The following is a 57,232-nucleotide window of genomic DNA, read 5'->3' as shown; positions in this document are numbered from 1 at the left end:
CACCTGGACGATCCCGCCACGCGCCGGCCCATCGACCCGGCCTACGCCCTGCCGGGCGAGACGGTGAGCTTCGCCGACGCCTTCCCGCTGCTGCTCACCACGCTCTCCTCCCTCGCCTCCCTCAACTCCCTGATCGCCGAGGGGGATCACGCCGACGAGGGCCCGCTGCCCATGAACCGCTTCCGGCCCAACGTCGTGGTGGCCGGCACCCCCGCCTGGGCCGAGGACGACTGGTCGCGCATCGCGATCGGGGAGGTCCCCTTCCGGGTCGCCAAGATGTGCGGACGGTGCGTGGTGACCACCACCGACCAGGCCACCGGCGCCCGCGGCAAGGAACCGCTGCGCACCCTCGGTCGCCACCGCCGCTTCGGAGGCGAACTGGTCTTCGGCCAGAACCTGGTGCCCGAGTCCACCGGCACCATCCGGCTCGGCGACCCGGTCACCGTTCTCGACTGACTTCCGGCCACGGGCGGGAACCCCGGGGCGGGGACAGGTCGTTGGGCTTTCGTGAGGAGTTCGTGAGAATGCCCGGCCCGAGGTGATTTCCCTCTCTCTTCGGCCGGCGAGGGGGCGAACTGTTCCGGCGGGGGTTATCACGGAGGGGGAAGGGGGGTGCGGTATCCGTGCGACCGATCAGTGGCATCTGGCGCTGGCGGCACAACCCGCTGCGGCGCACGACCGATCTCGTCGAGGCCTGGGTGGCCCTGGTGGCGCTGCTGCTGATCCTGGTCGCGGCCCCCGTGCTCGGCTCCCTCGCCGGTTTCGTCGCCCAGGACGCCCTTCAGCAGTCCGTGCGCGAGCAGCGCCAGTCCCGGCACCCGGTGGCGGCCACGGTGGTGCGGATACTGAACCGGCCGGATCCCGACCCGGAGATCACCACGGGACGGGAGCTGCGCAGCCGCGTCCTCGCCGACTGGACGGCCCCGGACGGCACCCGGCAGCACGGCCCGGTCACGACGAGCCTGGGGTCCCCCCACCCCGGCGACCACTTCACACTGTGGACGGACGGGCACGGCCGCACCGTGACGCGCCCCCTGGACTCCACGACGGCCACGACCCATGCGGTGCTGGCCGGTTGCGGCGCGGGCATGCTGGCCGTCGGCCTGGTGGAGGGGATACGCCGGCTGATCGTCTGGCGCCTGGTCCGCCGGCGGTACGCACGCTGGGACCAGGCCTGGGACCGCACGGGCCCGGACTGGGGCCGTACCGGCACCGGCAGCTGACGGCCTTTGGGCTCCGGTCAACCGAGCGTCCGCGCGCACGCTACGGTGGACCGGCCGACGCACTCGGCATCAACCAACCCGCGTACGACGAGGTGGGGGCACAGCAGCGCCATGGCACAGGGCACGGTCCAGGTGACGCACACCGGCACATCGCGGTGGCGGCGCCGCACGGGTGAGTACACATCGCTCGCCGCCGCCCTGGAGGCCGCGGCCGACGGTGACGTGCTCACCGTCGCCCCGGGCACCTACCGGGAGAACCTCGTCGTACAGCGGGCGGTGACCCTGCGCGGCCCGGAGGGCGCCCCGGGCTCGGTACGCATCGCCCCCACGGAGGGGGTGCCCCTGACCGTGCGTGCCTCCGCGGTCGTCCAGGACCTGCACGTCGAGGGCCAGGACGCCGCCGCGCCCGCCCTGTTGGTCGAGGAGGGCGCGCCGGAACTCAAGGACGTGCGGATCGTGACCCGGTCCGCGGCCGGCATCGAGGTACGCGGCGGCGCCCGGCCCACCGTGCGGCGCTGCACGGTCGACAACCCGGCCGGTATCGGCATCGCCGTACTCGACGGCGGCGGTGGGGTGTTCGAGGAGTGCGAGGTCGTCGCGGCCGGGCAGTCGGGCGTGGCGGTCCGCGGTGGCGCCCACCCCCGGCTGGAGAACTGCCGCATCCACCACACCTCCGGCGCGGGTCTCACGGCGACGGGCGACAACTCCGCCCTGGAGGCGGTGGGTTGCGAGGTCTACGAGGTCCGGGGCAGCGGTGTACAGATCACCGGGCGGGCCACCGCGCACCTCACCGACTGCGATGTGCACCGCACCGCCGCGGACGGTGTCACGCTCGACACCGACGCCGTTTTGACGCTGGCCGACTGCCGCATCCACGACATCCCGGAGAACGCGGTGGACCTGCGTTCCCGCTCCGTGCTGACGCTGACGCGGACGACGGTGCGTCAGTTCGGGCGCAACGGCCTGTCGGTGTGGGACCCGGGCACGCGCGTGGACGCCAACCAGTGCGAGATCTTCGACAGCACCGGCGACTACCCCGCGGTGTGGGTCAGCGACGGCGCCACCGCGGTACTCGACTCCTGCCGGGTGCACGACGTGCCCGACGCGCTGTTCGTGCTGGACCGCGGCTCCCGCGCGGACGTCGTCGACAGCGATCTGTCCCAGGTGCGCAACACGGCGGTGTCGGTGAGCGACGGCGCCACCGCGCAACTCGACGACTGCCGCATCAAGGACGCGGCCACGGGCGCCTGGTTCCGCGACCACGGCAGCGGCGGCACGCTCAACAACTGCACCGTGGACGACACCCAGACCGGCGTGATCGTCACCAAGGGCGCCGACCCCACCATCGAGCGGTGCACGGTCACCTCCCCCGCCGAGGCCGGCTTCTATGTCTCCGCCGGGGGCCGCGGCAGCTTCCTGGGCTGCCGGGTGACGGGCAGCGGCGGCTACGGCTTCCATGTGATCGACGGCTGCCGTACGACGCTGAAGAAGTGCCGTACGGAGCGGTGCGCCCGCGGGGGTTACGAGTTCGCGGACGGCGGGCCGGACGCCGGGGCCGGGTCGGGCCCCGTGGTAGAGGACTGCACCAGCGACGAGAGCGGCGGCGTGCGCCCGCTCGTGGCCCGGGAGACGGCCGTGCAGGCCGCGCCCCCGTCCACCGGCCTGCTGGGCGCGATCCCCGGGCAGCGCACCACCGAGCAGGAGCCGCTGGTGACCGCCGGTGAGCCGGAAACGCCCGCGCGGACCGCGAAGGACGTCCTCGGCGAACTCGACACGCTGGTCGGCCTGGACAGCGTCAAGCAGGAGGTGCGCGCCCTGACCGACATGATCGAGGTGGGCCGGCGCCGTCAGCAGGCCGGGCTGAAGGCCGCCTCGGTCAAGCGGCATCTGGTCTTCACCGGCTCCCCCGGCACCGGCAAGACCACGGTCGCCCGCCTGTACGGCGAGATCCTGGCCTCCCTCGGTGTCCTGGAGAAGGGCCACCTCGTGGAGGTGTCCCGCGTCGACCTCGTCGGCGAGCACATCGGATCCACCGCGATCCGCACCCAGGAGGCCTTCGAACGGGCCCGCGGCGGAGTGCTGTTCATCGACGAGGCGTACGCGCTCTCCCCGGAGGACTCCGGGCGCGACTTCGGCAAGGAGGCCATCGACACGCTGGTGAAGCTGATGGAGGACCAGCGGGACGCGGTCGTGGTGATCGTCGCCGGCTACACGGCCGAGATGGAGCGCTTCCTGTCCGTCAACCCGGGTGTGGCCTCCCGCTTCTCCCGCACCATCACCTTCAGCGACTACGGCCCCGACGAACTGCTGCGGATCGTGGAGCAGCAGGCCGAGGAGCACGAGTACCGGCTGGCTCCGGACACGACCGAGGCCCTGCTGGCGTACTTCACCGCGGTCCCCAAGGGCCCCGCGTTCGGCAACGGCCGCACGGCGCGGCAGACCTTCGAGGCCATGGTGGAGCGGCACGCCGGCCGGGTCGCCCAGCTCGCCGAACCGAGCACGGACGATCTGACGCTGCTCTACGCCGAGGACCTGCCCGCGCTGCCCTGAGAGCCGGGCGCGCCCGGCGGCTCCGGACCGGTGTCCGCTTCTCCGACCGGGACGTCGGGCTGCCCGTGGCGGGGCCCCGGCAGGTCCGGGCGCAGCCGGGCCAGCAGTCGGCGGCGTTCCTCGTCGAAGGCCGGGTCCGCCTGGTAGTCGGAGTGGCCCAGGACCGGGGCGGGCAGCGGATGGCGTGCGGTGCGGCCGTAGGCGAGCGGGTCCTTGAGCGGGGCGCGGTCCACCTCGGGGCCGCAGTCGCCGGGCAGCCGGACCGGGCCGCCGATGGGGTCGGTGATCCGGTACAGGTTGCGCCAGCAGTCCACGTCCCGGTGCAGGGCGCCGAGGGCGGCCGGGCCGAAGTGGGCCGGGAACCAGCGTCCGTAGAGCCGTTCCAGCGGGGATCCGTAGGTGAGCAGGGCGACGCGCTTGCGGACCGGCGGGGCGAGCTGCCAGGCCGCGGCGGCGGCCAGCACACTGCCCTGGGAGTGCCCGGACAGCACCAGCCGTCCGCCGGTCGCCCGGGTCCAGGTCGCCATCCGCCAGGTGAGGTCGGGCACGGCGCGTTCGGCGTAGCAGGGCGGGGCGAAGGGGTGGGCGGCGCGCGGCCAGAAGGTGCCGACGTCCCACAGGATGCCGATGGTGCGCCGGGCGGAGGCGTCCTTGTAGGCGCGCCGGCCCCAGGTGACGAAGAGTATGAAGCCCAGTCCGATGAGCCAGGAGCCCAGTGCCTGCGCGGTCTGGGCCGCGCCGTGCAGGACGGGGTGGGTTCCCGCCGCGGCCCCGGCCGGTGTCCGGTCGGTGCCGAGGGCGCCGACGAGTGCGCCGGCGCCCAGGAGGAGGGTGACGGCGGAGGTGGCGCCGACCAGGAGGGGGCCGTCGTCGGTGAGGGTGGCCATCGCCCGGGTGCGGGCGATCCGGCGGGTGCGCTCGGGGTCGGCCGGCTCGCCGGGGTGGTCGCGTTCCACCGCGGGGCGTTCGGCGCGGGCCAGCCGCCTGGCGCGCCGGGCCAGCCGGGCACAGAGCGCCAGCAGCACGACGAGCAGCGGCGGGATGATGGAGGCCTGCCAGGTGAGCAGGACCGGCGGGCCCGGGATCGAGGCGCCGGTGCCGTCCAGCCAGTCGGCCACGCGCTGGCAGACCCCGCCGGACATCACGCCGCCGAGTGCGCAGGCCAGCATCGCGACCGCGGGTCCGCCCAGGCCCCGCAACGCGGCCCGCGGGTCGGGTCGGGTGCGGTACAGCGCGTGGGCGACGGCTGCGAGGGCGACGACCAGGAGGCCCTGGCCCAGCGCGATGCCGCCGAAGGCGGTGTCGCCCGCCAGCCGGCCGGTGGACTGCCAGCCCGGGCGCGACCATCCGGCGTACACGGCGGTGAGCAGGAGCAGCAGGAGGGCGCCGAGCGGCAGCCGCCGGACGACGTGGCGGTCCAGCTGACGGTCGAGCAGGTGCTCGGTGCGGCCCCGGCGGCAGACGACCCAGACGACGGCGGTGGACCAGACGAGCAGGGCGGTGAGCAGGAGCCGGCCCGCCGCGTCGAGGGTCTGGGCGCCGCCGGGGCCGCGGTCGAGGGCCGCCGTGGGCACGGCGATCGTCGCGGCGACCGTCAGCAGGCCCGCGGCGGTGTGCGCGGCGCGCAGCCGGGCCACCAGTCGGCGCCCGTACCAGAAGCCGGGACGGCTCAGGGATCCGTTGCCGGAGTCGTCCTCGGGCTCCGGGTCGCGGGAGATCGGCTGCTGGGACTCGTAGGCGCTCCAGGTGCGGTGCGCCAGGTACCACAGCAGCCCGGTGAGCGCGGCGGGCACCAGGGCGGCCAGGGCGAGCCGGCGGCCGGGCGCGCTCCACCAGCCGCCGGCCGCGGGCGACAGGAAGCCCAGCCAGGAGTGCCGTGCGGCACACGCGTGCGTGCCCGCGCACTGCCAGGCCGTGAGGTCGAGGGCGACCTCGCAGGCGGCGGCGACGAGCAGCACCGTCAGGGTCAGACCCACCAGCCGCACCAGCAGTCCGTACAGGCTCACGGCGCGCGGGCGGCCGGGGGCTCCGGGGCGCATCCAGTGGGCGAGGTTGACGACCATGAACGGCAGCAGCAACAGCCACAGGGCGCGGGCGCCGTTGCCGGAGGTGAGGTTGCACCAGACGTACGCCTCGGGCACCGGCGTGCCCCGGTGTTCACGCTCCTCGTCCGGACGGTTCTCGGCGTCGACGTCCTCCGCGCGCCGGAAGACGGCCGCGGTGTCGTCGCCGGTGATCCGCACCGTGCGCGGGGCGTCCAGCATCTTCTCGGGCGTGGTGCCGCCGACGCCGTGGACCAGGAGCTCCAGGGTGCATCCGGTCGGCTCGTCGGGTGCGGCGGGGCCGTCGGCCCCGGCGGTCTCCGGTTGCCGCTGCGCACGTTCCACTGTTCGCACTTCCCCCGTGACGCGTCCATCGGTCTGTGTCCGTGCGGACACCAGGATCGCCTCCCGTGGCACGCGGCACACCCCTCGTCACCGAATCTCCCCGATCCGGGTGACGAGAGGCGTTCATGGGGAGGGCAACGATGTCATGCACGCGTCGGTCGGGCGATGGCGCGATGGAAACCACCCCGTGAAAGGATGGGTGGTCCGCGCACCGGAGGACATGACGGACCTTCTCGTCGCCGGCGGATGCGCGGGGCGGGTCGGACGGCTTGAGGCGAAAGGAACCGGAGCGCACGTGAGTGAGAATCAGAACCTCCTCGCGGAGCAGCGGCGCACCCTGATCCTGGACGAGGTCCGGCGCCGCGGCGGTGTCCGGGTGAACGAGCTGACCCGGAAGCTCGGCGTGTCGGACATGACGGTGCGCCGCGATCTGGACGCGCTGGCCCGGCAGGGCGTGCTGGAGAAGGTGCACGGCGGCGCGGTTCCCGTGGTGGAGGCCAGTACGCACGAGCCGGGCTTCGAGGCCAAGTCGGGTCTGGAGCTGACCGCCAAGGAGGACATCGCGCGGGCGGCGGTCCGGCTGGTCTCGCCGGGCACGGCGATCGCCCTCTCGGGCGGTACGACGACGTACGCGCTGGCCCAGCACCTGCTCGACGTGCCGGATCTGACGGTGGTGACCAACTCGGTCCGGGTCGCCGACGTCTTCCACTCGGCGCAGCGCACCTCCGGTCAGCGGCAGGGCGCGGCGACGGTCGTGCTGACCGGCGGGGTGCGTACGCCGTCCGACTCGCTGGTGGGCCCGGTGGCCGACCAGGCGATCGCCTCGCTCCACTTCGACGTGCTGTTCCTGGGTGTGCACGGGATATCGGCCGAGGCGGGCCTGTCCACGCCGAACCTGGCGGAGGCCGAGACCAACCGGCGGCTGGTCCAGTCGGCGCGCCGGGTGGTGGTGGTCGCCGACCACACCAAGTGGGGTGTGGTGGGCCTGAGTTCCTTCGCCGCGCTGGACCGGATCGACACGCTGGTGACGGACGCGGGGCTGCCCGCGGAGGCACGCGCCGAGGTCTCGGAGCACCTGCGGCTGGTGCTGGCGGGCGAGACCGCGGACGAGACGGACATCTGAGGGAACGTCGGCGAGGGCCGGCCGTACCGGGCCGACCGTCCGCGCCCCTTCCGCTCCCCCTCCGGGCCGGCCGGTCCGAGGATCCGGGCCGTTGGGCCGTACGGGGCCTCTCAGGCCGGCCACTCCCCGGTCGTCAGGAACGACTCCAGTGCCTGCGTGTACGGGGTGCTGTCGAGGCCCTGTTCGGTCAGCCAGGCGTCGGAGTAGTACTTGTCGAGGTAGCGGTCGCCCGGGTCGCACAGCAGGGTCACGACGCTGCCCTGGCGGCCCTCGGCCAGCATTTCGGCGACGATCTTCAGGGCGCTCCACAGGCCCGTTCCGGTGGAGCCGCCCGCCTTGCGGCCGATGGCCCGCTCCAGGGCGCGTACGGCGGCCACGGCGGCGGCGTCCGGCACCTTCATCATGCGGTCGATGACCCCGGGCACGAAGCTCGGTTCCATGCGCGGCCGCCCGATGCCCTCGATGCGCGAGCCGCGGTCGCAGGTGACGTCCGGATCGCCGGTGGTCCAGCCCTCGAAGAAGCACGAGTTGTCGGGGTCGGCGACGCAGACGCGGGTGTCGTACTGCATGTAGTGGACGTAGCGCGCGATGGTCGCGGAGGTGCCGCCGGTGCCCGCGGTGGCGACGATCCACGCCGGCTCCGGAAAGCGCTCCAACTCCAGCTGCCGGAAGATGGATTCGGCGATGTTGTTGTTCCCGCGCCAGTCCGTGGCCCGCTCGGCGTAGGTGAACTGGTCCATGTAGTGGCCCCCGGTCTCGGCCGCGAGGGCGGCGGAGGCCTCGTACATCGTGCGCGGGTCGTCCACGAAGTGGCACCGCCCGCCGTGGAACTCGATCAGGCGGCACTTCTCGGCGCTGGTCGTGCGCGGCATGACCGCGATGAAGGGCACGCCGATCAGCTTCGCGAAGTACGCCTCCGAGACGGCCGTCGAGCCGCTGGAGGCCTCGATGACCGGGCGGCCCGGGCGGATCCAGCCATTGCACAGCCCGTACAGGAACAGCGACCGCGCCAGCCGGTGCTTGAGGCTGCCGGTCGGATGCGTCGACTCGTCCTTCAGATACAGGTCGATGCCCCACTCCTCGGGCAGCGGGAAGCGCAGCAGATGGGTGTCGGCCGAGCGGTTGGCGTCGGCCTGCACCTTGCGGACGGCTTCTTTCAGCCAGTCCCGGTATCCGCTGTCGCTGCGGTCGACGTCGAGGGTGTCGCCGGTCCGGCGCTGCTCGGTGGTGCTCACGGCGGGGCTCCTTACGCTGTGCGCCGGCGGCGTCCCGCGCGGCCGGACACGCTCGATGATAGACACCTTCAACACGCTTCTCACCTGCATAAACGCATCTTTGAGCGGCTCAAGGAGATGCTTGGGATCACACCTCACCGGGGCCGTTCCGCGCCGAGGGGGCGCACGGGTGGGGGCGCATTCGCGCGAGTGCTCCGGGCGCCACCCGCGAGCGCTCCCCGCGCACTGGTGCTCCGTGCCGAAGGCGTGCAGACTGCACCGCGGCGGGACGAAGCGCCGGCCGTGACACACGGGATCGCGAACGAGCCGGGCCGGCTCGTGGACCGGGCGGAGCGGGAGCCGGCGACACGCACGAAGGGGCGGGAGATGGCCGAACCGGAGTTCACGGCCACGGGCGTACGCATCGACAAGCGGTTGCGCTCACTCACCCGGGCCGGACGGGTCCGGATCCGCGACGGCAGGCTGGAGCTGCTGACCAGCAACGGCAGTGAGATCGACAGCGCGCCGGTGCGGTCGGTGCGCGCGTCCCAGCCCTGGTACGCCCCGGACGACCGGGCGCTGGCCGACCTGGACGGGCAGCGGTACCAGCTGACCCTGGGCGACCACGACCCCGCACCGGGCGAGCCGGGGCCCCCCGCGGCCCGCCGGTTCGTCGAGGCCGTCCGTCGGGCGGCTCGCCGCGGCGGCTGAGCGAGGCGAGTTGCGTGACCCCACCCCGTGGGCCACGCTTGTCTCACGTCACTCAGGGTTTACCGGCGATAACGCTGCGAACCAGCCCGCCGGCCAGACAGCAGGCGGCAATGTCACGCAGGCGTCCTGCTGCATCCGAAACGTCGTGTTCTTCCGGACCTCAACGTCGGGGAGTCGCAGCCGTGATCAGTCACCCAAGCAGGCACTGCACGGTGGAGCTCCAAGCCCTGCCGTCGCGGATCGGCCAAGTCCGCAGAATCGTATCGGCGCACTTGCGCTACTGGCATCTGGACCCTCTGATAGACCGGGCCGCGCTCGGTGTGACGGAGCTGTTGACCAACGTCCACCAGCACGCCCGACCCGACAAGTTGTGCACCGTGGAGCTCGAACTGCTGCTCGAGCGGCTCACGGTCTCCGTGCGCGACCACGACCCTCGGCTCCCGGTGGTGGAGAAGATGGGTGACATCGCGCCGCTCGCCACCGAAGGGCGGGGGCTGGCGATGGTGGCCGCGATGAGCGAGAGCTGGGGCGCGCGGCCGGACGGCGAGCAGGGCAAGGTCGTCTGGTTCACCCTGCCGACCGCCGCCCCCTCGGTCACGGTGCCGGCCCGGGTGCCGACGCTCGTGACCGCGGAGCAGTCCGCGCGCCGCTTGGCCGAGGCCGCCTCCGCGCTCGACGGCGTCCGGCCCGTCCGGCCGGTGCACGCTCCGGCCGGGTCCGCCGTCGTCGGCTGACCGGGTCCGCCGTCGTCGGCCGACCGCGTCGGCCAAGGTCGGCTGACGGGGTGGCGGCCGGGGCGGTGACGGGGCATGGACCGTGACGGGCCGTAGGCCGTACGCGCCCAGGGCGGTGACCCGCCGTCGGCCGTAGGCCATACGGACCCGGGACGGTGACAGGCGATGGGCCGTAGGCCATACGGACCCAGGGCGGTGCCGGGTCGTGGCCGTACAGGCCCAGGGCGGTGAAGAGCCGTGGGCGCTGACCGGGTTGCGGCCCGGTCACCGCCCGGTGGTGTGCCGGAGTCCCGCGGAGACCGCCGGGCCCGGAGTGGCAGTGACCGCCGGGCCCGCGGTCGCAGGCCGGAGTCGCAGTGACCGCAGGGCCGGGGTCGCGGTGAGGCCTCGGCCTCGGTGTTCACTCTGTGGCGATGGCCCGCAGCACGTCCAGCCGGGCGGCGCGCCGGGCCGGGCGCAGCCCCGCGAGCCCGCCCGCCGCGATCCCCACCAGCGCCACCACGAGCAGCTGCGCCGGCGGTACCGCGAAGGCGAACGCGGTCCCGCTCTCGCCGTCGGACGCCTTCACCAGCACCCAGCCGAGGAAGGCGCCAAGGGCGAGCCCGCCCGCCGTGCCGAACGCGGCGACCAGGACCGATTCCCAGCGGACCATGGCCCGCAGCTGGGACCGGGTCTGGCCGACGGCCCTGAGCAGACCGAGTTCGCGGGTCCGCTCGTGGATCGCCAGGGTGAGGGTGTTGGCGATGCCGAGGAGCGCGATGAACACCGCGAGGGCGAGCAGCGCGTAGACCAGCGTCAGCATCATGTCGATCCCGGCCGCCGAGGACTGCGCGTACTCGTCGCGGGTCTGCACCTGCGGGTCGCCGTACCGGGCGGCGACCCGTTCGACGGCTGCCTTGCCCGCCTCCGCGCTCACGCCGGGCCGGAGGGAGACGCCGACGAGCCTGTCGGAGTCCTGGGTGCGGTGCGGGGCCCAGGCGGAGCGGCTGACGACGTAGTCGCCGGCGAGTTCGGACCGGCCGTAGACCGCGCGGACGGTGAAGGTCCGCGCGGTGCCGTCGGTGAAGGTGAGCCGTGCCCGGTCCCCCGTCGTCAGGCCCCGCCGGTCCGCCTCCTCGCGGGTGACGGCGATGCCGTCGGTGCCCAGGCCGTTCAGGGAGCCGTCCACGGTTCCGAGGTCGAAGGTGCGGGCGAGCGCGACCGGGTCGGTGACGGTCAGGGCCCTCCCCTCGCCGTCGACCTCGGCGACGCCCCGGCCGAGTCCGACGGCCGTGTCCACCTCGGGCAGCCGCTGGATCGCCCCGGCCAGCCGCGGGCTCAGACCGCTGCCGCCGGCCCCGAAGGAGGGGGTGCTCACGGCGAGGTCGCCGGCGAAGGACCGGGAGACGGTCTGGTCCATGGTGGCCTTGAGCGAGGCGCCGAAGACCGTGAACAGCGACACCACGGCGACCCCGATCATCAGCGCGCTCGCGGTGGCCGCGGTGCGCTTCGGGCTGCGCAACGCGTTGCGCCGGGCCAGACGGCCGGTGATGCCGCGCAGCCGGCCCAGGGGGCCGCCGAGCAGCCGGACGGCGGTGGCGGAGGCGACCGGGCCGAGCACCACGAAGGCGGCCAGGGCGAGGACGGCGCCGACTCCGGCCGCCCATACGGACGGGGAGACCAGGACACCGGCGAGGGTCACCGCGACGGCCGTCGCTGCGAGGACCGCTCCCGCCACGGCGCGCGGGCGGGAGGCGCCGGAGGTGTCGACGGCCGTCTCGCGGAGCGCGGCCATGGGTGCGGTGCGGCCGGCCCGTACGGCGGGCGTCAGCGCGGAGCCGAGGCAGACCACGACACCGACCACCAGCGGCAGTGCCATCGACAGCGGCCGGACGACCAGGCTGCCCTCCGGGAAGGGGAATCCGATCGCCGGGAACAGCGCCTGGAGCCCGGCGGCGATCCCGATGCCGCCCGCCAGCCCGGCGGCGGACGCGGTCAGCGCGACGGCGCTCGCCTCCACGAGGGTGGCGGCGGTGACCTGGCGGCGGGAGGCGCCCAGCGCGCGCAGCAGCGCGTTCTCGCGGGTGCGCTGGGCGACGACGATCGCGAACGTGTTGTGGATGGAGAAGGTCGCCACCAGCAGCGCGACGCCCGAGAACACCAGCAGGAACGTGGTGAAGACGGTCAGGAACTGGCTGGAGATCATGTCGGTGTTCTCCCGCGCGGCCTCCTGGCCGGTGATCGCCTCGACGCCCTTGGGCAGCACGGGCGTCAGCCGCCGCACCAGCTCGGCCTGGCCCACGCCGGGCCCGGCCCGCACCCCGATGCTCGCCGCCTCTCCGGGCCGGGCGGTCAGGTACTTCTCGGCGTCGGCCTGGGTCAGCCCGGTGAAGGTCACCTGCGCCATGCCGTCCTCGCCGCCGAAGGTCGCCAGTCCCACGATCGTCACCTTGACGGGGTCGGGGGTGCGCAGCGTCGTGGTGTCGCCGATCCGCAGGCCGCCCTTCTTCGCGGCGCCGCGGTTGACGACGGCCTCGCCGGACTTCGCGGGGGCGCGCCCCTCGGCGAGCCGGTACGGGTTGAGCGTCGGGTCGGTGATCCAGTTGCCGGCGAGGGTGGGCGGGCCCTGACCGCCGATGGGTTCGCCGTCGCGGCCGAGGAGTTGGCCCGCGCCCTGGATGTCCGGGGCGGCGGCAGCGACACCGGGGAGCCGCTCGACGGTCCTCACCAGCGCGGTGTCCACCGACCTGCGTACGCCCTGGCCCTCGCCGGCCGCGGTGATGACGTCGGCGCTGCGGACGACGGCGTCCGTGCCGTCGGTCGCCTTGCCGAACATGGAGTCGAAACTGGCGCGCAGGGTGTCGCCCATGACCAGGGTTCCGGCCAGGAAGGCGACGCCGAGGAACACGGCGAGGAAGGTGCCGGCGAAGCGCCGTCGGTGGGCGCGCAGGGAGGAGAGGCTCAGGCGCACGGAGGCGTTCATGTCCGCACCTCGAAGGCCTTCATCCGGTCCAGGACCCGGTCGGCGGTCGGGGACTCCATACGGTCGACGAGGCGTCCGTCGGCGAGGAAGAGCACCTCGTCGGCGTGGGCGGCGGCAACCGGGTCATGGGTGACCATGACGACCGTGCGGTCCGTCTGCCGCACCGCGCGGCCGAGCAGGCCGAGCACCTCCTGGCCGGAGCGGGAGTCGAGGTTGCCGGTGGGCTCGTCGGCGAAGACGACGTCCGGGCGGGCGGCGAACGCACGGGCCACCGCGACGCGTTGCTGCTGTCCGCCGGAGAGTTCGGAGGGCCGGTGGTGCAGGCGGTCGCGCAGGCCGACGATCTCGACGAGCGCGTCGATCCACTCGGGGTCGCCCCGGCGGCCCGCCAGGTCGAGGGGCAGCGTGATGTTCTCGGCGACGGTCAGGGTGGGCACCAGGTTGAACGCCTGGAAGACGAAGCCGACGCGGTCGCGGCGCAGCAGGGTCAGCCGGCGATCGTCGAGGCCGCCCAGTTCGGTCTCGCCGATGTACGCGCTGCCGGAGGTGAGCGTGTCGAGCCCGGCCGCGCAGTGCATCAGGGTGGACTTGCCGGAGCCCGAGGGGCCCATGATCGCCGTGAAACGCCCGGCCGGGAAGCCGACACTCACGCCGTCCAGGGCCCGTACGGCGGTGTCGCCGGCGCCGTGGACCTTCACGGCGTCGACGACCCGCGCGGCCGTCCTGGTGGCGGATGTGGTGGGTGTGGTGGAAGAGGTGCTGGAGGCGGGCGTGGTGGTCACCGGGCACCGCCGGTGCGGCCGAACTGCTCCTCGAGCACCGACAGCCGGCGCCAGTACTCGTCCTCGTCGATCTCGCCGGAGGCGAAGCGGCGGCCGAGGACGGCGAGCGGCGAGTCGGCGGCGGGGCGCCCGTCCGGGCCGCGCCAGGGCCCGGTGTCCATGCCGCGCCAGGGTGCGCCGCGGCCGCGCCGGGCGGTACGGCGCAGGAGGGTGACGGCGCCGACGACGACGGCCGCCCAGAAGAGCGGGAAGAAGAGGATCCACGGCCCGGGGCCGCCGTCCCAGTTCGCCAGGGTCTGCATCTTGGTTCATCTCCCTTGAGGGGTCTGCCGAGAGGCTGCGGAGAGTTCTCCGGTGCTGCATCGACAGTGGCTCGGGGAGGGGCTCCGGGTCGTCGTACGGCCAGCGGCAGTGCGGCTACCTCCCGGGGAGTACGGGGGCGTGCCGCGGCTGCTCCGTGCGGCCTGCCTGGGCTCGCCGGGCGGATCCGGCGCGGGCCGCGGTCCGGCGGGCGGGGAGACTACCGCGCGGGAAGTACCGGGGGCGCCGGGGCCGGGTCAGGTCAGGGCTGCCAGCGGGTCGTCCAGGACCGGCTGCCACGCCAGTTCGGCCGCGCCGACCAGGCTGTTGTGGTCGAGGGTGCAGGAGAGGATCGGGACGACGCCGCTCCGGCCCCACAGGCTGCGGTCGGCGACGACGGCGCGCAGGCGGTCGGGGGCGGCGTCGAGCAGGGTGCGGTGCAGTCCACCGAGGATGATCCGGTCCGGGTTGAGGATGTTCACCAGGCCGGCCAGGCCCAGGCCGAGGCGGTCGACGAGGGCTTCGACGGCCCCGCGGACGGCCGGGTCGTCGTACTGGTCGCGGATCAGGTCCTCGGCCTGTCGCAGCAGGGACACCTCGGGGCCCGGTTCGCGGCCCGCGGCGGTGAGGAAGGCCAGCGGGTCCGTCTCGACGTCCAGGCAGCCGCGGCTGCCGCAGTGGCAGGAACGGCCCTCGGGGTTGACGGTGAGGTGGCCGACCTCCAGCGCCAGGCCCGAACTGCCCGTGTGCAGCCGCCCGTCCAGGACCAGCGCGCCGCCCACGCCCCGGTGCCCGGTCGCCACGCACAGCAGGTCGCGGGCGCCGCGCCCGGCGCCGTGCCGGTGCTCGGCGAGCGCGGCGAGGTTGACGTCGTTGGCGGCGAAGGCCGGTCCGGTGATCCCGGCCGCGCGCACGCACTGCGCGAAGACGCGCCGCACCGGCGCTCCGGCGGGCCAGGCCAGATGGAGCGGGTTGAGGGCGAGGCCCTCCGGCTCGGCGACCGCGGACGGTACGGCGAGTCCGGCGCCGACGCAGCGCCGGCCGGTCGTGCGCAGTAGCTCCGCGCCGGCCTCGACGACGGAGCCGAGCACTTTGGCCGGGTCGGCGTCGACGGTCCCGCAGCCGGGCGCGGTCGCCACGATCCGGCCGCCGAGGCCGACCAGGGCGGCGCGGAATCCGTCGGCGTGCACCTGCGCGGCGAGGGCGACGGGCCCGTCCTCGGCGACCGCCAGGCGGTGCGAGGGGCGTCCCTGGGAACCGGCCGCCGCGCCGGGCCGGGCGTCCACGCGGATCAGGCCCAGCGCCTCCAGTTCGGCGGCCACCGCGCCGGCCGTCGCCCGGGTCACCCCCAGCTCGGAGGTGAGGACCGCGCGGGTCGGGGCGCGCCCGGTATGCACGAGTTCCAACGCGGGCCCGAGCGCCCCGCGCCCCCGGTCCAGCCGTGTCCTGGAGGTGCTCCCTTCCCCCGCCGTCCGGGGGTCCGCCTTGCCGCTCATGGGGGCGAGTCTCCCATGATCCGCACGTCCGGTGACCGGCGACTCGTCCGGCGGGCCGGGCTAGAAGCCGCCCACCCTGAGGGTGATGTTCAGCCGTCCGGTCAGCCCCAACTCGGCTGGTGCCGTGCCCGGATGGACGCGCGGCACCCCGTGGTACGCGAGGCGGGACGGCCCGCCGAACACGAACAGGTCTCCGCTGCGCAGTTCGACGTCGGTCCAGGGCCGGGTGCGGGTCTCGGTGTTGCCGAAGCGGAACACGCACGTGTCGCCGAGGCTCAGGGACACCACAGGCGCGCCGGATTCCTCGTCGCTGTCGCGGTGCAAGCCCATGTGCGCCTCGGCGTCGTAGAAGTTGATCAGGGCGATGTCGTACGGCGCCGGGCCGGCCGCGCGGGGGCCCAGCGCGTCGGTCACCGCGTCGCGGGCCAGCTCGTCCAGCCACGCGGGGAACGGCTTCACCGGGGCGCCGTCGCCGTCGACGGCGGTGCCGGCGTAGCCGTACGGGTACCAGTGCCGGCCCAGGCAGACCTGCCGGGCGGTCATCGCGCCGCCGCCGGGTGTGCGCACCGTGCGCAGGCCGGCCGGCGGACGGGCCCACTCCCGGCAGGCGGCGAGCAGCGCGCGCTGCCGGGCGGGATCCAGCCAGTCCGGCAGGTGCACGGCGCCCGGTGCGATCTGCCTGCGGTCGCGCGGGAACAGCTCGGCGTCCATGCTTCCCATCCTGCCGGACACGGGGTTGTGAGCTGCTGTCGGTCGGCAGTGGTTGAGCAAGTTCTGGTGTGCATGAGTGAGCGTCGTGGTGACGGCCGTGGTGTGGGAAGGCAGTGGGCGGCAGGGCGACGGGCGTTCTGGTTTCGAATGCGTGACCTTTGACCGGGGTGGTCGTTGGGTGCGGTGAGGGGTCCTTCGGTGTCGGGCGGGGGGTGTGGGCGGGTTGCGTGAGGTGACGGCGGCGTTCGTGGTACCCGGCCCGTCCGGGGTTGCGGTCCGCTCCGGTCTCAACGGCTTGTCCGGGCAGGACGAGGCGGTGCTGCGTCGGGTCGGCACTCTGCTCGGCTCGCTGGCCTCGGGCGATCTGCGGGCGCGCTGCGCGGCGGGCCTGGGCCACGACGGCGAGCAGTGGGCACGGCGCAAGCAGGCTTTGACCGGCCAGTCGTCCTCCCGCTGGGCGGGCAGCATCACCCGGGCCACGCACGATCAGTGGGCTTTGGCCCGGCGCGGGCAGCTCGCCCACCGTCAGAGTCTCCGGGCGGGCATCGACACGATCAGGCGCCGGCTCGCGGAGCCGCTCGGGGCCAAGGGCTCCCGGGGCGCGCCGGGCGGCTACCGCTCCCGGCGGGAGTGGTTCGCCAAGGCCCGGCGCCTGCGCGTGCTTGAGGACCGGTTGGAGCGGGTGCGGGCCGACTGGGAGTCCGGACGGGTGCGCGTGGTGCGCGGCGGCAGGAAGCTGCTTCACGCCCGGCACCACCTTCAGGATGCCCGGATGAGCGAGGCCGACTGGCGGCAGAGGTGGCAGGCGCAGCGGTGGTTCCTGCAGGCCGACGGGGAGTCCGGCAAGCGGTACGGCAACGAGACGATCCGCGTCTCACCGGACGGTGGGGTGAGCATCAAGCTCCCGGCGCCGCTGGCCGACCTGGCCAACGCGCCCCACGGCCGGTACGTGCTCGCCTGCCGGGCCGTCTTCCGCCACCGCGGCGAGCAGTGGGCCGACCGCATCGCCGCGAGCCGGGCCGTGGCCTACCGCATCCACCACGACACGGACCGGGGCCGCTGGTACGTGACCGCCTCCTGGCAGACCCCGCAGATGCAGACGGTGCCGCTGGAGGCGGTCCGCGCGGGCGGGCTGGCCGGGGTGGACATGAACGCCGACCACCTGGCCGCCTGGCGCCTGGATGGGCACGGCAACCCCGTCGGCGAGCCCCGCCGATTCGACTACACCCTGACCGGCAGCGCGGACCACCGCGACGCGCAGGTGCGCCACGCGTTGATCCGCCTCCTGCACTGGACTGCACGGCACGACCTGGCCCTCGCGATCGAGGACCTGGACTTCGCCGCGGAGACGACCCGGGAGAAGCACGGGCGCCGCAAGCGGTTCCGCAGGCTGATCTCCGGGATGCCCACCGACAGGCTGCGGGCCAGGCTGGTGTCGATGGCCGCCGAACTGGGCGTCACCGTCGTCGCCGTCGACCCGGCCTACACCAGCCGCTGGGGTGCCCAGCACTGGCAAAAACCCCTCACCAGCAAGAACAGGAAGGCCACGCGGCACGACGCTGCCGCCGTGGCGATCGGACGACGCGCCCTGGGACACCCGATCCGGCGACGGACGGCACCGCCCCCACACGACCGGAGCGATCGTGTGGGGCATCGGACCGTCCAGGCCCGACCGGGCAGCCCAGGGCGTGAGGGACCCCGCCCCCGCATCTCCGGACCGCGGACACGATCCGTGCCGCCCGGATGCGGAGCGAAAGCGGGCGACCAGTGTGCCCACAACCGTTCGGGACACACGACTGAGCAACACGAGTCCTGGCAGCAGGACTCACTCCCGCTCAGTTCCTAGGAACGGTGAGCTGCGGCTCCGCTAGCCTTGACGGGCCATGAACGACCGTATGACCACACCTTGGGGCGAGCTGGAGCTCGCCCGGTTCCCGCAGGACCCGCATGACCGGCTGCGGGCCTGGGACGCCGCCGACGAGTACCTGCTGGGGCACCTCCACGAGCAGGGGACCGATCTGTCCGGGACCGTCGTGGTCGTCGGCGACCGCTGGGGCGCCCTGGTCACGGCGCTGGCCGCGCACCGGCCGACGCAGATCACCGACTCCTTCCTCACGCAGGAGGCGACCCGCGCGAACCTCGACCGGTGCGGCGCGGAGCCCGGCACGGTGCGCCTGCTGACCACGCAGGACCCCCCGCCCGGCCGGATCGACGTGCTGCTGGTGCGGGTGCCCAAGAGCCTGGCGCTGCTGGAGGACCAGTTGCTGCGCCTGGCGCCCGCGGTGCACGAGGGCACGGTCGTCGTCGGCACCGGGATGGTGAAGGAGATCCACACCTCCACGCTGACGCTGTTCGAGCGGATCCTCGGCCCCACCCGGACCTCGCTCGCGCGGCGCAAGGCCCGCCTGATCCTCTGTACGCCGGACCCCTCCCTGGAGCGGCCCGCGAACCCATGGCCGCACACCTACACGCTGCCCGACGGCATCGGCGCCGCCTCCGGGCGGACCGTCGTCAACCACGCGGGCGTCTTCTGCGCCGACCGGCTCGACATCGGCACCCGCTTCTTCCTGCGGCACCTGCCCGACGGCGACGGCCGCCGGGTGGTGGACCTGGGCTGCGGCAACGGCGTCGTAGGTACGGCGCTGGCGCTGGCGAACCCCGGCGCCGAGGTGCTGTTCACGGACGAGTCGTTCCAGGCCGTGGCCTCCGCGGAGGGGACGTACAAGGCGAACGGCGTGCCGGGGCAGGCCGAGTTCCGGGTCGGCGACGCGCTGGCCGGGGTGCCGGCCGGCAGCGTGGACCTGGTGCTGAACAACCCGCCCTTCCACTCGCACCAGGCGACCACGGACGCGACGGCCTGGCGGATGTTCACCGGGGCGCGGCGCGCGCTGCGCCCCGGCGGCGAACTGTGGGTGATCGGCAACCGGCACCTCGGCTACCACGTCAAGCTGCGCCGGCTGTTCGGCAACAGCCGGCTCGTCGCGAGCGACCCGAAGTTCGTGGTGCTGCGGGCCGTCAAGAGGTAGGTGCCGTACGGCGTGAGCCGATCACGCCGATGAGCCGCTCCACCTCCCCCACCATCGCCTCGCGGCCCACGCTGAGGTACTTGCGGGAGTCGACCGCCTCCGGGTGCGCGGCGAGGAAGTCGCGGATCGCTGCGGTCATCGCGATGTTGAGGGCGGTGCCGACGTTGACCTTGGCGATGCCCCCGGTGACGGCGGCGCCCAGTTCGCCGTCGGGGACGCCGGATGAGCCGTGCAGGACGAGCGGCACGTCCAGCGCTCCGGCGAGTCGCTTGATGAGGTCGTGGTCGAGGGCGGCGGTGCGCTCGGTCATGGCGTGGGTGCTGCCGACGGCCACGGCCAGGGCGTCCACCCCGGAGCCGGTGACGAACGCGTGGGCCTCGGCTGGGTCGGTGCGCGCGCCGGGGGCGTGGGCGTCCAGCGGCTGCGCACCGTTCTTGCCTCCCACCTCGCCCAACTCGGCCTCGACCCACAGCCCTTGGGCGTGTGCCCAGGCCGCGGCTGCGCTGGTCGCGGCGAGGTTCTGCGCGTACGGCAGCCGGGAGGCGTCGTACATGACGGAGCTGAAGCCGGCGTCGGCCGCCTGACGCAGCAGGTCGTCGCTCTGCACATGGTCGAGGTGCAACGAGACGGGGACGGTGGCGCGTTCGGCCGCCGCGGCGGCGGCGCGGGCGAGTGGCAGCAGCCGTCCGTAGCGGAACATGACGGCGTTCTCGCTGACCTGGAGGACGACGGGCGCGCCGGCCGCCTCGGCCCCGGCGACGACGGCCTCGAGGTGTTCCAGCGTGATGATGTTGAAGGCGACGACTGCGGAACGCGTGGCGTGGGCGCGGGCGACCAGCTCGCCGGTGGCTGCAAGCGGCACGGTCTGTCCTTTCCGGTGCCGGATGGGGTGACGGGGCGTCAGGGTGCGAGGATCACCGAGCGGGTGAGGTGGCGGGGCTGGTCCGGGTCCAGGCCGCGGGCCGCGGCGACGGCGACGGCGAGCCGCTGGGCGCGGATCAGTTCGGCCAGCGGGTCGAGTGCGCCCTCGATCCACAACGCGCCCGTGGCGCGGACCTGTTCGGCGAGCCCCTCCGGTGCCCGGCCGAGCATCCAGGTGGCCGTTCCGTCGGTGGTGACACTGATGGGGCCGTGCCGGTACTCCATCGCCGGGTAGGCCTCGGTCCAGGACAGCGAGGCCTCGCGCATCTTCAGCCCGGCCTCGTTGGCCAGTCCGACGGTCCAGCCCCGGCCCAGGAAGGTGAACTGCGTGCAGGCGACGAGTCGTTCGGGCAGGGGATCGGTCAGGGCGGTACGGGCGTCGACGAGTACCTCGTCGGTGTGCAGTCCGAGGTAGGCGCGCAGCAGGGTGAGGGCGGTGGTCGCGAACCGGGTCTGCACCACGGAGCGTTCGTCCGCGAAGTCGAGGACCACGACCTCGTCGGCGGCGTCCATCACGGGGGTTTCGGGGTCCGCGGTGATCGCCGTGGTGCGGGTGCGCCCCCTCACCTCCCTCAGCACGTCGAGCACTTCGGTGGTGGTGCCGGAGCGGGTGAGGGCGAGGACCCGGTCGTAGGCGCGGTCGTAGGGGAACTCCGAGGCGGCGAAGGCGTCGGTCTCCCCCTGTCCCGAGCCCTCGCGCAGCGCGGCGGCGGCCTGGGCCATGAAGTACGAGGTGCCGCAGCCGACGATCGCGACCCGCTCCCCCTGGGCCGGCAGCGCCCGGCCGTGGACGGCGACGTCGGCCGCGACGCGGGCCCAGCACTCGGGCTGACTGGTCAGCTCGTCCTCGACATGGCTCATGGCCCCTCCTCCTGCTCGACACAGATGCGTGTTTGTGCAAGATATCGCCGACTTTCAAGCAAAATCAAGCATCCGGGAGAGGTGCCGAGTGCGCTAGGGTCGCGGAGGTACCCAGGGAACGGAGGAGGCGGATGTCACGCGACGCCCGCTGGAAGGCGCTGCTGGAGCTGCTCGTCGAGCGCGGCCGGCTGGACGTCGAGGAGGCGGCGGCCGGGCTGGGGGTGTCGGCCGCGACGATCCGGCGGGACTTCGACCAGCTCGCCGAGCAGCAGATGCTGGTCCGCACCCGGGGCGGCGCCGTGGTGCACGGCGTCTCCTACGAGCTGCCGCTGCGCTACAAGACCGCCCGCCACGCCTCCGAGAAGCAGCGCATCGCCAAGGCGGTCGCGGATCTCCTGGCGCCCGGCGAGGCGGTGGGCCTGACGGGCGGCACCACCACCACGGAGGTGGCCCGCGCCCTGGCGGTGCGCACCGACCTCGCCTCCGGCTCCCCCTCGCTGACCGTGGTGACCAACGCGCTCAACATCGCCAACGAGCTCGCCGTCAGGCCCCAGTTCAAGATCGTGCTGACCGGAGGGGTCGCGCGACCGCAGTCGTACGAGCTCATCGGGCCGCTGGCGGACGGGGTGCTGAGTCAGGTCACGCTCGACGTGGCGGTGCTCGGGGTGGTCGGCTTCGACGTCGCGCACGGCGCTTCGGCGCACGACGAGGCGGAGGCAGCCGTCAACCGGCTGCTGTGCGAGCGCGCCGAGCGCGTCGTCGTGGCCGCCGACTCCAGCAAGCTGGGCCGGCGGGCCTTCGCCCGCATCTGCTCGGCCGAGTCGGTGGACACCCTCGTCACGGACGCGGCGGCGGGGCCGGAGACGGTGCGTGCGTTCGAGGAGGCGGGCCTGCGGGTGCTGGCCGTCTGACGTCGCCCGTCCCGCTGCCACGTCATATCCGCACGAAGCCCACACCGCGGACGTCGTTGCAGCCGCAGGGGGTGATCCGGCCGTCGTCCGGCGGTCCCTGGTGGGCCTTGAGCGCCACGCTCATCAGGCTCATCAGCAGATCCACGTCGGCCGAGGCGTCGAGGCGGAGCGTCACCCACGAGGAGCCCGGCACGACGCGGACCGCGGCGAAGCGCCGCAGGTCGCCCTGCAGGCGGCGGATCGCCCGGGCGGTCAGGTGGAGATCGACGTCCCGGTCGGAGTGGAAGTGGGCGATCTCCCCGCTCGCCGAGCTGAGCGCCTGCCCGCTGCCGCAGCTCGGCACCGCCTCCGTGAGATCGGGCCAGGTTGCCAGCTGGGCGAGAGCGCGCGCGGCGAGCGTCATGGTTCCATCATGGCGCGCTCACCGTACGGCCACGGCACCGTCCGAAAGCCTTAACCGTTCCGTGTCCGAAAGCCCGGCGCGGACCGGCGGTCCGTGCGCGAAACCGGCCGTGCCGCCGGCCCCGGCCGCCCCTTTCCGGGCTCCCCGGAAGCCTTGGATCGCACCTGGGGGCACACTGGGCAGTAGGGGCCGTCGATGCTCACGAGGGGGTGTCGAAGGTGACACGTCGTGCGGGAGTGTGGCTGTGGCGATGGCGGCGCAATCCGCTCAGGCGGACCAGCGACCTGGTGGAGGCGTGGATCCTGCTCATCGCCTGGGTCCTCGCCGTGGCCGGCGGTGTCCTCGCGGGTGTGCTGACGGCGGGCGCGATGCAGCGGGCCGCGGACCGGGTCCGCACCGAGACCCGCCCGGTGCCGGCCGTGGTGACGCAGGAGGCGGCCCGCGGGGGCATCCGGCCGGTGAGCAGTTCCCTGGGCTGGGGGACCGTCCGCTGGACGGACGCGGACGGCTCGGCGCGCACGGGCCGGACCAGGGTCCCGGTCTCCGCGACACCAGGCGCCCACGTCACGGTGTGGACGAACGGGCAGGGCACGCTGGTCCCGCCGCCGGCCTCACGGGCCGACATCGCCTTCCAGACCACGCTGGGCGGACTCTGGGCGGGATCGACCACGGTGGGCGTCGTCCTGGGCGGCGCCAAGCTGGCCCGGACCCGGCTCGACCGCCGGCGCTTCGCCCAGTGGGATGAGGAGTGGGCGCGCGCGGACACGCCCTGGGGCTGGAAGACAGGCTGAAGACGGGTCGAGCACGAGGTGGGCCTCTCGTTTGGATCATGCCGGGCTCACGGGCCCTGGCCCGGGAACTGATCGCCGTACACTTTGAGCCCGAATGACCGGGCGGACGGCACCGGCCCGTCCGGTCCCGGCGATCAGAGCGAGGGAGTGCCCGTGCCCGGCCACCGTTCCATCACCGAGGCGGAGAAGCTCGCGCAGGCCAAGCTCGGCGGCATCCGCGTGCGCCGGGAGCAGATGGCGGCGGTCGCCAACATCTACCGGGCCGCCTCCGCGGTCCGCCAGCACCTGGAGAACTCGGTGCTGCGCGGCTCGGACCTGACATGGACCGCGTTCGTCGTGCTGTGGGTGGTCTGGGTGTGGGGCGAGTCGGAGACCCGGCACGTGGCCGAGGAGTCCGGCATCTCCAAGGGCACCCTGACGGGCGTCTCCCGCACGCTGGAGTCGCGCGGGCTGCTGCGCCGCACCGGGCACCCCACCGACGGCCGGCTCGTCCTGCTCTCGCTCACCGCCGAGGGCGAGGAGTTCATCAGCCGGGTCTTTCCGGAGTTCAACGAGGAAGAGGCCTTCGTCACCTCGCAGTTGAGCGGCGAGGAGTGCCGGGGGCTGGCGGAGATGCTGCGGCGTGTGGTCCTCCAGGTCGAGGAGCACGGCGAGGAACGCCGCCGGTCGCTGCTGGACGGAGCGGACCCGGCGCCGCGCCGCAGCGGGCGCCGGGCCAAGGGCTGATCCGCCGGTTTGCGCGCCGCGCCTGGCGGGCCGGGGCGCTCAGGCACGGGCCGCTCCCACCAGCGCGTCGAACAGGCGCTGCTGCGCCGGATCCTCGTGTGCGGTGTCCTCGGGGTGCCACTGCACGGCCGCGAACCAGCCCGTGCCGCCCGCGCGCTCCACGCCCTCCACGGTGCCGTCGGCGGCCCGTGCGGTAACCGTCAGGCCCTCGCCGAGCCGGTCGATGTGCTGGTGGTGGTAGCAGGAGGCCTCCACCTTGTCGGCGCGGCTGATCCGGGCCAGTGCCGAGCCGGGGGCGAGGGACACGGGATGCCGGACATGCCGGTGGTCCCGGCCGGGGCCGCCCATGTCCTGGTGCAGCGTGCCGCCCAGCACGGTGTTGACCACCTGGAGGCCGCGGCAGACCGCCAGCAGCGGCAGTCCGGACTCCAGGGCCCGGCGGGCCACCTCCAGGTCGAAGGCGTCCTGGAGGTCGTCGACGTCGTAGACGCTGTCGTGGGCGTCGGCGGCGCCGTACCGGTGCGGCGCCAGATCGCCGCCGCCGGGCAGCAGGACGCCGTCGAAGCGGGCGAGCCGCGCGGCGACGTCGTGTTCGGCGGGCTCCGCCGGGTGGATGCCGGCCGGTTCGCCGCCGGCCCGCCACACCGCCTCGATCAGGGCCCGGGCGTTGACCTCGGCGGCGAAGCGCAGCGCGGAGGTGGTGGCGCAGAAGCGGGCGGGGATCGCGATCAGGGGACGCACGGGGGTTCGGCTCACAGCTGGATCCAGGTGGTCTTCAGTTCGGTGTACTTCTCCAGGGCGTGGACGGACTTGTCCCGGCCGTTGCCCGACTGCTTCATGCCGCCGAAGGGGACGGTCAGGTCGCCCTCCTCGTAGCAGTTGACCCAGACGGTGCCGGCCCGCAGCGCCCGGGAGACGCGATGGGCGGTGGACAGGTCGGAGGTCCACAGGCCTGCGGCGAGGCCGTACTCGGTGGCGTTGGCGAGCGCGACCGCCTCGTCGATCCCGTCGAAGGCCAGGACGGACAGGACCGGGCCGAAGATCTCCTCGCGGGCGAGCCGGCTGCGCGGGTCGACGCGGTCGAAGACGGTGGGCTCGGCGTAGACGCCGCCGGTCTCCGCCAGGATCCGCCGGCCGCCGGTGCGCAGGCGGGCCCCGTCGCCGGTGCCCTGCCGGACGTGGTCCAGTACGCGGCTCAGATGGACCTCGCCGACCAGGGCGCCCATCTCGGTGGCCGGGTCCAGGGGGTCGCCCACCCGCAGCTCACGCGCCCGGGCCACGACCGCCTCGGTGACCTCCTCGGCGATCGAGGAGTGCACCAGCAGCCGGGAGGGCGCGGTGCACATCTCGCCCTGGTTGAAGAAGATGCCCCAGGCGGCGGTGGCGGCGGCCTTCGCCAGGTCGGGCGCGTCGGGCAGGACGATGTTCGGCGACTTGCCGCCGAGTTCCAGCCAGACCCGCTTAAGGTTGGAGTCGGCGGAGTAGCGCAGGAAATGGCGGCCGACGGCCGTGGAACCGGTGAACGCCAGCACGTCGACGTCCGGGTGGAGGCCGAGGGCCCGCCCGGCCACCGGCCCGTCGCCGTTCACCACGTTGAGCACCCCGGGCGGCAGCCCTGCCTCGGTGGCGATCCGGGCGAGCAGCAGCGCGGACAGCGGCGCGTTCTCCGAGGGCTTCAGTACGACGGTGCAGCCGGCCGCCAGCGCGGGCGCGACCTTCCAGCCGGCGAGCGTGAGGGGGAAGTTCCAGGGCACCACCGCGCCGACGACGCCGGCCGGCTCCCGGGTGACCAGGGCGAGCGCGTCCGCGGCGGTGTGCGGGGACTCGTCCGTGAGCTTGTCGGCGAGCTGCCCGTACCAGCGGAAGGTGTTGATCACGGCGCGCAGTTCGATGTCGTGGGCGTCGCTGATCGGCTTGCCCATCTCCAGGCTCACGGCGAGGGCGAGCTCCGCGCGCCGCTCCTGGAGGAGATCGGCGATGCGCAGGAGGACCCGGCCGCGGTCGGCGGGCGCCCACCGCGGCCACGGTCCGCTGTCGAAGGCACGGCGAGCGGCGGCCACGGCGGCGTCGACCTCGGCGGGGCCGGCGTCGGCGACCTCGGTCAGCACCTGGCCGTCCCTGGGTGAGACGACCCGGAAGGCGGCGCAGCCGCCGGACTCCTCGCCGCCGTCGATGTGGTGCGCGCGAGGGGGCTGGAACTCCTTGGCCCGGTGGAGCCATTCGTCGTGGGTGACAGCGGACATGCGGTCCTCCAGACCACGTTGATCGTGCGTCGTCTCAGGGCGGGTGAGGGGGTTACGGCGTCGCCGCGCGCCGTCGCCTGACCCGTTCGTTGACCGCGCCGAGCGCCAGTACCACCGGCACCAGGAGGGTGAGGCACACGGCCGTGCCGGTCGAACCTCCGATGAGGGTGGTGAAGTTGGCGAGGATCAGCCAGATCGCGCCTGCCAGGCCCAGCACGCCCAGCACCGGGGCGACGAGGGTGTTCCACACCCGTCTGTCCAGGCGCTCGCGGCGGAAGAAGACGACCACCGACACCGAGGTCAGCAGGTAGAGCAGCATCATCGCCAGGACGGCCACCCCGCTGAACCAGGAGAAGAGGGTCAGCACCGGGTCCTTGCCGGTCAGCGCGAACGGGACGACCAGGGCCACGGCGACCACGGTCTGCACCCAGCCGGCGGCGGCGGGGGCGTGGCGGGGGTTGAGCCGGCACAGGCCCGGTGGCAGCAGCCCGTCGCGGCCGAGCGAGAACAGGTAGCGGTTGGCGGAGTTGTGGAAGGTGAGGATGCCCGCGAACAGGGAGGTGGCGAGCAGGATCGGCAGCACCTGGTTCACCCAGCCGCCGAACTCCGCGGCGATCGGCGCGAAGACGAAGCCGGTGGAGTCCCCGCTCGCCAGCGCCTCGCCCGCGGCCGCCGACGCCTTCGAGGCGCCGTAGGCGGAGATCAGCATCCAGGAGGTCAGCGCGAAGAAGCCGGTGACCACGAGGACGGACAGGTAGGTGGCCCGCGGGACGGTCCTGCTGGGGTTGCGCGCCTCCTCGCCGTAGATCGCGGTGGCCTCGAAGCCGAACATGGAGGCGACGGCGAACATCACGGCGACTCCGGGTGCGCCCTGGAGTGCCGCGGACGGCGAGAAGCTGTCGGTCAGGCCGAGCCCCTCGGGACCGCCGCCCTTGAACAGCGTGACCAGTCCGAACACCAGCAGGATGCTGAATTCGGCGGTGACGAGGACGGCCAGTACGCGGGCGCCCATCTCGATGCCGGCGGCCCCGAGCGCCTTCACCACGGCCATGGTGGCCAGCGCCCAGACCCACCACGGCAGGTCCAGGCCGGTGTGGTGGGCGACCAGTCCGCTGACGAGGGAGCCGTACAGCCCGTACATGGCCGCCTGGATGACGCAGTAGGAGAACAGGGCGAGGCCCCCGCTGCCGGCTCCGGCGGTACGGCCGAGCCCGGTGCCGATGTAGGTGTAGAAGGCGCCGGCGTCGACGACATGCCGTCCCATGGCGACGAAGCCGACCGAGAACAGCAGGATCATGGCGCCCGCGAGCACATAGGCGGCGGGCGTGCCGGCTCCGTTGCCGATGGCGACGGAGATCGGGGCCGCCCCGGCGATCCCGGTCAGGGGGGCCTGCGCGGACAGGACGAAGAAGAGGATGCCCAAAACGCCCAGCGCATTGGGCTTGAGCGTGGCTGCGGTGGATGTGTCCCGTACGGTCCGCTCCGCGGAGGCCGTCTGACTGTCCACTCGGATCACCTGCCAGAGAAAGGAGGGTCGTTTCAGGCCAAACGAGTTGCCTCATCGTGAGGGTGGAACTATCCGTTTGACAAGGGGGTGAGGGCGGGGAATCCGTGCGGATCGGCGATTCCTACGCCGCCGTGGCCTGCGGTCCGTGGCCACGCCGGTCGCGCGTACGGGTCAGGCCTAGTCCGGGTCGGCGGCGAGCTGCTGGAGCAGTTCGCGCAGCCGGACGAGGGCCTCTTCGGTGACCTCGCGCTCGCCGAACACGAGCTGGTGCAGGACCAGGCCCTCCAGGGCCGCGAAGACCAGCCGGTACAGGCCCCGGTCGACCGGCCGGGCGAGCATCTGGGACAGCTCGCGCCGGGTGGCGCCGAAATACTCCTCGTACAGGGCGCGCAGGTGCGGCATGAGCTCGGGACGGCGGCGCGCCTCCAGCAGCAGCTCGTACTGGAAGGCCTGGAGGTCCGGGCCGGACTCCACCATGTCCGACAGCCCGGCGGAGAAGTCCGCGACCCTGCCCGTGCCGGGTTCGAGCGCGCTGCTGTTCAGGGAGGAGCGCACGGCGTGGGCGAGCGCCTCCTCGATCAGGGCGTCGCGCGAGCCGAAGTGGTGCACGACGAGCCCGTGGGTGACCCCGGCCTCCTGCGCCACGGCCCGGTAGGTCAGCTTGCGCAGCCCCCCGCGGGCCACCACCCGCACGGCGGCATCGAGCAGCGCGTCCCGGCCGGCCCCGTAGTTCCGCACCCGCTTACGCGACCGCCGGCCGGGACCGGCTGCGGCGGGCGCGCCGGACTCCACGGCCGCATCAGGCCCGGTGGCGTCACAGGGTTCTACGCCTTGGTCGGGCCCGCCGGCCTCATGGGACTCCTCGGCCTGGTCCGGCCAGTTGGCCTCACCGGACTTCACCCCGGAAGCGGAAGCCGCAGACCCGGCGGGCGCCCCCGTCCTCGCGGTGGGCGCGGGGGCGGCGGGGCTGCCGGGAGCCGTGGGGTCCGTGCTCTGCGCAGGTGCCCCGGACTCCGCTGCCTCGTCTGGCTGTCCGGGCTCGGTCATGGCACCGACCCTATCGACCACGGGCCGTTCAGCGGCGCGGTGGGCGGATGCCACGGAATTCCCAGTCGCCGCCGAGCGCGGTGGACAGCACCTCCTCGGACTCGGTGGGCTGGGCGCCGACGTCGGTCCGGATCGGGGTCGGACCGGTGACGACGTAGTTGGTGAGCCGGCCCAGTCCCTCGACCTCGACCTCGACGACGTCGCCCGGCCGGACGGGACGCGAGTTGGCGGGAGTGCCGGAGAGCAGCACGTCACCGGGGTGGAGGGTGATGGTGCGGGCGATGTCGGCGACGATGTAGTGCATGTCCCAGGTCATCTCGTCGGTCGAGCCGTCCTGGACGACTTGGCCGTTGACGTAGGTCCGCAGCCGCTTGCCGCGGAAGTCCCAGTCGGTGACGAGGCCGGGGCCGAGCGGGCAGAGGGTGTCGGAGCCCTTGACGCGCAGCATGGAACCGGCGTCGGTGTCGCGGAAGTCGTGCAGGCCGTAGTCGTTGGCGACGGTGTACCCGGCGATGTACTCCCCCGCCTCGGCCGGCGAGATGTTGCGCGCCGTCCTGCCGATGACGATGGCGACCTCGCCCTCGTAGTTGAGCCACTTGCAGCCCTCGGGGCGCACGATCGCTCCCTTGTGGGAGTTGAGTGCGGAGGTCGGCTTGTGGAAGTACGTCGGGGTGTCGGGCAGGCCGATCCGGAACTCGTCAACCCGGCTGCGGTGGTTGAGGTGGACGGCGATGACCTTGGAGGGGACCACCGGGGGCAGGTGCCGCGCGTCCTCGGTCTTGACGCGGCGGCCGTCCCCGGCGACCAGCTCGTCCCCGTCGACGGTGACCTGGACGGCGGCACCGTCGAGCAGGATGCGGCGGTACTCGGGCATGAGGGGCCTTTCTAGGCGGTCGGGTGGGGGGCGTTGGACGTGGACAGACCGGTGCCGGTCCAGCCCTCGGCCGGGCGGTCGAACCACAGGTGGACCTGACCGGTGCCGATGGAGTTCTCGTACTCGCCGTACTGGCGGGCCCTGGCGACACAGTCCCGCTCGCCGAGCGCGCCGGCCATCATCAGGTAGTGGGAGAACTTCGCCTCGGGCTTGTACTTCCAGAACTCGTCCATGGTGTCGAGGACCCGGTCGTGGCGGCCCTCCTTGAACCAGGCGATGCGCTCGTGGTCCGCCTCGCGGGCCTCGGGCGTGAAGATGTGGGCCGGGTCGCTGGCCTCGTGGTCGCGCAGCTCGCGCAGCGGCCAGAAGGTGTGCGACAGGGCGCCGGAGGCGATGAGCAGGACCCGGCGGCCGGGGGTGGCCGCGATGCCGTCGGCGAGGGCGCGGCCGAGGCGCAGGTGGTCCTCCATGTCGCCGGTCTGGCAGACGCCGATGGTCACCCACCGCTTGTCGGGCAGTCCCTCGCCGAGGAACTTCCACAGGTTGATGGTGGCGTAGTAGATCGGCAGGTACTCGTCGTCGATCGCCGTGATCCAGGTGCCGTGCCTGTCGGCGAACGAGGCGATGTTCCGCGCGAGTTCGGGATCGCCGGGGAAGTCGAAGGGCATCCGGCACATGCCGCGCGGCAGCTCCTCGGAGGTGAACAGGCCCGCGCGCCGGTGCTGGGCGGTGACGACGAACTCGACGGTGGTCGCCCAGTGGGAGTCCAGGACGACCACGGTGTCGTATGCGTGGGCGGCGTCGCGTGCGAAGACGTCCTCGCGCAGCTGCTGCAGGCCGGTGACGAGGGTGATCTCCTTGCCCTCGTTCAGCTCCAGCCGGGTCTCCTTCGGCAGTACGACGGTGGGGACGTGGGCGAGCAGCCCCGCGCCGACGATCTCACCCATGGTCCTTCCATCCCTTCGGGGCGGTGACGGTGTTCTTCAGGTCGCAGTAGAAGTCGAAGCTCCAGGTGCCGCCCTCCCGGCCGACGCCGGAGTGTCGGGAGCCGCCGAAGGGGGCCTGGAGGTCGCGGACGAAGAAGCAGTTGACCCAGACGGTGCCGGCGACGAGCCGTGCGGTGACGCGTTCGGCGCGCTCGTGGTCGCCGGTGGCGAGGGTGGCGGCCAGGCCGAAGCGGGTGTCGTTGGCGAGGCGGACGGCCTCTTCCTCGGTGCGGAAGGTCTGAAGGGTCAGCACGGGGCCGAAGACCTCCTCCTGCACGATCTCCGAGTCCTGGGCGACGTCGGTCAGCAGCGTCGGCGCGTAGAACCGGTCGTCCTTCCGGTGGCCGCCGATGACGGCCCGGGCTCCGGCCGCGAGCGCCCGCCGCACGAAGCCGTCGATCTTCTCCAGTTGGCGGGGGTGGATGTTGGGGCCGATGTCGGTGGCCTCGTCGCGCGGGTCGTCCTGCACCAGCCGGGAGGCCTTCTCCGTGAAGCGCCGGGTGAACTCCGTGGCGATCGGCTCCTCCACCAGCAGCCGGGTGGCCGCGAGGCAGACCTGGCCGGCGTTGTCGTACTGCTCCACGGCGAGGTCCACGGCGAGGTCGAGGTCGGCGTCGGCGAACACCAGCAGCGGGGACTTGCCGCCTAGTTCGAGGCTGAGCGGGGTGAGGTTCGCGGCGGCCGACGCGGAGATCCGCTGGGCCGTCGGGACGGAGCCCGTGAAGCTGATCCGGCGCACGTCCGGGTGTGAGGTGAGCGCGTCGCCGATCTCCGAGCCGAGGCCCTGGACGACGTTGAGGACACCGGCCGGGAGCCCGGCCTCGGCGGCGATGTCGGCGAGCAGCGAGGCGGTCAGCGGGGACCACTCGGCGGGCTTCAGGATCACCGTGTTGCCGGCGGCGAGGGCCGGGGCGACCTTCCAGGTGGCCAGCATCAGCGGCGCGTTCCACGGCGTGATCAGCACACAGGGGCCGGCCGGGTCCCAGCTGACGTGGTTGGTGTGGCCGCGGCCCGCGGCGGAGCCGCCGATGTACGTCGTGAAGTCCTCGTGGCCGAGTCGGAGCAGCCAGTCGGCGAAGAAGCGGAAGTTGTGCGCGACGCGCGGCATGACACCGCGGCGGTGGGAGCGCAGCAGGGCGCCGTTGTCGGTGGTCTCGACGATCGCGAGTTCTTCGAGCCGCTTCTCCACGCCGTCGGCGATGGCGTGCAGGAGGCGGGCGCGTTCGGCGCGCGGGGTGGCGGCCCAGCCGGGGAAGGCGGCCTTGGCGGCGGCCACGGCGGCGGCGGCCTCGCTCGCGGTTCCGCGGGAGATCTCGCCGAGTGCGGCGCCGTCGATGGGCGAGACATCGGTGAAGGTGCCCGCGGAGGCGACGCGTTCGCCGCCGATCCAGTGCCGGGTGTCGACGGCGACTGAGGCGACGGTGGCGGTGTGGGTGTCGGTCATGTCCGGTCTCCAGGATGTTTCGTCTGCGGGTGCGTCACTCGGCTCCGGACGTGCCGGACTCCAGCAGGCGGCCGCCGTCCCACACCACGCCGACCTGGCGGTAGTACGCGGCGATGGGCTCGCGCACCTCCAGCCGGGCCAGTTCCTCGGTGGGTGCCTCGAACAGCTCCAGATCGGCGTCGCCGACCCACGGCTGCCCGCCCTCGAAGGAGGCGGCGCCGGACTCGATGAGCTCGTCCAGGGCGAGGCCCTTGCCGTTCTCGATCGAGGGCAGCCAGCGGTGGTGGGCCATGGGGTGGCCGTTGACGAAGCCGTTGGTCTCGGACGGCTCCCGCAGGGTGACCACGGCCTGGGCGATACGGCGGTCGGAGGCGGCGAGCGTCGCGCCGAAGCGGGCGCCCGCCTCGATCCGCGGGGCCGGCCCGTAGGGGTGCGGGCGGGTCTGGTGGATCGAGCCGAGCTTCTTCGGGTAGCCCTGGTGCAGCCCGCGGGCGATGGCGAAGTCCTTGTCCACCCAGATGTGGACGCAGCGCGTGTACGTCTGCCCCTGGTAGGTGCAGCGGACGACGGCGAAGGCCTCCTTGTACTGGGCGCGCACCGGGTCCAGCAGTTCTTCACCGGAAGCCGAGCAGGACTGCCAGTCGGCCCAGATCAGTGCCACGGCGCCGGGGTCCTCGTCGGCGAGTTCCAGCGGCTCGGGCAGCAGTTCGCGCACGCGTGCCGGGTCGGTGCGGTACTCGACGGTGAGCAGGTCGCCGGAGTAGTGCCACGGCGGGGAGGGGATCAGCGACGAGGCGCCCGTCGCCGTCTTGGGGTGGAAGAATCCGCGGACGGTGGTCATGGCAGGCGTTCCTTACGCGGTGAGGGCGGACGGCTTGAGCAGTTCCGCGCGGTGGCGGGCGGCGGCGGCCGCCGAGGCCTGGCCGCCGAGGGCGACGACGCCGACCAGGCGGCCGTCCCGGTGGTAGCCGGCGAGCACGTCCCCCTCCGGGTCGCCGTCGAGGATCCGTACGTCGCCGAGGCCGAGCCCGGGCGCGCCGAAGGACTGGAGGCGGAAGTCGTGCTGGTCGCTCCAGAAGGTGGGCAGCGGCGCGAACGGGTCGAGGCCGGCGTCGGTGCCGCCGAGGTGGGCGGCGAGCACGCGGGCGGCGTGCTTGGCGGTGTCGGTGGGGATCGACCAGTGCTCGACGCGGCGTGGTACGCCGTCGTAGCGGGCGTTGGGGAAGCGCGCGACGTCGCCGACCGCCACCACCTCGGGGCGTGAGCCGGCGCGCAGGTGCTCGTCGGTGAGCACCCCGTCGGTGAGGTCGAGGCCGTTGCCGTCGAGCCATTCGGTGTTGGCGGCCGATCCGACCGACTCCACCACGACGTCCGCGGGGAGCACGGTCCCGTCGCCGAGCAGCACGCCGGTGACCTGGTCCGCGCCCTCGAAGCCGGCCACGCCGGTGCCGAGCGCGAAGCGCACTCCGCGTTCCTCGTGCCGTTTCAGCAGGGCCCCGGCGAGCAGTTCGCCGAGCGGTGCGGCCATGGGCAGGGGCAGCGGGTCCACGACGGTCACCTCGGCGGCGCCGAGGGCGACGGCGGTGGCGGCGACCTCGCAGCCGATGAAGCCCGCGCCCACCACGACCACCCGGACGCCCGGGCGGGTCAGGGCCGCGCGCAGTTCGCGGGCGTCGTCGATCGTTCGGACGGTGTGCCGTCCGCGCAGGGGTCCGGGGCAGCGCAGGCGGCGGGGCCGCATCCCGGTGGCGACGACGAGTCCCGCGTAGGACAGGGTCTCGCCGTCGTCGAGTTCGACCAGGCGCCGGTCGAGGTCGGCGGCGACGACCCTGGTGCCCAGGCGCCATTCGGCGTCGGCGACCGCAGCACGGGGCCGGAAGGCCAGCGACTCGAAGGCCGCCTTGCCGGCCAGGACCTCCTTGGACAGCGGCGGCCGGTTGTAGGGCAGGTGGGGTTCCTCGCCGACCAGGGTGATCGGGCCGGAGTATCCGGCGGCCCGGAGCTGCTCGGCGGCGCGCAGGCCGGCCATGGAGGCGCCGGCCACGACGACGGGTGCGCTCACGGCTCAGTCCTCGATCCGGATGGCCTGGAGCGGGCAGACGTCGGCGGCCTCCTCGACCTCGTCGCGCAACGCGTCGTCGGGGTCGCCGACGTAGGCCAGACGGCCGGTGTCGTCGAAGCTGAAGACGTCGGGGGCGGCGAAGACACACTGACCGTGGTGCTGGCACTTGTTCATGTCGACGACGACCTTCATGGCCGGTCCTCCTGGTGCTGAGGGCGTCGGGCGGGGGAGCTGGGAGGGAATGGGGCCCGGACCGGATGCGGCCGGGCCCCGGCCGGCGGGGTGGGTGACACCGCACCCCGAACTCGTTTGGCATCAAACAACATAGGAAGCGGCCGGACCCTGGTCAATAGCTATCCGGATGGATAAATTTTTGCGGCCAGCCTCTTGCGGCGAGGTGACGGGGTCCATACCGTTTGGCCTCAAACATTGAGCGGCCCCTGCTCCTCCCCGCAGTGCGGCGCCGCCCGTCTTCCCCTCTCCCAGCGCCCGCTCCGGCCTGGGAAGCGCCCCACATTCCCCAGAGGAGACTCCGGTGAGCGCATCCGACTCCCCATCCGTCCGCCGGCACCAGGACCGGCTCGCCGCCGAGGGCGTCGACGTGGTCCGGGTGACCTATCCCGACCTCATCGGCACCGACCGCGCCCGGGACGTCCTGCTGGAGCACCTGCCCTCGGCCTGCGACCACGGACTGGCCTTCTGCCGCGCCGTCTACCACACCAGCCCGCAGGGCGACGTCGTCCCGGTCGCCGGCGGCCTGGACGCGGGGCTGCCCGACATCTGCGTACGACCGGATCTCGACACCCTCGTGTCCCTGCCCTGGGAACCCGGCGTGGCGAGCTGCCTGGGCGAGGTCACCGACCCGGCCACCGGGCTGCCCGCCCCCGAGTCACCCCGCAACCTGCTCCGCGCCGTCCTCGACCGCTGCCGCGAGCACGGACTGCACCCGGTGATCGGCCCCGAACTGGAGTACTTCCTGTGCGAGCCCGCGCCCGGCTCCCCGCGCGGCTGGCGCCGCTACAGCGACGCCCGGGGCGTCGTCTACACCGCGGGCCTGCGCGCCGACGACGACAACCACCTGCTGCGCACCCTGCGCCTGCTGCGCGCCGCCGACCTCGGCGTGAGCAGCGGGAACCACGAGTTCGACGGGGGCCAGTTCGAGATCAACCTGACCCACTCGGAGGCGCTGTCTGCCGCCGACCGGGCCTTCCGCTTCAAGTCGGCGGTCAAGGAGCTCGCCCGCAAGGAGGGACGCCTGGCCACCTTCATGGCCAAGCCGTTCAACGACGCGGGAGGCTCCGGCTTCCATCTGCACCTGTCCTGCGAGGACAACGACGGCGGCAACGTCTTCGACGACCCGGCGTCGCCGTACGGCCTGTCCGCGACCGCCCGGCACGCCGTCGCCGGCATCCTCGCCCACGCGCCCGCACTCGCCGCGCTGGCCAATCCGACGGTCAACTCGTACAAGCGCTTCGGCCCGGACACCCTCGCCCCCTGGCTGATCGACTGGGGCCTGGACAACCGCAGCGCCATGGTCCGCATCCCGCCCGAGCGGGGCGCCGGCTCCCGGCTCGAACTGCGCCTCGGCGATGCCGGCGCCAACCCCTACCTGCTCATCGCCGGGACCGTGGCCGCCGCCCTGCTCGGCGTCCTGGCCGGCGAGGAACCGCCGGCCCCGCTGGACGGATACGGCTACGACACCGAACGGTCCGCCATGCTCCCGGCCACCCTGTCCGCCGCGCTGGACGCCCTGGAGGCGGACACCGCGCTGGCCGGCGTCCTCGGCAAGGACTTCACCGCCTCCTACCTCACCTACAAGCGCGACGAGGTCGAACGCTTCGGACGGCACGTCACCGACTGGGAGTTCACCGAGTACGCCTACCACCTCTGACCGAACCCGCCCCGCCCGTGGCACCGCGCCCCCGCCCCCTGACGCCGCATCCCGCCGGCACCGAGCCCCGTGACGCCGAGGAGAAACCGCCCATGACCACCCCGCCCCTGTCCGCCGCCGTCCGCGAGCCGCTGCCGCTGGCCGACGTGAACCTCGCCGACCCGGACAACTTCACCGACGGCGTCACGCCCTGGCGCATGTTCCACACCCTGCGCCACGAGGACCCGGTGCACTGGCAGCCCGAGGAGGCGCCCAACTCCGGTTTCTGGAGCGTGACCCGGCACGCGGACATCGCCCGCGTCGACCGCGACGCCGACACCTTCACCTCCACCCGGTTCGTCAACCTCGAGGAGGTCGACGACGACCAGATCAAGAAGCGCGCCTCCATCCTCGAACTCGACGGGGTCCGCCACCGCGCGCTGCGCAGCCTGATCCAGCGCCAGTTCGGCGCGAACGTGATCAACAGCTACGGCGACTTCCTGCGCGGCCTGACCGCGACCACCCTGGACGCGGCGCTGGCCAAAGGCACCTTCGACTTCGTCAAGGAGGTCTCCGCCGACTTCCCCATCAACGTGCTGGCCCGGCTGCTCGACGTGCCCCCGGAGGACAACCAGCAGCTCATCGACTGGGGCAACCGCATCATCGGCAACACCGACCCGGACTACGCCGACGTGCTCCTGCACTCCGAGGAGAGCGAGAAGTACCGCGACCTGCCCTTCCGCTCCCCCGCCTCCCTGGAGGTCTTCGCCTACGGCCGGGAGCTGGCCCGGCAGCGACGCGGCGGCCACGGCACCGACCTGGTCTCCCGGCTGGTCAACAGCACCCCGCGGGACGGCGTCCCGCTCTCGGCGCAGGACTTCGACAACTACTTCCTGCTGCTGGTGGTGGCGGGCAACGAGACGACCCGCCACACCATCAGCCACTCCACGCTGGCCCTGCTCCAGCACCCCGAGCAGCTGGCCCGCCTCCAGGAGGACCCCTCGCTGATCCCCACCGCGGTCGAGGAGTTCCTGCGCTGGGCCTCACCCGTGTACCACTTCCGCCGCACCGCCACCCGCGACGCCGAACTCGGCGGCAAGCGGATCAAGGAGGGCGACAAGGTGGTCATGTGGTTCGCCTCCGGCAACCGTGACGAGGAGGTCTTCGGCAACCCGTACGACTTCGACGTCACCCGGCGGAACAACGACCACGTCACCTTCGGCAAGGGCAGCCCGCACCTGTGCCTGGGCAACCTCCTGGCCCGCACCGAGATCCGGATCATGTTCGAGGAGCTCGTCCCGCGCCTGGCCGGCATCCGTCTGGCCGGCGACGTGCCCCGGGTCCGCTCCAACTTCGTCAACGGCATCAAGAGGCTGCCGGTGGAGGTGACCCTCGCCTGACGGGCGCAGGCGGTCCCGCCCCACGGCAGCCCGCCTCATCAGGTCATCCGGCCGGGGACCTCCGGGTGTTCGACCCGGCAGACCAAGGCGTCCTTCTCGACGTCCGCCACGATCGTGTCACCGGGGTCGGCCGAGTCGCTCAGCAGCAGGGAGGCGATGCGGTTGTCGAGTTCGGCCTGGATGGTGCGGCGCAGCGGACGGGCGCCGAACTCGGGCTGGTGGCCGTGGGCGACCAGCAGCCGCTTCGCGGCGTCGGTGACCTCCAGTTCCAGGCCCTGGGCGCGCACCCGCCGGCGGCTGTGGTCCAGCAGCAGGTCCAGGATCCGGTCGAGGTCCTCCTTGCTCAGGCCGTGGAAGATGATGATGTCGTCGATGCGGTTGAGGAACTCGGGCAGGAACCTTCCGCGCAGGTCCTGCATCAGCTGGTCCTTGATGGCGGCGACGTTCCCGTGGTGGGCGAGGATCCGCTGGGCGCCGATGTTGGAGGTCATGATGACCACGGTGTTGCGGAAGTCGACGGTACGGCCCTGGGCGTCGGTGAGGCGGCCGTCGTCGAGGACCTGGAGCAGGGTGTTGAAGACGTCCGGGTGGGCCTTCTCCACCTCGTCGAAGAGCAGCACGCTGTAAGGCTGGCGGCGCACCTTCTCGGTGAGCTGGCCCGCCTCCTCGTGGCCGACGTAGCCGGGCGGGGCCCCGACGAGCCGGGAGACGGTGTGCCTCTCCTGGAACTCGCTCATGTCGAAGCGGACCATCCGGTTCTCGTCCCCGAACAGCAGGTCGGCGAGCGCCTTGGCCAGTTCGGTCTTGCCGACCCCGGTGGGGCCGAGGAACAGGAACGAGCCCACGGGCCGGTTCGGGTCGCCCATGCCGGCACGGCTGCGGCGCACCGCCTGCGCGATCGCGGTGACGGCCTCGTCCTGGCCGACGACCCGGGAGTGCAGCGCCTCCTCCAGCTTCAGCAGCCGCTCCTTCTCGCTCTCGGTCAGCTGGGAGACGGGAATGCCGGTGCGCCGGGACAGCACGTCGGCGATGTCGTCGACGGTCACCTCCAGCACGCCCTCGCGGCGCTCGGCCAGACCCTCCAGCTCCGTCTCCACCTCGGCGATCCGGTCCTTGAGCCCGGAGGCCCGTTCGAAGTCCTCGGCGGCGACGGCCTGGTCCTTCTCACGGCGCAGCTTGGCCAGCCGGTCCTCGCGCTCGACGACCTCGGTGGACCGGCCCAGGGACCGCAGGCGCACCCGCGCGCCGGCCTGGTCGAGCAGGTCGATGGCCTTGTCGGGCAGGAACCGGTCGGTGACGTAGCGGTCCGACAGCTCCGCCGCGGCGACGAGGGCGTCGTCGCTGTAGCGGATCTGGTGGTGGGCCTCGTAGGAGTCGCGCAGACCCTCCAGGATCTGCACGGTCTCCTCGACGCTCGGCTCGGGCACCATGACGGGCTGGAAGCGGCGTTCCAGGGCGGCGTCCTTCTCCACGTACCGCCGGTACTCGTCGAGGGTGGTGGCTCCGACGACGTGCAGCTCACCGCGGGCGAGGGCCGGCTTGAGGATGTTGCCCGCGTCCATGGCGCCCTCGCCGGTGGCTCCGGCGCCGACGACGGTGTGCAGTTCGTCCAGGAACAGGATCGTCGACTCGGAGGCCGCCTTGACCTCGTCGATGACGTTCTTCAGCCGCTCCTCGAACTGGCCCCGGTACTGGGCGCCCGCCACCAGTCCGGTGAGGTCCAGGGCGACCACCCGCTTGTTCTCCAGGGTCTTCGGCACGTCCCCGTTGACGATCCGCTGGGCCAGCCCCTCGACGATGGCGGTCTTGCCGACGCCCGGCTCGCCGATCAGGACGGGGTTGTTCTTCGTGCGGCGGGAGAGGACCTCGACGGTCTGCTCGATCTCGGCGGCCCGCCCCACCACCGGGTCCAGCTTCGCGGCCCTGGCCTCCTCGGTCAGGTCGCGCCCGTACTGGTCCAGGGTCGGGGTGTCGCTCGGGGGCTCGGCCCCGCCGGGCGCGGTGTCGGGGCGGGACGCCGTGTCGGCGCTGCGGCGCAGCTGGTCCGTCTCGATGCCGTGGGCGCTCAGGGCGCGCGCCGCCGCGGCGCCCGGGGTGTCCAGCAGCGCGCCGAGGATGTGCTCGGGGCCGATGTACGACACTCCGGCCGCGCGGGAGTGCTCGTAGGCACGCAGCAGCACCCGCTTGGCGGCCGGGGTCAGGCCGGGCTGCGCGGAGGGGGTGCCGCTCTCGCTGGGCAGCGCCTCGGCGAGGGCCGCGCCGAGGCGGTCCGGGTCGGCTCCGGCCTGGGCGAGCAGGCCGCGGGCCGGCTCCACCTGGGTGCACGCCCAGAGCAGGTGCTCGGTGTCCAGGTCGGAGCTGCCGTCCTCGGCCGCCCGCCCGGTGGCCTGGTTGATCAGCTCGCGCGCGGAGTCGGTCAGCAGCCGTCCGATCGGCACGCGCTGCACCTGCGGGGGCGCCGCGCCCGGCGTCATGCCGAAGAAGCGGTTGAGGATCTCGGAGAACGGGTCCGGGCCGCCGAAGGAGGCGCCGAAGGGGGACATCGTCATGATCGCCGTCCGGAACGTGGGCAATGAGTCACCTTCCAGCCCAACCCGCCGAATGGAGTACCGCAACGCGGCCTACGCCGGTCCGGTGCCGGAGGCGGCTCTCCCCGGAGCCGGGCCGCGTCCGGCAGACTCACGGCATGGAGACCGCCGCGCACCTTCACGCACTGGACCGCCAGGGCCGTCTGCTGGCGGCCGCCGCCGAGCAGGCGGGGCCCGACGCCGCGGTGCCGGCCTGCCCGGGGTGGCGGGTACGGGACCTGCTGCGGCACACGGGCGTGGTGCACCGGTGGGCCGCCGGCATCGTCGCCGACGCCCGCACGTCACCGCGCCCGATGGGCGATCCGCCGGATCTGGACGGCGCCGCGCTGGTCGCCTGGTACCGGGCCGGTCACCGCCTGCTCGTCGAGACGCTGGCCGCGACGCCCGCCGACGTGGACTGCTGGACGTTCCACCCTGCTCCGTGCCCGTCCCCGCTGGCGTTCTGGACCCGGCGGCAGGCACACGAGACGGCGGTCCACCGCCACGACGCCGAGGCCGCGCGCGGCGGCACCCCGGACACCCTCGGCACGGCCTTCGCCGTGGACGGTATCGACGAGCTGCTGCGCGGCTTCCACGCCCGCTCCCGCAGCCGGGTCCGCAGCCGCGGACCGCGGGTCCTGCGGGTGCGCGCCACGGACGCGGACGCGGTGTGGACCGTGCGCCTGTCCGACGAGCCACCGGTCACCACCCGGACCGCTTCCACCGCCTGCGACACCGAACTCTCCGGCCCCGCCGACCAGTTGTACCTCGCCCTGTGGAACCGCGCCTCCGTGCCGAACGTGACGGGAGACCGCTCCCTCGCCACGCTGTGGCGGGAGACGTCGGGGATCGTCTGAGCCTCGCCGCGCCGCCCTTGCCCGCCGGGGACGCGGCTGTTTGACTCCCGGCATGAGGGCTCACGGGGGACGGCGGAGTCAGGCCGAGCGGGACGCGATGACCGTCGAGATCATGTACGCGCTGTGCAGCGCCGCGTTCGCGGCGGTGGTGGTGTTCGGGGCCGTGGCCGGCCCGGTGCTGCTGTTCGATCTGCCGCGGGTCGTCTCCACGGTGCTCCTGTGGGCCGGCCTGGTGCTCGCGCCGGTCGTCTTCACCGTCCGGGTCGTCGGCGTGCTGGTGCGTTTCCGGCAGGCGTCTCAGCCCAGCCATCCCGGTCGTACCAGGCCCGATTCGTAGGCGAGGACGACCAGTTGGGCGCGGTCGCGGGCGCCGAGCTTCACCATGGTGCGGCTGACGTGGGTCTTGGCGGTGAGGGGGCTGACGACCAGGCGGCGGGCGATCTCCTCGTTGGACAGGCCGATGCCGACCAGGGCCATCACCTCGCGTTCGCGTTCGGTGAGCTGCGCGAGGGCGTCGGCGGCCGCCGGTTCCTTGGACCGGGCGGCGAACTCGGCGATCAGGCGGCGCGTCACTCCGGGCGACAGCAGGGCGTCGCCGCCGACCACCGCCCGTACCGCGCGCAGGAGTTCGTCGGGTTCGGTGTCCTTGACCAGGAAGCCGGAGGCGCCCGAGCGGATCGCCTCGAAGACGTACTCGTCGAGTTCGAAGGTGGTGAGCATGACCACCTTGACGTCCTTCAGCCGCGGCTCGCCGGTGATGCGGCGGGTCGCGGCCAGTCCGTCGAGCAGCGGCATGCGGATGTCCATGAGCACCACGTCGGGACTCAGGTCGCGCACCTTGCGCAGGGCCTCCTCCCCGTCCGCGGCCTCCCCGGCGACCTCGATGTCCGGCTGGGCGTCGAGCAGCGCCTTGAAGCCGGCCCGTACCAGGGACTGGTCGTCGGCCAGCAGTACCCGGATCACCGGCTCTCCTCCTCGGTCGTCAGGGGCAGTACGGCGAGCACCCGCCAGCCGCCGTCGGGACGCGCTCCCGCGTCGATGGTGCCACCCAGGGCGGCGGCGCGCTCACGCATCCCGGCCAGGCCGTTGCCGCTGCCGCCGGCGTCCGCGCCGGTCGCGGGCCCGTCGTCGTCGATGCGCAGCCGCAGCGCGCGGCGGTCGTGGTCGAGGCGGACGCGCGCGTGCCGCGAGCCCGAGTGGCGTACGACGTTGGTGAGCGCCTCCTGGACGATGCGGAAGGCGGCGAGGTCCGTGCCGGGCGGCAGCCGGGGCGGTGCCCCTTGGACCTCGACGGTGAGGCCGGCGGTCGCAGCCTGCTCCACCAGCTCGGACAGCCGGCCGAGGCCGGGCGCCGGGGTGCGCGGGGCGTCGCCGGGGGTGCGCAGGGTGTCGAGCACCTGCCGCACCTCCCCCAGCGCCTCCTTGCTGGCGGCCTTGATGGTGGTCAGCGCCGTGCGCGCCTGCTCCGGGTCGGTGTCGAGCAGGGCGAGGCCGACGCCCGCCTGGACGTTGATGACGGAGATGCTGTGCGCGAGGACGTCGTGCAGTTCACGGGCGATCCGCAGCCGCTCCTCGTCGGCCCGCCGCCGGGCGGCCTGGGCACGCTCGGCGCGTTCCTTGACCCACTGCTCGCGGCGCACACGGGCCAGCTCCGAGACCGCGACGACGGCCACCACCCAGGTGGCGATGGCCAGTTCCTGCCCCCAGGAGGAGGCGGTGTCCCCGGGAGGCGGCAACCAGCGGTACAGCCAGAGCGCGATCAGCGCGTGCCCGGCCCACAGCATGCCCACCGACGCCCACGCGGCCCTGCGGTGCCCGGCGACGACGGCGCTGAAGCAGCTGACGGCGACGGCCAGGAAGACGGGTCCGTACGGGTATCCGGCGGCGTAGTAGACGAGGGTGGTCGCCGCCGTGCCGAACACCACGAACGCCGGATACCGCTTGCGCCACAGCAGCAGCCCCGAGGTCACGAGCAGCAGCGCGAGCCCGTAGCCGTCCAGGGGCACCCGGTGGCCGTGCTGGTTGCGGGCCGCGAAGTGCGTGCCGATGAGCGCGAAGGCGGTGAACAGCGCGGTGGAGAACCAGGGCCAGTGGCGGCGGGGCGCCCCCTCTTCGTCGGCGCGGTGCCACCACGGGGGGCCGTGCCGCCACCACTGCGGCGGGCCGCCCCGGCGTACGCGCTGCTCCGTCATGACCGCCACGCTAGACGGCCGACGCCGCCGGGGGCGTCAGCCGGGCGAGGTGATCACGCGTACTTCCCGGGGAGTACGCGCGTTCGCGGGTGCCCGGGAGCACGCGCCCTCGCGGGTGCCCGGGAGCACGCGCCCTTGCACAGGAGCCGGGGAGTGCGCGCCCTCGTGGATGCGCGGCCGGTCACGGGGGCGGTCAGGTCCCCAGGCCGATCCCCTGCGCGAGCCGGACCACCGCGTGCCGGAAGAACGGCTCGCGGTCCTCCACCACCCGGTTGAACTGCCCGAACAACTCGAACCCGACCAGCCCGAAGAGCTGCGCCCACGCGGCGACGAGCGCGGCCCCCACCTCGGGCGGCAGGCCGGGCGCGAGGTCCGCGGTCATCCGCTCGGCCTCGCCCCGCAGTTCGGCGGGGAGCGGCGGCCCGGCCAGCCCGTGTCGCTCGTGGGCGTCGCGCAGGATGCCGATGAGGACCAGTCCGACGCGGGACGCGGCCGGGACGGTCGTCCTCGGGGCGATGTAGCCGGGCACGGGGGAGCCGTAGATGAGGGCGTACTCGTGTGGATGCGCGAGCGCCCAGCCGCGCACCGCCTCGCACACGGCGGTCCAGCGCGCCAGGGGCTCGGCGCCGGACGCCTCCGCGTTCGCGGCCTCCGCGGCCTCGCCCACGGAGTCGTAGGCATCGATGATGAGCGCGGTCAGCAGGTCGTCACGGCTCGGGAAGTACCGGTACAGCGCGGAGGACACCATGCCGAGTTCGCGGGCCACGGCGCGCAGCGAGAGTTTCGCGGCGCCCTCGGCCGCGAGCTGTCTGCGGGCCTCGTCCTTGATCGCCGCGGCGATCTCCGTCCTGGCCCGGGCGCGGGCTCCCTGTGCGGTGCTCATACGGACCAGTGTTCCATGAGTTCAGAGCACCGCACACAAAAAAGAGCAGTGCTCTTGCCTTGGATCACCGATCCACCCCACACTGTTCATCATGCGAGAGCACTGCTCTCCCGAACCCGTGGGGGTCATCGTGTCGTCTTCTTCGTCGTCTTCGTCCTCGTCGCCGTACTACCTCAAGGGCAGCCCGATGGCCGTCCGTCTCAACGGCGTCATCGGCTGGCTGGCCCGCCACGGGCTGAGCCTCGCCGGCTCGGCCGAGCTGTCGGTCCGCGGTCGCAAGAGCGGCGAGCCGCAGCGCATCCCGGTCAACCCGCACACGTACGAGGGCGGGCAGTACCTCGTCTCGGCGCGCGGCCACTCCCAGTGGGTGCGCAACATGCGCGCGGCGGGCGGCGGGGAACTGCGCGTCGGGCGGAAGGTCCGCGAGTTCACCGCGGTGGAGCTGCCCGACGCCGAGAAGCTCCCGATCCTGCGCACCTACCTGGAGAGGTGGGGCTGGCAGGTCGACGGGTACTTCAAGGGCGTGACGGCGAAGTCCTCCGACGAGGAGATCGCCTCGTCCGCCCCCGATCACCCGGTCTTCCGCATCACGGTCAGGAACTGACCGGGTCCTCGGCGGCGGGCGGGGCCGGCCGCCGGTCCAGCGCGGTCAGGGCGCGGTGGGCCATGGGGTGGGTGCGGACGATCTCGCCGAGCGAGGTCGAGCCCCGCGTGATGTCCTTGAACGCCTTCCAGGCGGGCCGGAAGCCGGTCAGGACGGCGTGGAAGATCCCCGGCCGGCGCTCGAACACCGAGAGCATCCGCTTGCCGACCGCCATCTCCACGCCCAGTCCCGCCTTGATCGCGAACGCGTAGTTCAGGGCCTGGCGCCGGGTGTCCACCGCGTCGTGCGCCTCGGCGACGCGCACCGCCCACTCCCCCGCGAGCCGACCGGACCTGAGCGCGAAGGAGATGCCCTCGCGCGTCCACGGTTCGAGGAGTCCGGCCGCGTCCCCGCACACCAGCACCCGCCCGCGCGAGAGCGGCGAGTCCTCGGCCCGACAGCGGGTCAGATGCCCCGAGGAGATGCTCGGTTCGAACCCCGCCAGGCCCAGCCGGGCGATGAAGTCCTCCAAGTACCGCTTGGTGGCGGCGCCTTCGCCGCGCGCCGAGATCACCCCGACGGTCAGCGTGTCCGCCTTGGGGAAGACCCAGCCGTAACTGCCGGGCATCGGGCCCCAGTCGATGAGCACCCGCCCGCGCCAGTCCTCGGCGACGGTCTCGGGCACCGGGATCTCCGCCTCCAGGCCGAGGTCCACCTGGTCCACCTTCACCCCGACATGGGCTCCTATCCGGCCGGCGCTGCCGTCGGCGCCGACCACCGCGCGCGCGAGCACCGTCTCACCGCCCTGGAGCACCACGGCGACCGTACGCCGGTCCGGCACCGCCGAACCGTGCTGCTCGACCCGGGAGACCGCGACGCCGGTCCGCAGCTCGGCGCCGGCCTTCTGCGCGTGCTCGACCAACTGCTGGTCGAACTCGGGCCGGTTGATCAGCCCGAACAGCATCTGCTTGGAGCGGCGGGTGCGGGTGAAGCGGCCGTTGTGGGAGAAGGTCACCGCGTGCACGCGGTCCTTCAGCGGGAGCTCGAAGCCGGGCGGCAGCGAGTCGCGCGAGGGGCCGATGATCCCGCCGCCGCACGTCTTGTACCGGGGCAGCTCCGCCTTCTCCAGCAACAGCACGCGCCGCCCCGCGACCGCCGCCGCGTAGGCGGCCGAGGCCCCCGCGGGTCCCGCGCCCACCACGACGACGTCCCACACCTGCTGCACGTCGTCCGCCGAAGAGTTCTCGCTGCTCACGATGGTCTACCGCTCCCGATCCAAGCCGCCTGCCGCTGCTGTCTCCCGCATCCTACGGCGGCCTCGGCGGTGGGCCGCTGTGGGAGGATCAGCAGCGTACGTGCCCCGTACACCGGGCCGCGCCTACGCTGACACGATCATCCGGAATACAGAAGTGCTCGGAAGTATCACTCTGGTACTCACGAGTGCGCCTTCGCACCTACAAGGAGCGTGCCCATGTCGTCGAATCCGGTCGCCGAGACCGTCGCCTCCCTCATGCCCAGGGCGCGGGCGGAACTCGCCGAGCTGGTGGCCTTCCAGTCGGTGGCGGACTTCGACCAGTACCCGAAGAGCGAGAGCGAGGGCGCCGCGAACTGGATCGCCGACGCGCTGCGCGCCGAGGGCTTCACGGACGTGGCGCTGCTCGACACCCCGGACGGCACCCAGTCGGTCTACGGCTACCTGCCCGGCCCTGAGGGCGCGAAGACGGTCCTGCTCTACGCCCACTACGACGTGCAGCCGCCGCTGGACGAGGCCGGCTGGACCAGCCCGCCCTTCGAGCTGACCGAGCGCGACGGCCGCTGGTACGGGCGCGGCGCCGCCGACTGCAAGGGCGGCCTCATCATGCACCTGCTCGCGCTGCGTGCCCTGAAGGCCGACGGTGGCGTCCCGGTCAACGTCAAGGTGATAGCCGAAGGCTCCGAGGAGCAGGGCACCGGCGGCCTGGAGCGCTACGCCGAGGAGCACCCCGAACTCCTGACGGCCGACACCATCGTGATCGGCGACACCGGCAACTTCCGCGTCGGTCTGCCCACCGTCACCAGCACCCTGCGCGGCATGACCCTGGTCCGCGTCCAGGTCGACACCCTCGGAGGCAACCTGCACTCCGGCCAGTTCGGCGGTGCCGCCCCGGACGCGCTCGCCGCGCTGATCCGTGTGCTGGACTCGCTGCGCGCCGAGGACGGCTCGACGACCGTCGACGGCCTGTCCGGCGACTCCGTCTGGGACGGCCTGGCCTACGAGGAGGAGCAGTTCCGCAAGGACGCCAAGGTGCTGGACGGCGTGGAGCTGATCGGCTCCGGCACGGTCGCCGACCGTATCTGGGCCCGCCCGGCCGTCACCGTGCTGGGCATCGACTGCCCGCCGGTCGTCGGCGCCACCCCGTCCGTGCAGGCCGGCGCCCGCGCCCTGGTCAGCCTGCGGGTGCCGCCGGGCGTCGACGCGGGCGAGGCGACCAAGCTGCTCCAGGCGCACCTGGAGGCCCACACGCCGTGGGGCGCCCGGGTGAGCACCGAGCAGATCGGTCAGGGCCAGGCCTTCCGCGCCGACACCACCAGCCCGGCCTACCGGGCGATGGCCGACGCGATGGCGGTCGCCTACCCCGGTCAGGACATGCAGTACGCCGGTCAGGGCGGCTCCATCCCGCTGTGCAACACCCTCGCCGCGCTCTACCCGCAGGCCGAGATCCTGCTGATCGGCCTGAGCGAGCCGGAGGCGCAGATCCACGCCCTGAACGAGAGCGTCTCCCCCGAGGAGCTGGAGCGCCTGTCGGTGGCGGAGGCCCTGTTCCTGCGCAACTACGCGACCGACTGAGCGAACACCCACACAGCCCCCGGCAGGCCAGGGCCCTCGCTTCGCAGCGGGGGCCCTGTACGGAACGGCTGACGGCAGACGCGCCCGACCTGCCGGAGACAAGCCAGACCCACTGAGGACAGCCCCGACCCGCCGAAGACAAGCCTGACTTGTCCGAGCGCCCGGCAGGGCCCCGTTGTGGCCGGCGGCCGGTCAGTCGACCGGGATGCCGGCCTCCAGGTACGCCGCCCTGCCGCGCTCGCGGGCCCGCAGTGCCCAGCGCAGGCGGGCGTAGCGGACGGGTGGGAGCAGGTCGGCGGCCTCCCGCTCGGTGACGAAGCGGCAGGCGCGCAGTTCAGGTCCGGGCAGCAGCAAGCGCTGGGCCGCCACGGAGTCCAGCCGGCCGCCGTCGAAGAGGAAGCGCAGACCGCCGAAGGCGGGGGGCGCGGGCGGCTCCCAGTCGACGACGAGCAGCCGGGGCACGTCGTCCAGCCGTATCCCCGTCTCCTCGGCGACCTCGCGCATCCCCGCACGGGCCGGGGCCTCGCCGGGTTCGACGACACCGCCGGGGAACTCCCAGCCGGGCTTGTAGGTGGGGTCGACGAGCAGCAAGCGGTCCCGCTCGTCGAACAGAAGCACCCCGGAGGCGACGGTCTCGGCGGTGGGCTCCGGGGTCTGCACGATGTCGCAGACGGGCACGGCACCGCTGCTGACGGCCTCGCCGATGCGGACGGCCGTCTCGTGCGAGGTGAGGGCACTGGTGTCGACGGGGTGGGCGTCGGCGGTGAGCCAGGAGGCCAAGGCAGCCCGGTAGGGCTCGATGTGGTCGTAGGACCACTGGCGGACGCGTATCTCGCCGTCGGGCAGATCGGGCGGGACCTCCCGTTGGGCTATCCGCTCCCGCAGGATCGTTTCGGCCGGGGCCAGGAGGATGTGCCGCACGGCGATGCGGCGGGCGGCGAGCCCGCCGAAGATCTCGTCGCGGTGCTCCTGGCGCAGCAGGGTCATGGGCACCACGAGGGTTCCGCCCAGTTCGGCGAGCATCGCTGCCGCCGTGTCGATCACCATGCGCCGCCAGATCGGCAGATCCTGGTAGTCGCCGACCTCGGCGAGGTGTTTGGGCGGCAGCAGATACGTCAGCGCACCGCCGATGACCTCGGGGTCGAAGAGCGTACTGTTCGGGATCAGTTCGATCAGTTCCCGTGCGGTGGTCGTCTTCCCCGCACCGAAAGCGCCGTTGATCCAGACGATCACGGGTCCCCCTCTGCTGTCGGCCCCCTGTGGCTTGCCCGCTCCACCCTGCCACGGAAACCAGCCCCAGTTGAGGGCTGCCCACAGGACGGCGCCGGACCGACGGGCGTCAGCCGCGGTGATGCCCGGGCGTGTCGTCGTCCGTGGTGAGGCCTTCCTGACCGACGACCTGGCCGACGGTGCCCACGATGTCCTTCACTGGAAACCTCCGAGGACGCCTCCGGCTTCAGCCGTGGATGAATCGGACTCCAGCGGAGCAGGGCAGGGAACGGGGTTTCACCCAAAAGGTAAAAGACCGCCCAGATGATCGGGTAGGCTGAGCGCAGTGCGTTGCGAGAGCCAAGCACGCACAACTCCTTTGTCTTGAATGGGTAACCGGGCAGGTTCCGTCCCGGCTGGTGTTGAGAGCGTCAGACTCGTTCGCTCGTTGAGTGAATGAGCTGCTTGAGCCAGGATTCCCCCTGCTTCGGCTGGGGGAGGGTTCAAACTCCGATCACCGAGCCCGTCGTGGTCGACGGCGTGCGACGGAGTGATGGCCGCCACGACGAATCCGGTGGCCAGGGACGCGAGCGCGAGCATGCTGCGCTTCTTCATGGTCGGTTCAACTGCGCCGCCCGCCCGCGGGTCACGCTCGTGTGCCCGACGGGAGCACTTACCCCTTCGTCGACCCCAGCGTCAGGCCCGCGATGAAGTGGCGTTGCAGGAGCAGGAAGACCAGGATCGTCGGAAGGGCCACCAGGACCGATCCGGCCGCGAGCAGGTTGTAGTCGGTAAAAAACTGTCCGCGCAGGTTGTTCAGGGAGGAGGTGATCGGGAGCTTGTCGGGGTCGGAGATGAAGATCAGGGCCCAGAGGAAGTCGTTGTAGACCCAGGTGAACTCGAGGGTGGCCAGGGCCGCGAGGGCCGGTCGGCACAGCGGCAGCGTGATGCGCCAGAACCGGGTCCACACGCCGGCGCCGTCGACGATCGCCGCCTCCAGGATCTCCTGGGGCAGCGTGCGCATGAAGTTGGCCAGGACGAAGACGCAGAAGCCCAGCTGGAAGCCGATGTTGACGACGATGACGGCCCAGTAGGAGTCGTACAACGTCAGTGAGTCGGACATCCACCACGGCAACGGGATCCTGTTGAACAGGACGTAGAGGGGCGTGACGATCACCTGCTGCGGAAGCAGGTTGCCCGCCGTGAAGAACATCAGCAGGACGAGGCCGCCGCGCAGTCTCAGGCGTGAGACCACGAACGCCACGAACGCCGACAGGAACAGCGTGACGATCACGGCGGGCACCGCGATGATCAGCGTGTTGGCGAAGTACCTGCCCATGCCGGACTCGGTGTAGGCCTGGCGGTAGTACCCGAAGGACAGATGGCTGGGCCAGGAGAAGTAGCCGTTCTGCGCCGTGTCCTGGTACGGGCGCAGGGAGGCGTAGACGGCGAGCAGCAGCGGCGCGACGAACGCCAGCGACACCGCCGCCAGGAAGATCTGCACGCCCCAGCGGCCCCGCCGCCGGGGCCCCGCCGGCCGTGCGGACGCCGGCGCCGGGCGGTGTACGGGCGCGGTGGTGCGGATGTCTGCCGTCATCGGTCGCGGGCCCCTCGCAGCTCTTGGACCAGGAACGTCACGATGCACCCCAGGGACACGGTGAGCAGGACCACGGCGATGGCGGAGCCGAAGCCGATGCGGCTCGCCTCGCCGATGACATTGTCGGTGATCAGCACCGACAGCAGCTCCAGGCCGTTGCGGCCCTTGTTGACCGCGTAGACGATGTCGAAGGCGCGCAGCGCCTCGATGACCGTGATGACGCCGACGACGACGTTCACCGGGCGCAGGGTCGGCAGGACCACGCGGAAGAACGTCTGGCGTTCGTTCGCCCCGTCGATCGCCGCCGCCTCCTTCAGCGCCGGGTCGACGGACTTGAGTCCGGCCAAGTAGAGGATCATGACGTAGCCGACGTGCCGCCAGCTCGCCGCGATCATCATCATCCAGATGTTGAGGCGGGAGTCGCCGAGCCAGTCGATCGGGTCGGTGTGGTTGCCGAGGAGGGTGTTGACCGCGCCCTGGTCGGTGCCCAGCAGCAGTTGGGCCATGAAGCCGACGATGGCGAGCGAGAGCACCACCGGCAGGTAGAGCACGGACTGGTAGAAGCGGCTGAAGCGGACCCCCCGGTCGATGAGGACGGCCAGGAACAGCCCGAACGGCGTCGCGATCAGCCCGAGGAAGAGCAGCCAGAGGACGTTGTGGCGGACCGCGGGCCAGAACGGCGGGTAGTTCTCCGCGAGGTTCCGGTAGTTCTCGCCGCCGGCCCAGTGGATGTCCCCGATGCCGTCCCAGGAGGTGAAGGATAGTCCGATGGAGGCCAGCGTCGGACCCCAGACGATGGCGACGTCGAGCAGCACCGGTATGCCGAGCAGCACGACGAGGACGGCGAGGTCGCGGCGGGTGAACCGGTGCAGCCGTGGCCGTCCGGCGCGCCGCGGGGAGGTGAGCGCCACGGAAGATGTCCCCCAGTGATCAGCCGACGGGCTGCGAGAAGATGGTCTTCTTCTGCCGTTCGACGCTGTTGCACAGCCCGTCGACGTCCTTCGGGTTGCCGATGAAGTCCTGGATCGCCTGGATCATCACGGTGGAGGCGAAGTCGGGGCGGGTGTCGCGGTCCAGGAACTGCGAGATCTGCCGGGCGCCGGAGACGAGTTCGGCGGACTTCTTCTGCAGGGCGCTGTACTTGGAGGTGTCGGCGCCGGAGTTGACGGCCACGTTGTTCGGGTCGTACTGGAGGTAGATGTCCTCGGCCTTCGGTGTGCCGAGCCACTTGAGCAGGTCCTTGGCGGCGGCGACGTTCTTGGACTTCTTCGCTACGAGGAAACCGTCGATGGGCGCCTCCACGGCGTCCTGGCCGTACTGCGGGTCGATCTCGGGGAACGCGAAGAAGTCGATGTCGTCGCGTTCGTTCTCCGGGAACTGGCTGCCGGGGTGCGGCATGCCGAAGACCGCCATGCCGGTCTTGCGCTGCTGAAGGCTCTGCCCGGCCTCCTCCCAGGTCCGGCCGAGGGCGCCCTTCTGGTAGTACGGCATGAGTTCGCGCCAGGTGTCGAAGACCTTCTTCACCCGGTTGTCGGTCCACGCCTCCTGGCCCGCCATCAGGGACTTGTGGAAGTCGTATCCGTTCAGGCGCAGGTTGATGTAGTCGAAGGTGCCCATGGCGGGCCAGCCGTCCTTGTCGCTGAAGGCGACCGGGGTGCCGTCCTTGGACATCTGCTTGGCCAGCGCGATGAACTCGTCCCAGTTCTTGGGCTGTTGGTAGCCCTTCTGCTGGAACAGGCTCTTACGGTGGAAGACGGCCCACGGATAGTAGTAGTACGGCACGAAGAACTGCCGGCCGTCATGCGTCGACTGCGCCTTGAGGGCGTCGGAGAACCCGGAGAAGGACGACCACACGTCGCTGATGTCGGTCAACAGCCCCTTCTCCGCGAAGTACTGCATGCGGTACCCCGCGAACCACATGAAGACGTCGTCGGGCCGGCCCTGGAGATACCGGTTGATGTTCTCCTGGAAGTCGTTGTGGTCCTTGGTGTTGACCTTGACCTTCTTGCCGGACTGCTTCCGGTAGGCGTCGAACGCCGCCGCGTACGCCTTCTTCGGCACCGCGTCCGAGGCGTTCGACCCGACGCTGACCTCGTTCTTGCCTCCGCCGGGGCCGGAGCCGCAGGCGGACAGCAGGGCGGGAAGCGTGACCATGCCCGCTCCGGCGGCCGCACCCTGCAGAACACTGCGCCGGGAGATCGGATGTCCTGCTTCATCTGTCGGCGGGACGAGCCGGTTGAACGATGACTGCGCCATGTCCCCCTCCTCGGGGTGTCACCCAACACAACCGAACGAGAGGGTTGGATCTCACCGCCAACCGGCCTTGGAGTCAAGAGGCCTGACGGGATATCGAACAACCGTTACCGCTTCTCTTCCAACAGAGTCCGACAGCTCCTACCATAACCGCGCACCGATGACGCGGACATGATGTCATCCCATCTTTCGCGAGTTCGGAGGAGCGTTCTTATGCGTCACCCGCACACGCGCACCGCCCGCCGCACAGTGGTCGGGGCTCTGGCCGCAGGACTGCTGTGCACCGCGGGACTCGCCGTCCCAGCCGTCGCCGCGCCTGCCGCGCCCACCGCCGCGGCCCCCGCTCGGGACTCCGTCACGCCCACGCGGGCGGACGGTCTCGCCCTCACCCCTCCGATGGGCTTCAACAACTGGAACTCCACGCACTGCCGGGCCGAGTTCAACGAGTCCATGGTCAAGGGCATCGCCGACCTCTTCGTCGCCAAGGGCCTGAAGGACGCCGGGTACCAGTACGTCAACCTCGACGACTGCTGGGCCCTGCCCGCCCGCGACGCGAACGGCAAGCTCGTGCCCGACCCGGTCCGGTTCCCGAACGGCATCGGGGCTGTCGCTGACTACGTGCACTCCAAGGGACTGAAACTGGGCATCTACACCAGCGCCGGCACCAAGACGTGCAACAGCGCCGGATTCCCCGGCGCGCTCGGCCACGAGTACAGCGACGCCCAGCAGTTCGCCGACTGGGGTGTGGACTACCTCAAGTACGACAACTGCAACAACCAGGGCGTGGACGCCAAACTGCGGTACACCACCATGCGGGACGCGCTGAAGGCGACCGGCCGGCCCATCGTCTACAGCCTCTGCGAATGGGGCCAGAACAAGCCCTGGGAATGGGCCTCCGACCTCGGGCACCTGTGGCGCACGACCGGTGACATCAGCGACAGCTGGGGCTCGATGCTGTCGATCCTGAAGCAGAACCTGCCGCTCGCCCCGTACGCCGGCCCGGGCCACTGGAACGACCCCGACATGCTGGAGGTCGGCAACGGCGGCATGACGGACACCGAGTACCGCACCCACTTCTCGATGTGGTCCGTGATGGCCGCGCCCCTCCTCATCGGCTCGGACCTGCGCAAGGCCTCCGACGCGACCTTCGACATCCTGGCCAACAAGGAGGTCATCGCCGTCGACCAGGACCCGCTGGGCAAGCAGGGCGCCGTCCTCTCCTCCGGGGGTGGCCGCTGGGTCGTGGCCAAGGAGATGAAGGACGGCAGCCGCGCCGTCGCCCTGTTCAACGAGACCGGCAGCCCGCAGCGCATCGCCACCACCGCGCGGGCCGTGGGCCTGCCCGACGCCGACGCCTACACCCTGCGCGATCTGTGGCGGCACCGCTCCTACAACACCGCGGGCACGATCTCGGCGACCGTTCCGGCCCACGGCACCGTCCTGGTCCGGGTCTTCCCCGACCGTCGCTGGGCCGCGAACCCGCCCGCCGTCGAACTCGGTCTGGACGAGACCCCGTTGCTGGAGGCGGGCAAGCCGACGACGCTGACCACGACCGTCACCGACCTGGGCCGTACGCCGGCCACGCAGGTCTCCGTGACCCTGACCGGCCCCGAGGGCTGGACGGTACGGCCCGAGTCCGCGACCCGCGCCGACTCGGTACCGACGGGCAAGGCGCTGCGCACCCGCTGGACGGTCACCGCACCGGCCGGCACACCGACGGGGTCGTACGACCTGACGCTCCGGGCGAGTCACCGCTCCCCCGGCGGCGCCCGCGCCGACAGCGCCCTGGCCTTCGCCGCCGGCGTGGTGGTGCGGCCGCCCGCCGGGACGTCGTACCTCAGTGACCTTCCCTGGCTCTCGGCCACCAACGGCTGGGGCCCGGTGGAGCGCGACACCAGCAACGGCGAGAGCGCCGCCCGCGACGGCCACCCGATCACCCTCGGCAAGGTGGTGTACGCCAAGGGACTCGGCGTCCACGCGGAGAGCGCCGTCGAGTTCTACACCGGCGGGACCTGCCGGACGGTCACCGCCGACGTCGGCGTCGACGACGAGAAGAACGGCAAGGGCACGGTCGCGTTCGAGATCTGGGCGGACGGCAGGAAGGCCGCCGCCACCGGGGTCCTCACCAACGCGATGGGCGCCCAGCCGCTGTCGGCCGACGTGACCGGCGCGCAGGTGGTCCGCCTCGTCGTCACGGACGGCGGCGACGGCATCGACTCCGACCACGCGGACTGGGCGGACGCCCGCCTGATGTGCTGAGCCGCCCAAGGAGGCGTTCCCCGACGAACCCGCACCGGGGAACGCCTTCTCGCACGCGCCGGGTCACGACGTTTCCAACCCCGGCCGTACTCTGCTGCGCCACCACCAGTCCCCCTCCGGCTTCCGGCGTGCACGGCCCACATGGACCGCGGCCGCCGTTTCAGACCCCGGCGGCCGTCACGCCCGTTCGCGCCGCGAGTGCTGCCGCCGCCGCTCCCACCAGTCCGGCGTCCGTGCCCATCTGGGCCGGGGCGACCGTCAGACGCCGCACGAAGGAGAGGGTGGCGTAGTCGGCCAGGGCCCGGCGCAGCGGGGCGAGGAGCACGTCGCCCGCCTTGGCCACTCCCCCGCCGATCACCGCGATGTCGATCTCGACCAGGGTCGCGGTGGCGGCGATGCCCGCGGCCAGGGCGCGGGCGGCGCGGGCGAAAGAGGCCACGGCGACCGGGTCCCCGGCGCGGGCGGCAGCGGCCACCGCGGCGGCCGAGGTGTCGCCGTCGGGGCCCGGGCGCCAGCCGCGGTCCAGGGCCCGGCGGGCGATGTTCGGGCCGCTCGCGATGCGCTCCACGCAACCCCGCGAACCGCATGGGCACGGGTCGCCGTCGAGGTCGACGCTGATGTGGCCGATGTGTCCGGAGTTGCCGGTCGGGCCGGGGTGCAGCCGCCCGTCGAGGACCAGGCCGCCGCCGACGCCGGTGGAGACGACCATGCACAGCGCGTTGTCGTGTCCGCGGGCGGCACCCTGCCAGTGCTCGGCCGCCGTGATCGCCACACCGTCGCCGATCAGCTCCACGGGCAGGCCGCCGGCCGCGACGCGGGCCCGCTCGACCAGCGGGTAGCCGCGCCAGCCGGGCACGTTGACCGGGCTGACCGTGCCCGCGGAGGCGTCCACCGGGCCCGCGCTGCCGATGCCCAGGGCCCTGGCACGCCCCCACAGCGGCGACGTGCCCAACTCGCAGAGCACCTCCTCCACGGCCCGCATCACGGTGTCCCCGTCCTCCTGCGCGGGCGTCGGGCGCTGCGCGCGCACCAGGATGCCGCCGCGGCCGTCCACCAGCGCTCCGGCGATCTTGGTGCCGCCGATGTCCAGCGCAGCCACGAGGTCGGTGTGCATCAGAGTCAGATCTCCCCGTCAACCATGAGAAAACCAAGAGGTGGGCGCAGTCCGGTACAGCTGCGTGGGGGCGCGGTCCGGAGCATGCGGTGGACAGTCTCTCGCGCATATGACAACGTTGTCCAGGCTCTATGCTCGACGCCACATCCTCATACGAACCCATGGACCGACGCATCCCCGTGGACGCGACTCGTCCCCGTGGACGACAGGACAGGACGCCGCACCGTGCCCGAGACCGCCCGTCGAGCAGACCGCCCCGCAGACCGCCCGCACCGCGCCTCCGGGAACCGCTACGGCAGCCGTCCGACCATGAAGGACGTGGCGGCACGCGCGGGCGTCGGTTTGAAGACCGTCTCCCGCGTGGTCAACGGGGAGCCCGGGGTCACGCCGGACACGGAGCGGCGCGTCCAGGACGCCATCGCCGCCCTGGGCTTCCGCCGCAACGACAGCGCGCGGGTGCTGCGCAAGGGCCGCACCGCGAGCGTGGGACTGGTCCTGGAAGACCTCGCCGACCCGTTCTACGGGCCGCTGAGCCGCGCGGTGGAGGAGGTCGCCCGCGCCCACGGCGCCCTGCTCATCAACGGCTCCAGCGCGGAGGACCCGGAGCGCGAGCAGGAACTGGCGCTGGCACTGTGCGCACGGCGGGTGGACGGGCTGGTCGTGATCCCGGCCGGTGACGACCACCGTTATCTGGAGCCGGAGATCAAGGCGGGCGTCGCGACCGTGTTCGTGGACCGTCCGGCCGGGAGCATCGAGGCCGACGTCGTACTGTCGGACAACTTCGGCGGCGCCCGCGACGGCGTCGCCCACCTGATCGCCCACGGCCACCGCCGGATCGGCTTCATCGGCGACATGCCCCGCATCCACACGGCCGCCGAGCGCCTGCGCGGCTACCGGGCGGCGATGGAGGACGCGGGCATACCGGTCGAGGACTCCTGGATGTCGCTGGGCGTCACGGACCCGGAGCGGGTGCGCCGGGCCGCCGAGACGATGCTGTCCGGGCCCGATCCGGTCACCGCGGTCTTCACGGGCAACAACCGGGTGACCGTCACCGTGATCCGCGTGCTGGCCGAGCAGACGCGCCGGGTCGCTCTCGTCGGCTTCGACGACTTCGAACTGGCCGATCTGCTCCAGCCGGGCGTCACCGTCGTCGCCCAGGACGCGGCGGCCCTCGGCCGGACCGCCGCCGAACGTCTCTTCCGCCAGCTGGACGGCACCCTCCTAGCCCCGGAACGCATCGAACTCCCGACCCGCCTGGTCACCCGCGGCTCGGGCGAACTGCCACCGTCGGACTGAACGGCCGCCGCCCACCCCGCGACCGGCGAACCGCACCACACCGCCTCGCCCGCATCCCCTGACCGAGTCCCGCCCCCCGCCCCGACCGGACGAGTCCTGGCACCCGCTTCTCCCGGCACCCCAGCGACTCTGCGCACGGCACGGCCGGACCCGCTGCCATCGCGCGGGGCGGGTGGGGCACGCGGCTGGACACCCGCGCCAGGTGAAGCACGCGGATGATCGGAGCTGGGGTCAGGGGCGACCGCGATCGACCACTCCTACGCGCTGGTCGACGATCTCGTACGACCGGTCTCCGAGGTCGGCCGGGTCCTCTCCGCGGTCTCCGAGGGC

Annotated in this window: 49 protein-coding genes (1 of these 49 cut by a window edge); 19 read left to right on the top strand and 30 right to left on the bottom strand. The window is 72.7% G+C overall.

Going from position 1 to position 57,232, the window contains the following annotated elements; all coding sequences use genetic code 11:
- The 3 genes from ABZ818_RS28960 to ABZ818_RS28950 form a co-directional block, all read left to right on the top strand.
- Positions 1–456: the 3' portion of an MOSC N-terminal beta barrel domain-containing protein gene (locus ABZ818_RS28960; protein WP_361420762.1), read on the top strand. It extends 369 nt beyond the left edge of the window; only the last 456 of its 825 coding nucleotides appear in the window; its start codon lies off the left edge, out of view; it ends in the stop codon at positions 454–456.
- Between the two features lie 167 nt (positions 457–623).
- Positions 624–1,223, top strand: coding sequence for a hypothetical protein (locus tag ABZ818_RS28955; protein ID WP_361420759.1), 600 nt, complete (start codon positions 624–626; stop codon positions 1,221–1,223).
- A 111-nt stretch (positions 1,224–1,334) separates the two neighbouring features.
- A complete protein-coding gene (locus ABZ818_RS28950; protein WP_361420756.1) occupies positions 1,335–3,773 on the top strand; it encodes a right-handed parallel beta-helix repeat-containing protein in 2,439 nt (812 codons plus the stop codon).
- On the opposite strand, the gene ABZ818_RS28945 is transcribed toward ABZ818_RS28950, so the two are convergent.
- Entirely contained in the window at positions 3,743–6,037 is a 2,295-nt protein-coding gene (locus ABZ818_RS28945) for a hypothetical protein (protein ID WP_361420793.1), read from the bottom strand. The two genes, ABZ818_RS28950 and ABZ818_RS28945, sit on opposite strands and share 31 nt — an antisense overlap.
- A gap of 418 nt (positions 6,038–6,455) precedes the next feature.
- Between ABZ818_RS28945 and ABZ818_RS28940 the strand changes: the two genes are divergently transcribed.
- A complete protein-coding gene (locus ABZ818_RS28940; RefSeq protein ID WP_361420753.1) occupies positions 6,456–7,283 on the top strand; it encodes a DeoR/GlpR family DNA-binding transcription regulator in 828 nt (275 codons plus the stop codon).
- 110 nt (positions 7,284–7,393) lie between these two features.
- Here the strand turns inward: ABZ818_RS28940 and ABZ818_RS28935 are convergent, their stop codons facing one another.
- Positions 7,394–8,518 (bottom strand): PLP-dependent cysteine synthase family protein, encoded by a 1,125-nt coding sequence (locus tag ABZ818_RS28935; RefSeq protein ID WP_361420750.1) that lies wholly within the window; start codon positions 8,516–8,518, stop codon positions 7,394–7,396.
- A gap of 366 nt (positions 8,519–8,884) precedes the next feature.
- On the opposite strand from ABZ818_RS28935, the gene ABZ818_RS28930 reads away from it, so the two are divergent.
- Positions 8,885–9,208, top strand: coding sequence for a hypothetical protein (locus tag ABZ818_RS28930; protein WP_361420790.1), 324 nt, complete (start codon positions 8,885–8,887; stop codon positions 9,206–9,208).
- Positions 9,209–9,390: 182 nt separating this feature from the next.
- On the top strand, positions 9,391–9,942 hold the full coding sequence (locus tag ABZ818_RS28925) for an ATP-binding protein (protein WP_361420747.1): 552 nt from the start codon (positions 9,391–9,393) through the stop codon (positions 9,940–9,942).
- A 400-nt stretch (positions 9,943–10,342) separates the two neighbouring features.
- Here the strand turns inward: ABZ818_RS28925 and ABZ818_RS28920 are convergent, their stop codons facing one another.
- The 5 genes from ABZ818_RS28920 to ABZ818_RS28900 form a co-directional block, all read right to left on the bottom strand.
- Positions 10,343–12,904 (bottom strand): ABC transporter permease, encoded by a 2,562-nt coding sequence (locus tag ABZ818_RS28920; protein ID WP_361420744.1) that lies wholly within the window; start codon positions 12,902–12,904, stop codon positions 10,343–10,345.
- Positions 12,901–13,686 carry an ABC transporter ATP-binding protein gene (locus ABZ818_RS28915; protein ID WP_361420741.1) on the bottom strand — a complete coding sequence of 262 codons (786 nt, stop codon included), beginning with the start codon at positions 13,684–13,686 and terminating at the stop codon, positions 12,901–12,903. Before ABZ818_RS28915 ends, ABZ818_RS28920 begins: the two co-directional genes overlap by 4 nt.
- A complete protein-coding gene (locus ABZ818_RS28910; protein ID WP_361420738.1) occupies positions 13,683–13,988 on the bottom strand; it encodes an SHOCT domain-containing protein in 306 nt (101 codons plus the stop codon). Before ABZ818_RS28910 ends, ABZ818_RS28915 begins: the two co-directional genes overlap by 4 nt.
- A gap of 255 nt (positions 13,989–14,243) precedes the next feature.
- On the bottom strand, positions 14,244–15,482 hold the full coding sequence (locus ABZ818_RS28905) for an ROK family protein (protein ID WP_361420735.1): 1,239 nt from the start codon (positions 15,480–15,482) through the stop codon (positions 14,244–14,246).
- Positions 15,483–15,542: 60 nt separating this feature from the next.
- Positions 15,543–16,193, bottom strand: coding sequence for an alpha-ketoglutarate-dependent dioxygenase AlkB (locus ABZ818_RS28900; RefSeq protein ID WP_361420732.1), 651 nt, complete (start codon positions 16,191–16,193; stop codon positions 15,543–15,545).
- A 214-nt stretch (positions 16,194–16,407) separates the two neighbouring features.
- On the opposite strand from ABZ818_RS28900, the gene ABZ818_RS28895 reads away from it, so the two are divergent.
- Both ABZ818_RS28895 and ABZ818_RS28890 read left to right on the top strand, forming a co-directional pair.
- A complete protein-coding gene (locus tag ABZ818_RS28895) occupies positions 16,408–18,039 on the top strand; it encodes an IS200/IS605 family accessory protein TnpB-related protein (RefSeq protein ID WP_361420729.1) in 1,632 nt (543 codons plus the stop codon).
- 49 nt (positions 18,040–18,088) lie between these two features.
- Positions 18,089–19,219, top strand: coding sequence for a methyltransferase (locus ABZ818_RS28890; protein WP_361420726.1), 1,131 nt, complete (start codon positions 18,089–18,091; stop codon positions 19,217–19,219).
- Here the strand turns inward: ABZ818_RS28890 and ABZ818_RS28885 are convergent.
- Together ABZ818_RS28885 and ABZ818_RS28880 are read right to left on the bottom strand one after the other, a co-directional pair.
- Positions 19,209–20,081 carry a class II fructose-bisphosphate aldolase gene (locus tag ABZ818_RS28885; RefSeq protein ID WP_361420723.1) on the bottom strand — a complete coding sequence of 291 codons (873 nt, stop codon included), beginning with the start codon at positions 20,079–20,081 and terminating at the stop codon, positions 19,209–19,211. The genes ABZ818_RS28890 and ABZ818_RS28885 overlap by 11 nt on opposite strands.
- A 38-nt stretch (positions 20,082–20,119) precedes the next feature.
- On the bottom strand, positions 20,120–21,001 hold the full coding sequence (locus ABZ818_RS28880) for an SIS domain-containing protein (RefSeq protein WP_361420720.1): 882 nt from the start codon (positions 20,999–21,001) through the stop codon (positions 20,120–20,122).
- 131 nt (positions 21,002–21,132) lie between these two features.
- Between ABZ818_RS28880 and ABZ818_RS28875 the strand changes: the two genes are divergently transcribed.
- A complete protein-coding gene (locus ABZ818_RS28875) occupies positions 21,133–21,912 on the top strand; it encodes a DeoR/GlpR family DNA-binding transcription regulator (protein ID WP_361420717.1) in 780 nt (259 codons plus the stop codon).
- 22 nt (positions 21,913–21,934) lie between these two features.
- Here ABZ818_RS28875 and ABZ818_RS28870 read toward each other — a convergent pair whose 3' ends face one another.
- Positions 21,935–22,315 (bottom strand): luciferase family protein, encoded by a 381-nt coding sequence (locus ABZ818_RS28870; RefSeq protein WP_361420714.1) that lies wholly within the window; start codon positions 22,313–22,315, stop codon positions 21,935–21,937.
- 218 nt (positions 22,316–22,533) lie between these two features.
- Between ABZ818_RS28870 and ABZ818_RS28865 the strand changes: the two genes are divergently transcribed.
- Together ABZ818_RS28865 and ABZ818_RS28860 are read left to right on the top strand one after the other, a co-directional pair.
- Positions 22,534–23,106, top strand: coding sequence for a hypothetical protein (locus tag ABZ818_RS28865; RefSeq protein ID WP_361420711.1), 573 nt, complete (start codon positions 22,534–22,536; stop codon positions 23,104–23,106).
- 153 nt (positions 23,107–23,259) lie between these two features.
- Positions 23,260–23,832, top strand: coding sequence for a MarR family transcriptional regulator (locus ABZ818_RS28860; RefSeq protein WP_361420708.1), 573 nt, complete (start codon positions 23,260–23,262; stop codon positions 23,830–23,832).
- 39 nt (positions 23,833–23,871) lie between these two features.
- Here ABZ818_RS28860 and ABZ818_RS28855 read toward each other — a convergent pair whose 3' ends face one another.
- The 10 genes from ABZ818_RS28855 to ABZ818_RS28810 all read right to left on the bottom strand — a co-directional run bounded on the left by ABZ818_RS28855 (position 23,872) and on the right by ABZ818_RS28810 (position 34,187).
- A complete protein-coding gene (locus tag ABZ818_RS28855) occupies positions 23,872–24,588 on the bottom strand; it encodes a gamma-glutamyl-gamma-aminobutyrate hydrolase family protein (protein WP_361420705.1) in 717 nt (238 codons plus the stop codon).
- Entirely contained in the window at positions 24,585–26,075 is a 1,491-nt protein-coding gene (locus tag ABZ818_RS28850; RefSeq protein WP_361420702.1) for an aldehyde dehydrogenase, read from the bottom strand. The genes ABZ818_RS28855 and ABZ818_RS28850 overlap by 4 nt, the downstream gene beginning before the upstream one ends.
- 52 nt (positions 26,076–26,127) lie before the next feature.
- On the bottom strand, positions 26,128–27,582 hold the full coding sequence (locus ABZ818_RS28845) for an APC family permease (protein WP_361420699.1): 1,455 nt from the start codon (positions 27,580–27,582) through the stop codon (positions 26,128–26,130).
- A 177-nt stretch (positions 27,583–27,759) separates the two neighbouring features.
- Entirely contained in the window at positions 27,760–28,374 is a 615-nt protein-coding gene (locus tag ABZ818_RS28840) for a TetR family transcriptional regulator (RefSeq protein ID WP_361420786.1), read from the bottom strand.
- 283 nt (positions 28,375–28,657) lie between these two features.
- On the bottom strand, positions 28,658–29,503 hold the full coding sequence (locus ABZ818_RS28835; protein WP_361420696.1) for a fumarylacetoacetate hydrolase family protein: 846 nt from the start codon (positions 29,501–29,503) through the stop codon (positions 28,658–28,660).
- A gap of 11 nt (positions 29,504–29,514) precedes the next feature.
- Entirely contained in the window at positions 29,515–30,450 is a 936-nt protein-coding gene (locus ABZ818_RS28830) for a 3,4-dihydroxyphenylacetate 2,3-dioxygenase (protein ID WP_361420693.1), read from the bottom strand.
- The gene (locus ABZ818_RS28825) at positions 30,443–31,933 is read right to left on the bottom strand and encodes an aldehyde dehydrogenase (RefSeq protein ID WP_361420690.1); all 1,491 of its coding nucleotides are present in this window, start codon (positions 31,931–31,933) and stop codon (positions 30,443–30,445) included. The genes ABZ818_RS28830 and ABZ818_RS28825 overlap by 8 nt, the downstream gene beginning before the upstream one ends.
- A 34-nt stretch (positions 31,934–31,967) precedes the next feature.
- On the bottom strand, positions 31,968–32,774 hold the full coding sequence (locus tag ABZ818_RS28820; RefSeq protein WP_361420687.1) for an acetoacetate decarboxylase family protein: 807 nt from the start codon (positions 32,772–32,774) through the stop codon (positions 31,968–31,970).
- 12 nt (positions 32,775–32,786) lie between these two features.
- Positions 32,787–33,995, bottom strand: coding sequence for an FAD/NAD(P)-binding oxidoreductase (locus ABZ818_RS28815; RefSeq protein ID WP_361420684.1), 1,209 nt, complete (start codon positions 33,993–33,995; stop codon positions 32,787–32,789).
- Between the two features lie 3 nt (positions 33,996–33,998).
- Positions 33,999–34,187, bottom strand: a complete 189-nt coding sequence (locus tag ABZ818_RS28810) for a ferredoxin (protein ID WP_361420682.1) — start codon at positions 34,185–34,187, stop codon at positions 33,999–34,001.
- 343 nt (positions 34,188–34,530) lie between these two features.
- On the opposite strand from ABZ818_RS28810, the gene ABZ818_RS28805 reads away from it, so the two are divergent.
- The gene (locus ABZ818_RS28805) at positions 34,531–35,886 is read left to right on the top strand and encodes a glutamine synthetase family protein (RefSeq protein WP_361420679.1); all 1,356 of its coding nucleotides are present in this window, start codon (positions 34,531–34,533) and stop codon (positions 35,884–35,886) included.
- A 92-nt stretch (positions 35,887–35,978) separates the two neighbouring features.
- Complete coding sequence (locus tag ABZ818_RS28800; RefSeq protein WP_361420676.1) at positions 35,979–37,265, top strand: cytochrome P450; 1,287 nt, start codon at positions 35,979–35,981, stop codon at positions 37,263–37,265.
- 38 nt (positions 37,266–37,303) lie between these two features.
- Here ABZ818_RS28800 and ABZ818_RS28795 read toward each other — a convergent pair whose 3' ends face one another.
- Positions 37,304–39,814, bottom strand: a complete 2,511-nt coding sequence (locus tag ABZ818_RS28795) for an ATP-dependent Clp protease ATP-binding subunit (RefSeq protein ID WP_361420783.1) — start codon at positions 39,812–39,814, stop codon at positions 37,304–37,306.
- A gap of 137 nt (positions 39,815–39,951) precedes the next feature.
- Between ABZ818_RS28795 and ABZ818_RS28790 the strand changes: the two genes are divergently transcribed.
- Positions 39,952–40,689, top strand: a complete 738-nt coding sequence (locus ABZ818_RS28790) for a maleylpyruvate isomerase family mycothiol-dependent enzyme (protein ID WP_361420673.1) — start codon at positions 39,952–39,954, stop codon at positions 40,687–40,689.
- Positions 40,690–40,741: 52 nt separating this feature from the next.
- Positions 40,742–41,026: a DUF6332 family protein gene (locus ABZ818_RS28785; RefSeq protein ID WP_361420670.1), complete on the top strand. Its 285-nt coding sequence runs from the start codon at positions 40,742–40,744 to the stop codon at positions 41,024–41,026.
- Here ABZ818_RS28785 and ABZ818_RS28780 read toward each other — a convergent pair.
- From ABZ818_RS28780 to ABZ818_RS28770, 3 genes are all read right to left on the bottom strand, one after another.
- On the bottom strand, positions 40,987–41,652 hold the full coding sequence (locus ABZ818_RS28780; protein WP_141363819.1) for a response regulator transcription factor: 666 nt from the start codon (positions 41,650–41,652) through the stop codon (positions 40,987–40,989). The genes ABZ818_RS28785 and ABZ818_RS28780 overlap by 40 nt on opposite strands.
- Complete coding sequence (locus tag ABZ818_RS28775; protein ID WP_361420667.1) at positions 41,649–42,881, bottom strand: sensor histidine kinase; 1,233 nt, start codon at positions 42,879–42,881, stop codon at positions 41,649–41,651. Before ABZ818_RS28775 ends, ABZ818_RS28780 begins: the two co-directional genes overlap by 4 nt.
- Before the next feature lie 193 nt (positions 42,882–43,074).
- Positions 43,075–43,764: a TetR/AcrR family transcriptional regulator gene (locus ABZ818_RS28770; protein WP_361420664.1), complete on the bottom strand. Its 690-nt coding sequence runs from the start codon at positions 43,762–43,764 to the stop codon at positions 43,075–43,077.
- Between the two features lie 187 nt (positions 43,765–43,951).
- Here ABZ818_RS28770 and ABZ818_RS28765 point away from each other — a divergent pair, with 187 nt between their 5' ends.
- Positions 43,952–44,368, top strand: coding sequence for a nitroreductase family deazaflavin-dependent oxidoreductase (locus ABZ818_RS28765; RefSeq protein WP_361420780.1), 417 nt, complete (start codon positions 43,952–43,954; stop codon positions 44,366–44,368).
- Here ABZ818_RS28765 and ABZ818_RS28760 read toward each other — a convergent pair.
- A complete protein-coding gene (locus ABZ818_RS28760; RefSeq protein WP_361420661.1) occupies positions 44,358–45,602 on the bottom strand; it encodes a geranylgeranyl reductase family protein in 1,245 nt (414 codons plus the stop codon). The two genes, ABZ818_RS28765 and ABZ818_RS28760, sit on opposite strands and share 11 nt — an antisense overlap.
- Positions 45,603–45,818: 216 nt before the next feature.
- Between ABZ818_RS28760 and ABZ818_RS28755 the strand changes: the two genes are divergently transcribed.
- A complete protein-coding gene (locus ABZ818_RS28755) occupies positions 45,819–47,174 on the top strand; it encodes a dipeptidase (protein ID WP_361420658.1) in 1,356 nt (451 codons plus the stop codon).
- A gap of 192 nt (positions 47,175–47,366) precedes the next feature.
- Here the strand turns inward: ABZ818_RS28755 and ABZ818_RS28750 are convergent, their stop codons facing one another.
- The 4 genes from ABZ818_RS28750 to ABZ818_RS28735 all read right to left on the bottom strand — a co-directional run bounded on the left by ABZ818_RS28750 (position 47,367) and on the right by ABZ818_RS28735 (position 52,236).
- Positions 47,367–48,407 carry an NUDIX domain-containing protein gene (locus ABZ818_RS28750; RefSeq protein ID WP_361420655.1) on the bottom strand — a complete coding sequence of 347 codons (1,041 nt, stop codon included), beginning with the start codon at positions 48,405–48,407 and terminating at the stop codon, positions 47,367–47,369.
- A 649-nt stretch (positions 48,408–49,056) separates the two neighbouring features.
- Positions 49,057–49,980, bottom strand: a complete 924-nt coding sequence (locus tag ABZ818_RS28745; RefSeq protein WP_361420652.1) for a carbohydrate ABC transporter permease — start codon at positions 49,978–49,980, stop codon at positions 49,057–49,059.
- On the bottom strand, positions 49,977–50,891 hold the full coding sequence (locus tag ABZ818_RS28740; protein WP_361420649.1) for a sugar ABC transporter permease: 915 nt from the start codon (positions 50,889–50,891) through the stop codon (positions 49,977–49,979). Before ABZ818_RS28740 ends, ABZ818_RS28745 begins: the two co-directional genes overlap by 4 nt.
- A gap of 19 nt (positions 50,892–50,910) precedes the next feature.
- Positions 50,911–52,236, bottom strand: a complete 1,326-nt coding sequence (locus ABZ818_RS28735; RefSeq protein WP_361420646.1) for an ABC transporter substrate-binding protein — start codon at positions 52,234–52,236, stop codon at positions 50,911–50,913.
- Positions 52,237–52,446: 210 nt separating this feature from the next.
- Here ABZ818_RS28735 and ABZ818_RS28730 point away from each other — a divergent pair, with 210 nt between their 5' ends.
- Complete coding sequence (locus ABZ818_RS28730) at positions 52,447–54,492, top strand: NPCBM/NEW2 domain-containing protein (RefSeq protein ID WP_361420643.1); 2,046 nt, start codon at positions 52,447–52,449, stop codon at positions 54,490–54,492.
- A 160-nt stretch (positions 54,493–54,652) separates the two neighbouring features.
- On the opposite strand, the gene ABZ818_RS28725 is transcribed toward ABZ818_RS28730, so the two are convergent.
- The gene (locus ABZ818_RS28725; protein WP_361420640.1) at positions 54,653–55,606 is read right to left on the bottom strand and encodes an ROK family protein; all 954 of its coding nucleotides are present in this window, start codon (positions 55,604–55,606) and stop codon (positions 54,653–54,655) included.
- A gap of 225 nt (positions 55,607–55,831) precedes the next feature.
- Between ABZ818_RS28725 and ABZ818_RS28720 the strand changes: the two genes are divergently transcribed.
- Entirely contained in the window at positions 55,832–56,902 is a 1,071-nt protein-coding gene (locus ABZ818_RS28720; RefSeq protein ID WP_361420637.1) for a LacI family DNA-binding transcriptional regulator, read from the top strand.
- Positions 56,903–57,232: the final 330 nt, after the last annotated feature.

Origin of the sequence: Streptomyces sp. NPDC047453 (assembly GCF_040643155.1) — a bacterium.
Lineage (GTDB): Bacteria > Actinomycetota > Actinomycetes > Streptomycetales > Streptomycetaceae > Streptomyces.
Note: the sequence above shows the minus strand (reverse complement) of the source record. Positions and strands in the feature narration are given on the sequence as shown.

Bases quoted from the DNA above. Each gene is read 5' to 3' on its own strand.
- ABZ818_RS28800 (WP_361420676.1), top strand. From the start codon at position 35,979: ATGACCACCCCGCCCCTGTCCGCCGCCGTCCGCGAGCCGCTGCCGCTG.
- ABZ818_RS28870 (WP_361420714.1), bottom strand. From the start codon at position 22,315: ATGACGCTCGCCGCGCGCGCTCTCGCCCAGCTGGCAACCTGGCCCGAT.
- ABZ818_RS28880 (WP_361420720.1), bottom strand. From the start codon at position 21,001: ATGAGCCATGTCGAGGACGAGCTGACCAGTCAGCCCGAGTGCTGGGCC.
- ABZ818_RS28890 (WP_361420726.1), top strand. From the start codon at position 18,089: ATGACCACACCTTGGGGCGAGCTGGAGCTCGCCCGGTTCCCGCAGGAC.
- ABZ818_RS28725 (WP_361420640.1), bottom strand. From the start codon at position 55,606: ATGCACACCGACCTCGTGGCTGCGCTGGACATCGGCGGCACCAAGATC.
- ABZ818_RS28920 (WP_361420744.1), bottom strand. From the start codon at position 12,904: ATGAACGCCTCCGTGCGCCTGAGCCTCTCCTCCCTGCGCGCCCACCGA.
- ABZ818_RS28930 (WP_361420790.1), top strand. From the start codon at position 8,885: ATGGCCGAACCGGAGTTCACGGCCACGGGCGTACGCATCGACAAGCGG.
- ABZ818_RS28850 (WP_361420702.1), bottom strand. From the start codon at position 26,075: ATGTCCGCTGTCACCCACGACGAATGGCTCCACCGGGCCAAGGAGTTC.
- ABZ818_RS28825 (WP_361420690.1), bottom strand. From the start codon at position 31,933: ATGACCGACACCCACACCGCCACCGTCGCCTCAGTCGCCGTCGACACC.
- ABZ818_RS28795 (WP_361420783.1), bottom strand. From the start codon at position 39,814: ATGACGATGTCCCCCTTCGGCGCCTCCTTCGGCGGCCCGGACCCGTTC.
- ABZ818_RS28945 (WP_361420793.1), bottom strand. From the start codon at position 6,037: ATGCTGGACGCCCCGCGCACGGTGCGGATCACCGGCGACGACACCGCG.
- ABZ818_RS28900 (WP_361420732.1), bottom strand. From the start codon at position 16,193: ATGGACGCCGAGCTGTTCCCGCGCGACCGCAGGCAGATCGCACCGGGC.
- ABZ818_RS28765 (WP_361420780.1), top strand. From the start codon at position 43,952: ATGGCCGTCCGTCTCAACGGCGTCATCGGCTGGCTGGCCCGCCACGGG.
- ABZ818_RS28905 (WP_361420735.1), bottom strand. From the start codon at position 15,482: ATGAGCGGCAAGGCGGACCCCCGGACGGCGGGGGAAGGGAGCACCTCC.
- ABZ818_RS28785 (WP_361420670.1), top strand. From the start codon at position 40,742: ATGAGGGCTCACGGGGGACGGCGGAGTCAGGCCGAGCGGGACGCGATG.
- ABZ818_RS28810 (WP_361420682.1), bottom strand. From the start codon at position 34,187: ATGAAGGTCGTCGTCGACATGAACAAGTGCCAGCACCACGGTCAGTGT.
- ABZ818_RS28755 (WP_361420658.1), top strand. From the start codon at position 45,819: ATGTCGTCGAATCCGGTCGCCGAGACCGTCGCCTCCCTCATGCCCAGG.
- ABZ818_RS28950 (WP_361420756.1), top strand. From the start codon at position 1,335: ATGGCACAGGGCACGGTCCAGGTGACGCACACCGGCACATCGCGGTGG.
- ABZ818_RS28735 (WP_361420646.1), bottom strand. From the start codon at position 52,236: ATGGCGCAGTCATCGTTCAACCGGCTCGTCCCGCCGACAGATGAAGCA.
- ABZ818_RS28830 (WP_361420693.1), bottom strand. From the start codon at position 30,450: ATGGGTGAGATCGTCGGCGCGGGGCTGCTCGCCCACGTCCCCACCGTC.
- ABZ818_RS28835 (WP_361420696.1), bottom strand. From the start codon at position 29,503: ATGCCCGAGTACCGCCGCATCCTGCTCGACGGTGCCGCCGTCCAGGTC.
- ABZ818_RS28775 (WP_361420667.1), bottom strand. From the start codon at position 42,881: ATGACGGAGCAGCGCGTACGCCGGGGCGGCCCGCCGCAGTGGTGGCGG.
- ABZ818_RS28910 (WP_361420738.1), bottom strand. From the start codon at position 13,988: ATGCAGACCCTGGCGAACTGGGACGGCGGCCCCGGGCCGTGGATCCTC.
- ABZ818_RS28745 (WP_361420652.1), bottom strand. From the start codon at position 49,980: ATGACGGCAGACATCCGCACCACCGCGCCCGTACACCGCCCGGCGCCG.
- ABZ818_RS28770 (WP_361420664.1), bottom strand. From the start codon at position 43,764: ATGAGCACCGCACAGGGAGCCCGCGCCCGGGCCAGGACGGAGATCGCC.
- ABZ818_RS28730 (WP_361420643.1), top strand. From the start codon at position 52,447: ATGCGTCACCCGCACACGCGCACCGCCCGCCGCACAGTGGTCGGGGCT.
- ABZ818_RS28820 (WP_361420687.1), bottom strand. From the start codon at position 32,774: ATGACCACCGTCCGCGGATTCTTCCACCCCAAGACGGCGACGGGCGCC.
- ABZ818_RS28790 (WP_361420673.1), top strand. From the start codon at position 39,952: ATGGAGACCGCCGCGCACCTTCACGCACTGGACCGCCAGGGCCGTCTG.
- ABZ818_RS28875 (WP_361420717.1), top strand. From the start codon at position 21,133: ATGTCACGCGACGCCCGCTGGAAGGCGCTGCTGGAGCTGCTCGTCGAG.